Annotated in this window: 40 protein-coding genes (1 of these 40 running past the window's edge); 28 read left to right on the top strand and 12 right to left on the bottom strand. The window is 41.7% G+C overall.

What is annotated here, in order from left to right; all coding sequences use genetic code 11:
• A protein-coding gene (locus BCU91_RS12425; RefSeq protein WP_102437072.1) for an oligogalacturonate-specific porin KdgM family protein crosses the window boundary here: on the top strand, positions 1-214 show its end. 458 nt of this gene lie to the left of the window's left edge; 214 of the gene's 672 nt are visible here — the last part of the coding sequence; the start codon falls outside the window, past its left edge; its stop codon occupies positions 212-214.
• Positions 215-396: 182 nt separating this feature from the next.
• Here BCU91_RS12425 and BCU91_RS12420 read toward each other — a convergent pair whose 3' ends face one another.
• The 5 genes from BCU91_RS12420 to BCU91_RS12400 all read right to left on the bottom strand — a co-directional run bounded on the left by BCU91_RS12420 (position 397) and on the right by BCU91_RS12400 (position 9,527).
• Complete coding sequence (locus BCU91_RS12420; protein ID WP_241904082.1) at positions 397-2,811, bottom strand: EAL domain-containing protein; 2,415 nt, start codon at positions 2,809-2,811, stop codon at positions 397-399.
• A 231-nt stretch (positions 2,812-3,042) separates the two neighbouring features.
• Complete coding sequence (locus tag BCU91_RS12415) at positions 3,043-3,990, bottom strand: diguanylate cyclase (protein WP_102531588.1); 948 nt, start codon at positions 3,988-3,990, stop codon at positions 3,043-3,045.
• 678 nt (positions 3,991-4,668) lie between these two features.
• On the bottom strand, positions 4,669-5,808 hold the full coding sequence (locus BCU91_RS12410; protein ID WP_102519968.1) for a DUF917 domain-containing protein: 1,140 nt from the start codon (positions 5,806-5,808) through the stop codon (positions 4,669-4,671).
• Positions 5,809-5,920: 112 nt separating this feature from the next.
• Positions 5,921-7,309 carry a cytosine permease gene (locus BCU91_RS12405; RefSeq protein WP_102476437.1) on the bottom strand — a complete coding sequence of 463 codons (1,389 nt, stop codon included), beginning with the start codon at positions 7,307-7,309 and terminating at the stop codon, positions 5,921-5,923.
• A gap of 64 nt (positions 7,310-7,373) precedes the next feature.
• The gene (locus BCU91_RS12400; RefSeq protein WP_102531587.1) at positions 7,374-9,527 is read right to left on the bottom strand and encodes a TonB-dependent receptor; all 2,154 of its coding nucleotides are present in this window, start codon (positions 9,525-9,527) and stop codon (positions 7,374-7,376) included.
• A gap of 229 nt (positions 9,528-9,756) precedes the next feature.
• Between BCU91_RS12400 and BCU91_RS12395 the strand changes: the two genes are divergently transcribed.
• Positions 9,757-10,284: an Lrp/AsnC family transcriptional regulator gene (locus tag BCU91_RS12395; RefSeq protein ID WP_102437084.1), complete on the top strand. Its 528-nt coding sequence runs from the start codon at positions 9,757-9,759 to the stop codon at positions 10,282-10,284.
• Between the two features lie 122 nt (positions 10,285-10,406).
• Here the strand turns inward: BCU91_RS12395 and BCU91_RS12390 are convergent, their stop codons facing one another.
• Together BCU91_RS12390 and BCU91_RS12385 are read right to left on the bottom strand one after the other, a co-directional pair.
• A complete protein-coding gene (locus BCU91_RS12390) occupies positions 10,407-11,768 on the bottom strand; it encodes a leucyl aminopeptidase family protein (protein WP_102531586.1) in 1,362 nt (453 codons plus the stop codon).
• Positions 11,769-12,040: 272 nt separating this feature from the next.
• The gene (locus BCU91_RS12385) at positions 12,041-12,436 is read right to left on the bottom strand and encodes a hypothetical protein (protein ID WP_102437087.1); all 396 of its coding nucleotides are present in this window, start codon (positions 12,434-12,436) and stop codon (positions 12,041-12,043) included.
• A 669-nt stretch (positions 12,437-13,105) separates the two neighbouring features.
• Here BCU91_RS12385 and BCU91_RS12380 point away from each other — a divergent pair.
• The 4 genes from BCU91_RS12380 to BCU91_RS12370 all read left to right on the top strand — a co-directional run bounded on the left by BCU91_RS12380 (position 13,106) and on the right by BCU91_RS12370 (position 19,179).
• Entirely contained in the window at positions 13,106-14,272 is a 1,167-nt protein-coding gene (locus BCU91_RS12380; RefSeq protein ID WP_102519970.1) for a N(5)-(carboxyethyl)ornithine synthase, read from the top strand.
• A gap of 262 nt (positions 14,273-14,534) precedes the next feature.
• Positions 14,535-16,718: an OsmC domain/YcaO domain-containing protein gene (locus BCU91_RS12375; protein WP_102531585.1), complete on the top strand. Its 2,184-nt coding sequence runs from the start codon at positions 14,535-14,537 to the stop codon at positions 16,716-16,718.
• A gap of 185 nt (positions 16,719-16,903) precedes the next feature.
• Complete coding sequence (locus tag BCU91_RS20285; RefSeq protein ID WP_157936287.1) at positions 16,904-17,050, top strand: hypothetical protein; 147 nt, start codon at positions 16,904-16,906, stop codon at positions 17,048-17,050.
• A gap of 188 nt (positions 17,051-17,238) precedes the next feature.
• Positions 17,239-19,179 carry a S9 family peptidase gene (locus tag BCU91_RS12370; RefSeq protein WP_102531584.1) on the top strand — a complete coding sequence of 647 codons (1,941 nt, stop codon included), beginning with the start codon at positions 17,239-17,241 and terminating at the stop codon, positions 19,177-19,179.
• Positions 19,180-19,279: 100 nt separating this feature from the next.
• On the opposite strand, the gene BCU91_RS12365 is transcribed toward BCU91_RS12370, so the two are convergent.
• From BCU91_RS12365 to BCU91_RS12350, 4 genes are all read right to left on the bottom strand, one after another.
• Complete coding sequence (locus BCU91_RS12365) at positions 19,280-20,890, bottom strand: ABC-F family ATPase (RefSeq protein WP_102531583.1); 1,611 nt, start codon at positions 20,888-20,890, stop codon at positions 19,280-19,282.
• Positions 20,891-21,145: 255 nt separating this feature from the next.
• Positions 21,146-22,006: a penicillin-insensitive murein endopeptidase gene (gene mepA, locus BCU91_RS12360; RefSeq protein WP_102531582.1), complete on the bottom strand. Its 861-nt coding sequence runs from the start codon at positions 22,004-22,006 to the stop codon at positions 21,146-21,148.
• 279 nt (positions 22,007-22,285) lie between these two features.
• The gene (locus tag BCU91_RS12355; protein WP_102531581.1) at positions 22,286-23,440 is read right to left on the bottom strand and encodes an alpha-hydroxy acid oxidase; all 1,155 of its coding nucleotides are present in this window, start codon (positions 23,438-23,440) and stop codon (positions 22,286-22,288) included.
• Between the two features lie 10 nt (positions 23,441-23,450).
• On the bottom strand, positions 23,451-24,383 hold the full coding sequence (locus BCU91_RS12350) for a D-glycerate dehydrogenase (protein WP_102531580.1): 933 nt from the start codon (positions 24,381-24,383) through the stop codon (positions 23,451-23,453).
• Positions 24,384-24,774: 391 nt separating this feature from the next.
• On the opposite strand from BCU91_RS12350, the gene BCU91_RS12345 reads away from it, so the two are divergent.
• The 9 genes from BCU91_RS12345 to BCU91_RS12305 all read left to right on the top strand — a co-directional run bounded on the left by BCU91_RS12345 (position 24,775) and on the right by BCU91_RS12305 (position 37,738).
• On the top strand, positions 24,775-25,503 hold the full coding sequence (locus tag BCU91_RS12345) for a Crp/Fnr family transcriptional regulator (protein ID WP_102519976.1): 729 nt from the start codon (positions 24,775-24,777) through the stop codon (positions 25,501-25,503).
• Between the two features lie 202 nt (positions 25,504-25,705).
• Positions 25,706-27,550: a dihydroxy-acid dehydratase gene (ilvD, locus tag BCU91_RS12340; RefSeq protein WP_102531579.1), complete on the top strand. Its 1,845-nt coding sequence runs from the start codon at positions 25,706-25,708 to the stop codon at positions 27,548-27,550.
• A gap of 14 nt (positions 27,551-27,564) precedes the next feature.
• Entirely contained in the window at positions 27,565-28,923 is a 1,359-nt protein-coding gene (locus BCU91_RS12335) for a GntP family permease (RefSeq protein ID WP_241904081.1), read from the top strand.
• 319 nt (positions 28,924-29,242) lie between these two features.
• The gene (locus BCU91_RS12330) at positions 29,243-31,834 is read left to right on the top strand and encodes a TonB-dependent receptor (RefSeq protein WP_102531577.1); all 2,592 of its coding nucleotides are present in this window, start codon (positions 29,243-29,245) and stop codon (positions 31,832-31,834) included.
• Between the two features lie 788 nt (positions 31,835-32,622).
• Complete coding sequence (locus BCU91_RS12325; protein ID WP_102476424.1) at positions 32,623-33,036, top strand: GNAT family N-acetyltransferase; 414 nt, start codon at positions 32,623-32,625, stop codon at positions 33,034-33,036.
• On the top strand, positions 33,036-33,653 hold the full coding sequence (locus BCU91_RS12320; protein WP_241904080.1) for an HD domain-containing protein: 618 nt from the start codon (positions 33,036-33,038) through the stop codon (positions 33,651-33,653). The genes BCU91_RS12325 and BCU91_RS12320 overlap by 1 nt, the downstream gene beginning before the upstream one ends.
• 191 nt (positions 33,654-33,844) lie before the next feature.
• Positions 33,845-35,035 (top strand): porin, encoded by a 1,191-nt coding sequence (locus tag BCU91_RS12315; protein ID WP_102531576.1) that lies wholly within the window; start codon positions 33,845-33,847, stop codon positions 35,033-35,035.
• 280 nt (positions 35,036-35,315) lie between these two features.
• Positions 35,316-36,941 (top strand): hypothetical protein, encoded by a 1,626-nt coding sequence (locus BCU91_RS12310; protein WP_198590463.1) that lies wholly within the window; start codon positions 35,316-35,318, stop codon positions 36,939-36,941.
• A gap of 203 nt (positions 36,942-37,144) precedes the next feature.
• Positions 37,145-37,738 carry a pentapeptide repeat-containing protein gene (locus BCU91_RS12305; RefSeq protein ID WP_102531575.1) on the top strand — a complete coding sequence of 198 codons (594 nt, stop codon included), beginning with the start codon at positions 37,145-37,147 and terminating at the stop codon, positions 37,736-37,738.
• 99 nt (positions 37,739-37,837) lie between these two features.
• Here the strand turns inward: BCU91_RS12305 and bioA are convergent, their stop codons facing one another.
• Entirely contained in the window at positions 37,838-39,196 is a 1,359-nt protein-coding gene (bioA, locus tag BCU91_RS12300) for an adenosylmethionine--8-amino-7-oxononanoate transaminase (protein ID WP_102531574.1), read from the bottom strand.
• Positions 39,197-39,307: 111 nt separating this feature from the next.
• Here bioA and bioB point away from each other — a divergent pair, with 111 nt between their 5' ends.
• From bioB to nirD, 13 genes are all read left to right on the top strand, one after another.
• On the top strand, positions 39,308-40,360 hold the full coding sequence (bioB, locus tag BCU91_RS12295) for a biotin synthase BioB (protein ID WP_102438017.1): 1,053 nt from the start codon (positions 39,308-39,310) through the stop codon (positions 40,358-40,360).
• Between the two features lie 34 nt (positions 40,361-40,394).
• Positions 40,395-41,579, top strand: coding sequence for an 8-amino-7-oxononanoate synthase (locus BCU91_RS12290; RefSeq protein ID WP_102531573.1), 1,185 nt, complete (start codon positions 40,395-40,397; stop codon positions 41,577-41,579).
• Entirely contained in the window at positions 41,579-42,370 is a 792-nt protein-coding gene (locus BCU91_RS12285) for a methyltransferase domain-containing protein (protein ID WP_102438013.1), read from the top strand. The genes BCU91_RS12290 and BCU91_RS12285 overlap by 1 nt, the downstream gene beginning before the upstream one ends.
• A 45-nt stretch (positions 42,371-42,415) precedes the next feature.
• Positions 42,416-43,132 carry a dethiobiotin synthase gene (gene bioD, locus BCU91_RS12280; protein WP_198589311.1) on the top strand — a complete coding sequence of 239 codons (717 nt, stop codon included), beginning with the start codon at positions 42,416-42,418 and terminating at the stop codon, positions 43,130-43,132.
• A gap of 699 nt (positions 43,133-43,831) precedes the next feature.
• Positions 43,832-46,093: a TonB-dependent hemoglobin/transferrin/lactoferrin family receptor gene (locus BCU91_RS12275; protein WP_102531572.1), complete on the top strand. Its 2,262-nt coding sequence runs from the start codon at positions 43,832-43,834 to the stop codon at positions 46,091-46,093.
• A gap of 656 nt (positions 46,094-46,749) precedes the next feature.
• Entirely contained in the window at positions 46,750-47,613 is an 864-nt protein-coding gene (htpX, locus tag BCU91_RS12270; RefSeq protein WP_102438007.1) for a protease HtpX, read from the top strand.
• Positions 47,614-47,899: 286 nt separating this feature from the next.
• Positions 47,900-48,235, top strand: a complete 336-nt coding sequence (locus BCU91_RS12265; RefSeq protein WP_102438005.1) for a cytochrome c3 family protein — start codon at positions 47,900-47,902, stop codon at positions 48,233-48,235.
• Positions 48,236-48,612: 377 nt separating this feature from the next.
• Positions 48,613-51,417: a nitrate reductase gene (locus BCU91_RS12260; RefSeq protein WP_102531571.1), complete on the top strand. Its 2,805-nt coding sequence runs from the start codon at positions 48,613-48,615 to the stop codon at positions 51,415-51,417.
• On the top strand, positions 51,417-52,274 hold the full coding sequence (gene cobA / locus BCU91_RS12255; RefSeq protein ID WP_102438001.1) for a uroporphyrinogen-III C-methyltransferase: 858 nt from the start codon (positions 51,417-51,419) through the stop codon (positions 52,272-52,274). The genes BCU91_RS12260 and cobA overlap by 1 nt, the downstream gene beginning before the upstream one ends.
• The gene (locus tag BCU91_RS12250; protein WP_102476413.1) at positions 52,267-53,442 is read left to right on the top strand and encodes a glycosyl transferase; all 1,176 of its coding nucleotides are present in this window, start codon (positions 52,267-52,269) and stop codon (positions 53,440-53,442) included. The genes cobA and BCU91_RS12250 overlap by 8 nt, the downstream gene beginning before the upstream one ends.
• A gap of 4 nt (positions 53,443-53,446) precedes the next feature.
• Positions 53,447-54,091, top strand: a complete 645-nt coding sequence (locus BCU91_RS12245) for an ANTAR domain-containing protein (RefSeq protein WP_102476412.1) — start codon at positions 53,447-53,449, stop codon at positions 54,089-54,091.
• A 398-nt stretch (positions 54,092-54,489) separates the two neighbouring features.
• Positions 54,490-57,105, top strand: coding sequence for a nitrite reductase large subunit NirB (gene nirB / locus BCU91_RS12240; protein WP_102531570.1), 2,616 nt, complete (start codon positions 54,490-54,492; stop codon positions 57,103-57,105).
• Positions 57,102-57,428: a nitrite reductase small subunit NirD gene (gene nirD / locus BCU91_RS12235; RefSeq protein ID WP_102531569.1), complete on the top strand. Its 327-nt coding sequence runs from the start codon at positions 57,102-57,104 to the stop codon at positions 57,426-57,428. The genes nirB and nirD overlap by 4 nt, the downstream gene beginning before the upstream one ends.
• The last annotated feature ends 243 nt before the right edge of the window (positions 57,429-57,671 follow it).

Raw genomic sequence — 57,671 nt, 5'->3', positions numbered from 1 at the left:
TCACGATTGGAAATTTGGTTTTGAAGCTGATTTATATAAGGCCGTTGATTACAATATTTATGACAATGGTGATACCAATTATGAGTTGAATCTAACCGTAGCTCGTAAGATAGGCCAGTGGACACCTTATGTTGAATTTGGTGATATTAATGTCAGTAATGATAGCCCTGATCGTGAGCTACGTACTCGAATAGGGTTAACTTATAGTTATTAAGATATAATAATTTCATCCAGCGTTAGTGGTCATTTAGTTTTATCAATATATTCACTAAGCTTAGGAATGAAGGTTTATCTGCAAAGGTAAGCTTTCTGCAAACTGATATCGCTTTAGATAGTTATTGAAAAGTTAATTCCTATCACGACAGATAATTATTCTGATTAACCTTTAAAACTGAATCAGTTAAAAAGGGCGGTTAATGCTACTGGTGTTGATGACGTATCAGGTTGTGAAAATCGAGCTTCAAATTTATCGATAGTTTCAGGTTTGCCACACAAATATCCTTGATAGTGACTGCAGCCTTCTTTTGATAAAATCTGTCGCTGTGATTCATCTTCTACCCCCTCAGCTATCACGGTTAAACCCAAATTATGTGCCATTGCTATGATGGTGCGGACAATTTCTTGATCGCACTTATCTTCAACCAAACCATCGACAAAAGATTTATCTATTTTAAGTTGGAAAAGAGGTAATTTTTTCAAATATTGTAAAGATGAGTAGCCGGTTCCAAAGTCATCCAGTGAAAACTGAATGCCTAATGCAGCAATTTGGTTCATTTTTACTATGGTTTTATCGATATCATTTAATAGAATTGATTCGGTTAATTCTAGCTTCAGTAATTCAGGGCGAACCTTATGGTATGTTAATGCGGATTTTATTGTTGCGACAAAATTGTCTTGGAGAAATTGTCTCGCACTGACATTGATCGCTAAGGTGAGTGATTCAGTTGAGCTATTTTGCTGCCATAATTGCAGTTGTGCACAGGCGGCGTCTAATACCCAATGACCAATTGAAATAATCGAACCATTTTGCTCTGCAACGGGAATAAACTCTACCGGAGGAACAAGACTCCTGTTGGGGTGATTCCAGCGCAATAGCGCTTCAGCACCTAATGGATTGTTATGCTTGTCTACTTGAACTTGGTAATAAAGTTCAAATTGTTTATTTTCAATAGCATGATTTAATTCTGCTTCTAGCGCGACGCGATTAGAGATATTGGCTTGCATTTGGGGGTCAAAAAATCGCATTGAATTGCGGCCATCGTCTTTAGCTTTATACAAGGCGATATCGGCTTGTTTCAGTAATTCATCAACGGAGGTATTTTTGTTTTTAACTAAAGTAATACCAATACTGGTGCTAATGGAATAATCATGGTCATTTAGTTGATAGGGTAAATTAATTGAGGCGAGTATTTTTTTGGCAATATCTTTGCTTTGCGTGGCAGCTATAGTGGATTTACCACTTAATGCTTCAATTAAAATTACGAATTCATCGCCGCCAAAACGAGATACTGTATCGCTTTCTCTAATGCACTGTACCAGCCGTTTTGCCACTTTTTTTAGGAGTATGTCTCCCATATCATGGCCTAAGGTATCATTGAGGGTTTTGAAATTATCAAGGTCTAAAAACAGTAATGCCCCTTTTTGGTTATGACGGCTGTTTGTTAATAAAGAATGATTGAGGCGGTCCATAAGTAAACGACGGTTTGGCAGTCGAGTTAATGGGTCAAAATAAGCTAAATCGGCAATTTTTTTCTCAGCTTGTTTATTAAGGGTGATATCACAGATGGTGCCGACATAATTGGTAATGACAGAATTATTATCAGTGACCGCAGTGATAGTGAGCTTTTGTGGGTAGATATCGCCATTTTTTTTCTTATCCCACACTTCACCCTCCCAATAACCGTGCTCTTTGATTATTTTCCACATCTGTAGGTAAAACGGCTTTTTGTGTTTGCCGGAAGATAAAATACTCGGATTTTGACCAAGGACCTCATCGGCATCATATCCGGTAATCCTAGAAAAGGCGCGATTTACGCGTAATATTTTGTTATTGGTATCAGTGACCAGCATGCCTTCTTGGGTTTCAAAAGCGGTTGCAGCAATCCGCAAATCTTCATGCGTTTTTCTCAGGCTACTATCACGGTTAAATAAGTTTCTTAGGACCATTGTGGCTGTAATGCAGCCTGACAAAATCGTAAATAGTGAAAATGCAGTAAATAGGATCCACAATGTAGTTTGTGACTTTTCACTTCTTTGTTGAGCCTGTATTACTAAATTAGCCGCTTTGTTTGAAGAGTAGTCAACGATATAGTCCATTCTATTCATTAAAGCTTGATACAAGGGGGTAGCCTGATTTTTTATCAGTTTTTCAGCATTTGTAATGTCATGGTTTATAAGCAATTCAATAATATCTTGTTGAATGCGCTGAAGCTGTAAAGTAAATGAAATTGCCTCAGTGACTTTGGTCATATCACCTAAAAAATTTGTTTGGATGATGTTTAAATTATCAGCCAATGTAGTTTGTATTTTGTCGGTCTCAACAACAAAGGTGTCACGCCTAATATTACTTTGCTCAATGAGGCCATAGAGTAGCTGGTTTCTTAGGGTTGTAATTGATTGTCGTGAAATACGCGCAGCGGCGTTGACTTGAAAAGGGTGTTGGTAGATTTTATTGGTTTGAGAAGTAAAGTCATGTATCTCATTGTTTAATTGAAATGCGAATGACAGCAAACCGGCAAAAACAAAGGTATATCCTGACAATGTAATCAATAAAAGTTTGGCATAAGGCCTTAAAAATTGTCCTAATGACATAAAGCATCCCGAATCCATTCATAAGCTTATAATAAACTATAGTCGCAACTACCTCATTATGCGGGTAATTCACCAATAATATTTAAAAAACTCGAGCTAGCGCTCATTTGCATTTCAAAATCGCTTATATTTTCCTAAACCAGTGATGAAAAACTTAATCTAAATGAGCTTTATGCCATTAGTTATACTTTCTTATGTCCAACTATTCTGTTAAATCACAAATAATAACCACTAGGAAATATTGCTTATTTCTATGCTGGCGACTTGGTTTCTTCCATTCGATTTAGCAAGATACAGTTGCTTATCAGCAAGTTCCAATAACATACCTTGCTGCATTTCCTTATGAGGTACAACGGTAGCTACGCCTGCACTGATGGTGATGTAGTCTGATACATTTGAAAAGCCGTGTTCGATTTTTAGGGCGTTGATGTTATCGACAATTGATTTGGCTTTATGTTCAGCGCCACAAAAATCAGTTTGTGGCAAAATACACACAAATTCTTCACCGCCGTAACGTGCCACTAAATCACAAGGACGTTTCAGTGTCTGTTGTATTGTTTTGGCAACCTGGGCTAGGCAGTTATCTCCTTGCTGGTGGCCATAGTTATCGTTGTATTGCTTAAAGACATCAATATCTAACAGGATGATGGAAATAGGCTCTTTTTCACGAACACAATGGCGCCAATTTGCGGCAAAACGCTGGTCAAACTGGCGTCTGTTAGCGACACCCGTTAACGCATCGTACATGGCAAAAGAGCGCAATAAATCCGATTGCTGTTTGAGCCTCAATTGATTTTTAACTCGGGTTTTGGTGATGATGGGGTTAATAGGTTTATGAATAAAATCTACTGCGCCAAGTTGAAGTCCTTTTACCTCAGTGGCTTCTTCAAAATGAGCTGTAATAAATATAACGGCGATATTGGCCGTGAGTGGATTCGCTTTGAGTTGTTTGCATACTTCAAAACCATTTACTGTCGGCATTTCTATATCAAGTAATACCATATCTGGTTGTAAACCCATGCATACGTCGATGACTTGATCGCCATCGGTCGCCATGAAAATATCATAGTCTTCTTGCAATAATTTTTTAATTATTTTGACATTAACAATTTGGTCATCGACCACCAAAATTTTGCCTTTAACGTCATGTTGGGACACAATGAGGTCTGAAATTTCCATTTATAACCCTTCTATAATCCCATTTACGCGAACTAATTAGGGCTGCTAACACAGCGCTACTGTTAGTCGAGTAAATGCTGATTTTCTATTAGTTTAATAAGCTCAATCCTTGCTCTACTAAATTAATATTAGCAAACATCCTTTAAAAAGCATCAGCGTTAGTTATGTTTCGGCGAAATAGCGGTTTTAACTAATCCCATAAGAAGCGTGATGGTTTAGTTTTACCGAGTGGTTAGACTGTTGTTAGCTCTTTATTGATTAGTTCAACTGTGGTGACTTCACATTAGGTATCTCGAGATAGCGGTAATATCAGTAGCGATACTTTTTAGAACTTAAAGTGAGATAAAAATCCTATTTTTGAAATTATATGGGGTATTAAAAGCTTAATCCAATGGAGGAAATGCTTATCAATCAGTGAACGTTTTTGTACAGCTCAATAGACAGAAAAACATCTAAATCACCTTTAACTAGCAGGCAAAGTAGCAGAAAGTGGAAGATCAATTTGTCAGTGGCATTATTGCTTGGTAACAGTGGCAGTAATTGTGGTTATTGCTCTATTAAATGAACCTAATGATGGTTAAATGAATAGGTTCATTTCGCATATTTTCTATTTAGTTTTTATTTATGAGCATTTAAGCACTTAATTTAGCTAGAAATTAATTTAACCTGTTTAAGCATTTAGTCATGGTTTTCAAAATGAGTCGCTTGCAAAAAATGACGCTCTACCGCAGCTTGGTAGGGCGCATCTATGCCTACGTAAGCGGGACCAAAAGCCTGTAAGCCTTTTTCGGTGACAAACTCTTTTGGTGCTGGCAGTACTATAACGGCAACATTGACGCCATAACTGACATTGGGGTTAGTGATAGGGCTATTGCTATCCATGTCTAGGCAGCAAATTAAATCAGGAATAGTGACATCAACAACGCCATTTAAGCGACTGACTAAATTCTCATTTTTTACTTCAATATGGTAACGGTCATTGAGATGTTGGCCTGTGCCTTCAATAAATATGTCTCCAAGAGTGAAACCGTCTTGGGTTTTAAATTGATATTTGGCAATCGAGCCTCTAAAGGCCACATAGCCACCACCATGGCTGGCAATGGCATCGGCGATATCTTGGTTGTTTTCTTTGGCTAACCGGTAGGCTTTACCTATTTCAAGTGACTTAGATATGGTGCCTTTAATCACCGCATCTTTAACCTGCTCAATGGGCATCGCATGATCGATAGCAGCAATGTCGTTACGGCTTATCATCGATAAGGCTCTTACCACGTTTTCGGCGCGTAAATCATCAATAACATTTTCACAAATAAAGCATTCGCCAAACTCGTTGGCGGTGACAATGGGCGCAGCAGGGATGTTATTGAAATAGTAGGTTGAATGGGTTATTTCAGGTACCGCACGACCTGCCACATCGGCGTCAATAATATAGCCATTAGCCATGGCGGCCACGTAAAACGAAATAGCGGTATTTGAGCCGCCTAATTCACAGCAAATGGTGCCATAAAACTCATCGCCAGTGTATTTTTCTAACCGTCTAAATGCGGTCATAATCGAGGAGCTGCTGCTTTTAGGTAAGCGGGTATATTGCTGTTCTTCTTCAGGTGTCATTGGTGATAATGCCCCTAGCATATAGGGGGTGCAAATCTTTTTGCCCTGGGGCACATCATCAACACTAACAAGCTTAAATGTCTTACCTTCAGCCAGTGCTTTATCAATATAGTAAAAGCCTTCATCTAGCTCACCGCCACCGCCTGTGCCTAATATAGCGCAGCCGTGCAAGATATCTGATAGGTCAACTCTTGTTAGTGTTTTCATAAATAATAGCTCTTAAACTTAAACTTTTTATGGTGTTGATCTTATGCCAACGCTGCAAAATTTGTGTTCCATTTGTGCCGCGAAGCAAAAACATTCCTATGTATTTACTGGCTTAAGCAATGGATTTTTTTGCAAAAGCTTGCATCAATAAATAGTAGGTTGGCGCGGTGACTAAAATGGCGTCGCATACTTCAATACCTGTGATGGTGATTAGGCCATGATTGGTCAGCATTGAGGTTGCAATTCCCACAGCCCAGGCGATAACGGCAAGGTAATTAACCGCCGCAACTTGGCTTAATTCACTTAACAGGTAAGATTGTTTATTACGTACGATGAAAAAATCCACCACATAAATCGCCGCAACAGGGGTGAAGATAATCGATAGGCTAAATAAGAAGTCAGTAAAATTAGCCAGTAAATTAAATGAAGCGATAATCGTGCCTAATACGCCTGAAACCACGATGATTTTCCATTCTTTCCAGCTAATATTTATGGCGTTAAAACCCAGCGCGGCGCTGTATAAATTGACCACGTTGGTGACCCAGCTCGACATGATGAGCAAGATAAACGCTAAAGTGCCGATGCCTAATGTGAGCATGACAGCCAGAATATCACTTTGTTGCACCGCAATACCTGCCATGGCTGCAGCGATATAAACGAAGCTGTTGAGTACTAAAAATGGCAGAAATGAAGCGATAATGGTGTCATTGGTGGTTTTTGCAAACCGGCTAAAGTCAGGCATTAATACCACGCTGACAATAAAACTGCCGACAACGGCTGATACCGCTTCACCAAAGGTGAGTTCAATGCTGTTAAACTGAGTAACTGCATCTGGGGCGATGACATAACCGACACTTTTATAGAGCATATAAGCCACTAACATAAATAGAATCGGCACGAATAAACTGGACAGCTTTTCAATCAGCTTAAAGCCCCAAATAGTGGTGAGGGTAATTAACATTCCGGCTGATACTTCTAATAGCCACAATGGCACTGTCACAGTAAATAACTGTTGAAACAGGGCTTGAGAGACTTCGCTAAACAGATTGATGTTAACCCCATACCAACCCAGTAAAGATAATACAAACGCAAGGCTGAGCAGGTTTGCTCCTTTGCGGCCAAAGACAAATTTCATGGTCATGCATGAGGTTAGGCGGTTGTGCATGCCAACTAAGCCAGTGACAGTGCCAAGTACTGACAAAATAATGCCGCCAATAATAAAGGCGTAAATACTTTGGCTAAGGCCTAACGCGCCGCCAAGCTCAAGCCCGGTGATTAGACCCGGCACGGCAAATGCCAATCCACCGTTTATCATGCCAATGCGCACGCCGCCGACGGTTTTATCTTGCGGCACGGGGCGAGTGGCATAATCATCAAATAGATCATTGTTTGCACTATTTTTAGAGCTATATTCAGAGCTATATTCAGAGCTTGGCTTAGGGCTGTGTTCTTGGTTGTTTCTTGCGCAGTATTCAGCGCTAGGTGTCAGACGGTTAGGCATAAGTTCTACTTGTAAAAATAGGCCCCTAATCTAGAGGCCTGTATGGGAGTGACGATGTCTTGCCTTAGAAATTATAAATCGCTTCGATACCATATGTTCTCGGTTTATTAGGCATGCGGGCTAAATTGGTTACGCCATCACCATAAAAGAAGATATCTTCAATGGTGCGCTCGTCAGTTAAGTTATTGACATATAGCTGCACTGTCCAATCGTCAGACTTCAAACCGACCCCAGCATTAATTGAGGTGAAGGTTGACGAAGTAACATGTGGGATTTCAATATCAAAATATTGTGGCCCTTGCACCTGAATATCAGCTCGAGATACCAGTGACCAGTTTAAGCTAATAGGGAAATAATGATCTGCAGATAAACTATAAGTATATTCTGGCACCCATACTTGTGATTCACCTTCAAGCTCAGGTCTATCTGTAAACTCTTTTATTTCTGAGTCAATATAACCTGCATTAAAACGTACATTGAGGTTTTCTGTCGCAGCCCAGCCTAATTCGATTTCAGCGCCTTTAGTGAGCACGTCATCAATGGCGAGGTTTTCAAGGGTAAAGCTGTCGACATTAAATTGGGTAATTTGTGCATCAGATTGGGAGATGACAAATAACGCGCCGTTTAAGGTTACTTTATTTGAGAATAGGGTGGTTTTAAAACCCGCTTCGTAGCTGTCAGACACTTCCTGATTGTAAACACGGTTTATGCCTTCTGCGGGCTCGTTAAAGCCGCCACTTCTAAAACCTTTTGAATAACCGGTATAAAGCAGTAACTCCTCATTCATTTGATAAGCTAAAGTCACCTTAGGTTGCCATTGGCTAAAGGTGTCCTCTGCAAACGTATCAACAGGGAAGTTAGGGTCGTAAGACTCACGTTTGTCGCTATCAAAACGTAGCGCTGCCGTTAATTCTAACTTGTCAGTAATGTCGTAGTTAATTTGACCTGATAATGCCCAGGCTTTGCTGCTGTTTTTATCGGCGATGGTTAGATACATCATCTCATCGGTAAAATCGTCTCTGTCTAGCGGCACATCGCCTAAGAAGTCGTCAAAGAAGTTAATGGTGTTGTCACGTTTCTTGTCTTGATAGAAAGCTGACACTGCCCATCTTAAATCCTGATCACTTTGAGAAGTAAAGCGTGATTCAACCGTCAGTGATTTCACATCAAATAAGCCTTCAGTGCCAAAAGGGGCACGGAAAAAATCATCTTCATCAATAAAGGTCGGGTCGGCGGAGTAATCGCCATCGTAAAAGTGTTTGTTTTCAGAGCTACTGTAAGCAGTGATAAAGTCAAAGGTACCTAAGTCATAATGCTGGGTAAGTTTGGCGCTGACTTCATATACATCACGTTGGTCGTTATTACGGATGTTTTGCGAGGTGCCAATATCAAAGTCTTCCGCGCTGTCTTCAGTGACGCCTTGATAATAAGCAAAGCCGGCATCGCTGGTGGTGTAACGGCCGCGCAGGTTTAAACTGGTGTCGTCTGTGAGATCAAATTCAAGCTGGGCAAACACTGAGTCTTCTGAAAAGTAATCTGCTGGCTCATCTAAAAACACATTATCAATTAAGCCATCAGAGTTTTTGGTATAACCGCCAACACGGAAAAATGCGCTGCTGTCATCATTAAGCGCGCCCGATACCACGCCATTTAAATTATAGGTATTGCCGTTACCGTATGAGCCTTTAATGGTGCCTTCTAACTCTTCGGTTGGTTTTTTGGTGGTGACAATCACTGCGCCGCCAATGGCGCCTTTACCGTAAAGTGCACCCTGTGCACCGCGCATGACTTCAATACGCTCAATGTCGACTAAATCTTGGTTAATAAATTCTAAATCGGGTGCGGTGACCCCATCAACCACAAAAGCCAGCGGCGCATCGCCCACTTGCGGGGTAATTAAGCCGCGGATAGTGATACGGGCAAGGCCTGGTCTGAAGTTGTCCAACTGGCTTAAATTAGGCGTGAGATCGGCAACATCTCTGAAATTTTCAATACGCTGGTTTTGGATCATATCAGCACTAAACGCGGTTACCGAGTCTGGTACATTCTGTAAGGTTTCTACACGGCCACGAGCACTAATCTCGATGCGCTCTATTCCGCTAGTGGCTTCAACAGTTTGTGGCTCATTGTTCTCAGCGTGGGCTGAACTAACAAGCGATAAACCCACCGCAGTGGCTAATATTGATTTTGCGAAAAAACGACGATTAGTATGACTCATATTTTGGCCCTCATAGGCTTCCTTGCATAAATATGTAGTTATTATGCATTTGTGTGATCCGTTATAACCATTGTGGGACTTTGGCAGAAAATAATATTTTGTAATGCAGCAAAAATGCAGTAAAAATTTGTCGCTTTGAGAGGAAACACGGGACATTTTGCAAATTAATCATGGATAATCCACTATAGGTAGCGAAAACCATAGATAAAATAACACTAGGTTTCTGAAAATGAAAAAGAAAGTAAAGATTGATAGTTACAACAAAAAAATATTGGCGACCCTACATCTTGAGGGGGATTTGACCAATATTGAATTAGCTGAAAAAGTAAACCTTTCACCTAGTGCTTGTTTTCAGCGAGTTAAATCGTTAAAAGAAGCCGGCTATTTCAGAACCTTTCATGCGGATGTGAATTTAGAGCAGATTTGTGAGCACGTGATGGCCTATGTGGAGTTTACCTTAACCGATAACACAGCACCGTCGCGGCGACGCTTTGTTAGTGCTATTCAAGATATTCCAGAATTTATGGATTGCATGCAGCTTGCTGGTGATGTGGATTATATGTCGTTAAGTTGCTTTCCCAATATCAAAAAACTCAATGAGATCTGTACCGAGCTTTCAGACAGATCAGAGCTAAGTATCAAAAATATTAAGACCCGTATCGTACTTGAACGCAGTAAGTGGTTTTTAGGCTATCCGTTATCAAGTTTGAAGTGGTTAGATGATAATGGTCAAGATGTAGACCGTGGCGCTGAGTAAGCTTAATAGCTATGCAGTGATTTTTTGTTTGCTATATAAAACAGTGATAAAAGTATCATGGTTTTAATAAAGAAAAGGCCTGTATCGACAGGCCTTTTCGCTAATGAGGTTTTGGGCTTAGTTTACTTATCAAATCGATTTTGCAGGTAATCAAATACCGCACGAATACCAAAAGCTTCACCACCCACAGGACGACCCGGTAATTTACGGTTATTCCATGCCATCACATCGAAGTGACTCCAGCTAATATCTTTATCAACAAAGGCCTCAAGATAAAGTGCTGCGGTAATTGCGCCGCCAAATGGAGTTTTGCCGCAGTTGGCTAAGTCAGCAATATCACTACAGGTTAAGTCATAATAAGGTTTATGCAGTGGCATGCGCCAAACTGGGTCGTCTACAGATAAACCCGATGCGGTAATATCGGCGGCCACTTGGTCATCGTTACTAAAGAACCCCGGCAGCTCGGTGCCTAAAGCAACTCGCATAGCCCCTGTTAAGGTGGCAAAATCAATCATTAGCTCAGGTTTGTCGTTATTGGCTTCAGCAAGGGCATCACACAATACTAAGCGGCCTTCGGCGTCAGTATTATCAATTTCAACGGTCAGCCCTTTGCGGGTAGTAATCACATCACCGGGCCTAAAGGCATTGGCTGAAACGGCATTTTCAACCGCAGGAACCAATACCCGCAGACGAATAGGTAAGTTGCTCGCCATAATCAATTGCGCTAAACCAATAACATGCGCTGCGCCGCCCATGTCTTTTTTCATAAAGCGCATGCCGGCGCCGGGTTTTAAATCAAGGCCACCAGAGTCAAAACACACACCTTTACCTACTAGGGTCACTTTAGGAGCCGATTCATCACCCCAAGTTAAGTCGATTAAGCGCGGAACATTTGCGCTGGCGCGGCCAACCATATGAATGGTCGGGTAGTTTTGCTCAAGTAGTTCATCACCGACAATTTGGTTGAGCTTAGCGCCAAATTCTGTCGCCATGGCGCTCATGGTCTCAGCTAAGTGTTGCGGCATCATATCGGCGGCGGGTGTGTTAACCAAGTCACGGACTAATGACACTGAGCGGATGAACTTATTAGCTTCATCAGCTTGCGCACTAGTCGGCACAATAAGCTGTGGAATTTGCTTGTCGCTTTTTTTGTAGCGATCGAACTGATACGCCCCTAAACCCCAACTAAATGCGGCGGTTTTTATCTGCTTGTCATCCGCGTTTAATTGGTATTGACCTGCGGGCAGTTGATTAACCAGATCGCCACACAGCCAATAAGAGTCATCTTGGTTACTCACAAAAATAACTTCAGCTAACTCACCTTCGGTATTAGGAATTAAGCTCATGCCTTTACCTGAAAACTGGGTGGTGGTGAGCCAGTTAGTAACATTTTTAGACTGCTTATCGCGCCACTGTGCAAATGTTTCGCTATTGAAAATAGACAGGGGAATGCCTGAAACACCTGAAATAATGATATTGCTCATAGTAGGACTCGTTGATTGCGATGAGTTTAAGGATATCCCTAAGAGTATCAGGCTGATTTGATTCTAGAAAGCATAGAGATGGTTTTAGTGTGCTTGTTTGCTGCAATAGATGACTATAGTGGAATGGCGCGACTGAAATAGGCGGTTATGAGCTGAGGTTACGACTACTTTTTGGCAAAGTTATTAGGATTGCTAAAAAATAACCGTGGTAGTTGCTTATTAGTTTAGCTACTGGCTATTGTCACTTATCAGTTAGGCTGTGGCTATTTGGGTTAACTGGTTTTGTTAATGGCGTTTTTTCGAGCATTGGCTTTGCGTTCGGACATATTATTGAATGAGCTTGGCAGCACGTCAACGCCTACCATTTTGCCGAGTTTTAATACCAAAGGAATAGTAATAGGGGCAAAAGGTAACACCGCGAAAACCCCTAAGCCCAAACCTTTGAGTAAGTCGGCAAATTGTTTATTGGCTTCGGCTAATTCATCCTTGTTGGCTTGCTTGCAGGTATAGCGTTTATAAGTCACCAGCATGGCTTTGGTTTCTTGCTTTTCTTGGGCTAAGGCCTGTTTTACCACCAACATATCCAGTTTTACACGTAGCCAAATGCGCCGTCTTCCAATACGGATAACGCGAATAGGGGCCTTGTGTAATAGCTGGTAGATACTCATGGGCGCGATTGTCGCATAGTGGCTGTAGTTAACCTATTTATTAAAGTGAATAGTTACATTTAGCTGATCTCGATGAGATCAGTGTAGTTGTTTTTAAGCATAATCTAATAATATAGACTGACTTTTTTAAAGATTATGCAAAAGTAGGCCAATTTAGCTGGCTTGACTTATCTTGTTTAAATGCGAGCTTATATTTAGCAGCCGCGGTTTTAACAGGACTAAAGCTGCGCATTTTAACTTTAGCGGGCTAATTTATGCTAAAGTAAGGCGCTTATCTTTTTTATCTTCTTCGGTAAATAGACAACCTCATCTTGTGCTATATGAGTTTTCAAAAGCGTTAGCAATGATTAATTCATTAAGTGCTCACACTGCTAGTTATATGAACTTCCCATAATTCTGTAGCTAAAACCTTCGTAGTGGATAAATGAGTATGCAATAAATTTCCCCTTCAAATATTGACACTTTATCGTCTGCGACGCTTTTTTAAGCTCGGTCACCGTAAAGTTCTTCCATTTATAAAACTCTATGTTAATTAGGCCGCGTTGTTTACGACTGTCGCATTAACCAGAGCAGATCCCACCTCTAATCATTAGAGCAACTGGCCATTGGCAAAATAAACATTCGTGTATGCAGTCACATAGATCCATTGATATAACAAGGAACGATGACATGAACACGTTAAAAGTAGGAGTCATAGGGACTTCAAGAAAAGTAGACGAAAAACGCTTTCCCATTCACCCAGGACATTTACTGCGCATTCCGCAAGCGCTTCGAAAGCAACTCATATTTGAGCAAGGTTATGGCGAACCCTTTGGGATCTCAGATGCTGAAATTGCTGCATTAACTGGCGGTATTGCCACGCGTCATGAGTTACTGGCAAATATTGGTACGGTAATTATTGCCAAGCCGGTGTTAGAAGATTTACAAGAGCTGCGTGAAGGCGGCACTTTATGGGGTTATGTACATTGTGTGCAGCAGCAAGATATTACTCAAGCAGCGCTAGATCGCAAACAAACCCTAATTGCTTTTGAAGATATGTTTATTTGGTCGGCAACGGGGCAAATGGGTCGTCATACTTTTTATAAAAATAATGAAATGGCTGGTTATTGTGCGGTGCTACACTCATTACAACTTAAAGGCATTGATGGCCACTATGGCGATCAACGTAAGACGATTATTTTTGGCTTTGGCGCCGTGAGTCGCGGCGCGATTTACGCCCTTAAAGCCCATGGTTTTAAAGACATTACCATTTGTATTCAGCGACCTGAAGAGCAAGTGCGTGAAGAAGTATTAGATTGTAACTATGTCCGTATTCGCGCAGGCGAGACGGGCGAAGCCCGAATGATGGTGGTTGAGCATGATGGCAGTAGCAGGCCATTAACAGAGCTCATCAGTGAAGCCGATATTATCGTTAACGGCACTTTTCAAAACACTGCCAAGCCAACTAATTTCGTGATCGAATCTGAAGCAGAGTGCCTAAAACCCCATAGTTTGATCATTGATGTCAGTTGCGATGAAAAAATGGGCTTCTTTTTTGCTAAGCCGACCACATTTAAACAGCCAATGTTTAACTATAAAACGGTGGATTATTATGCGGTGGATCATACCCCGACTTACCTTTGGGAAAGTGCTACTCGGTCGATTTCAGCAGCGCTGATTGTGTATTTACCTGCAGTGCTAGCAGGGCAGAGCGCTTGGCAGCAAAATGAAACCATTCGCCAAGCGATAAACATTGAAGAGGGCGTTGTTTTAAATGAGGCGATTTTATCGTTTCAGCACCGTGAGGCAGAGTACCCTTACAAGATTAAAGATATTGAATTAAGCCTCGCCGTTTAACTATGGTCATTTAACTATAGTCATTTAACTATGGCAGATGTCATAAATAAATCTATATGTCGACTTAATCAGCAATAACTTAGCTGGTCATGTGCAAGCATGGCCAATGCTAAGCCTTTGATTATTGTTTAATGCAGGGGAAATTTTTCAGCTAATTAAGCAATAGTGACAATTAACCCAAGACTATTGCGCTAAAAACACCGATAATTCACCTCATTAGATATACCCGCCAATTTACAGCGCACGACTCTGGAACTATTCAATGGAAATCAAAGTTAATTTTCTCGACAACTTAAGACTTGAAGCCAAGTTTGACGACTTTACTGTTACTGCCGATCAGCCTATTCGCTACAAAGGTGATGGGTCAGCGCCAAGTCCGTTTGATTACTTCTTAGCGTCGTCAGCGCTGTGTGCGGCTTACTTTATCAAGGTGTATTGTAAAGCCCGTGATATTCCTACGGAAAATATCAAGCTATCACAAAACAACATTGTTGATCCTGAAGATCGTTATAACCAGATTTTTCAGATCCAAGTTGAATTACCAGATGATATTTCTGAAAAAGATCGTACCGGTATTTTACGTTCTATCGACCGCTGCACGGTTAAAAAAGTGGTGCAAACCGGCCCTGAATTTAAAATCGAAACCGTTGATGATTTAGCCGCTGACGCCAATGCCATGCTAATGGGTCAACCTGAAGGCGATACCAGCACCTACATCATAGGTAAAGACTTACCCCTTGAAGAAACCATCACCAACATGACTGCCATGCTAGCAGAGCTGGGGATGAAGATTGAAATTTCTTCATGGCGTAACATTGTGCCGAATGTGTGGTCACTGCATATTCGTGATGCAGCATCACCAGCCTGTTTTACTAATGGTAAAGGCGCGACGAAAGAGAGTGCGCTGTGCTCTGCATTAGGTGAATTCATTGAACGTTTAAACTGTAACTTCTTTTATAACGACCAGTTCTTTGGCGAAGAGATAGCTAATAGCGAGTTTGTGCATTATCCCAATGAAACATGGTTTGAGTTAGAAGAAGATGACTCGCTGCCAAGCGGCATTTTAGATGACTACTGTTTAGAGATTTATAATCCAGATGGTGAGTTAGCCGGTTCAAATCTGATAGATACCAACTCAGGTAACTTTGAGCGTGGTATTTGTACCATTCCTTATACTCGTCACTCAGATGGCGAAGTGGTTAATATCCCGTCTAACTTAATCGAGAACTTATTTTTAAGTAACGGCATGAGCGCGGGTAATAACCTAGCTGAAGCCAAGGTGCAGTGTTTATCTGAAATCTTTGAACGCGCGGTTAAACGCCAAATCATCGAGCAAGAAATTGTCCTGCCAGATGTGCCAATGGCTGTACTTGAAAAGTACCCAAGCATAGTAGCGGGTATTAAAGGTTTAGAAGAACAAGGCTTCCCTGTTGTGGTTAAAGATGCCTCACTCGGTGGTCAATTCCCTGTAATGTGTGTCACCTTGATGAACCCTAAAACTGGCGGCGTATTTGCTTCATTTGGCGCCCATCCGAGTCTTGAAGTGGCGCTTGAGCGCAGCCTGACAGAATTATTGCAAGGTCGAAGCTTTGAAGGCTTGAACGATGTGCCAAAGCCGACGTTCAATAGCATGACAGTGACAGAGCCTGAAAACTTTGTTGAGCACTTTATTGACTCTACAGGTGTTATCTCGTGGCGTTTCTTTAGCAGCAATCATGATTATGATTTCTGCGAATGGGATTTCTCTGGTACTACGGAAGAAGAAACTGAAAGCTTATTTGGCATCTTAGCGGATATTGGCAAAGAAGCTTATATTGCTGAGTTTGACCAATTAGGCGCAGCGGTTTGCCGTATCTTGGTGCCTGATTACTCAGAAGTGTATCCAGTTGAAGATCTTATTTGGGACAACACCAATAAAGCGCTGGATTACCGTGAAGAGATTTTAAACCTGCATGTGTTAACCCAAGAGCAGTTAACTGATTTAGTTGAGCGCTTAGAAGAAAGCCAACTGGATAATCAAACCGATATACCAACCTTAATTGGTATCGTGTTTGACGAAAACACCCCTTGGGGACAGTTAACCATCATCGAGCTTAAAATCTTAATCTATCTTGCGATAGGCAGACTTGAAGATGCGATGGATTATGTTGGTGAGTTTTTACAATACAACGACAATACAGTTGAGCGCGGCTTGTTCTATCAAGCGGTTAATGCGGTATTAGAAGTCACCTTGGGTGACGATTTAGCGCTTGAGCACTTTATCAATAACTTCAACCGTATGTTTGGTGAAGACAATATGAAAAACGTTGTTGGCAGTGTCACTGGTGAGGTGAAGTTCTTTGGTTTGACTCAAACCAGCATGAAGCTTGAAGGTATCGAGCCGCACCTTAGATTGATTGAAAGCTATAAAAAACTGCATCAAGCACGGGCGAATGCCGCTAAATAACGAATACAGTTAAAACCAATTTAACAAAGCCCATTTCATGATGGGCTTTGTTGTTTTTGTCATTTGTATAAAGGTAATAGCATTTATCAATAACACTATATGAGCTCATTCTGTTAACTTATGGCTGAAATATGATTGAGATAAATCGTATCAGTCAGTTAAAAGTGAAGGCTAAAGGAACTTAGATGGCAACATTATTTAGGCTATTAATGATTATCACCGCAGCGTTAGCAATTACCATCTTAGTCATTTTTGTGATGTCTACTTTAGTGGGTTTGGGCGTTCCAGAGCATGCAAATAATACCTTTGGCTATCTCATTTCAACTTGCTAGTTAATGTATTCGCATAATCGTTATTTTATTTAAATGTTATAACGTTCCGCTTCAACTTCTGTTTTATTGATTCTCATACGGCTAGCCAATATTAGCATCTCCTGCTAGGTTGAATACTGTACTCAATAATTCATCGCTACTTTTTGAATTATCTCGTTTAAGTTCTCGGACATAATAAGGATATTTTCATGCTTAAAACCCTCATCACAACTGCTATCACAACAGCCATAATGGCGGTTGCACTAGGTGCTTGCTCGAATTCCAGTAACTCCAATGATGTTAAACCACAAGCTGATCCAATTGATTTAGTTGCCAGTAATTCAGTGGCATTTGAAACTTACAATGCTGAAGAGTTTTATAAAACCACCAGTGTATTTGGCTCTTCAATTAACCATTTAGGCAATGCTGTTTTAGTCAGTAATGATGAAAGCGGTATTTTCAATGCTTATCGTGTGCCTGTTGATGGCAGCCCGTCAAAACAACTGACGTTTTCAACTAAAGAATCAGTATTTGTTGAGTCGTGGTTTCCAAAAGACGAACGTTTTTTATATAGCGCGGATAAAGGTGGTGATGAACTTAATCATCTTTATGTCCAAGAGTTAGATGGCACTGACGTGGATTTAACCCCAGGCGAAGGCTTAAAAGCGTCAGTAATGTCATGGCATGAAGATGAGCAATCTTTCTTTGTGGTAACCAATGAACGAGATGCTAAGTATTTTGATGTTTATCAATATAATACTGAAGATTACAGTCGCCAATTAGTGTTTAAAAATGACTCTGGTTTTAGTGTAGAAAGTGTGAGTCCAAATGGCCGTTTTATCGCGCTGAGTAAAAGCCATTCAAACAGTAACTCAGATCTTTATTTAATCGACCTTAGATTGAAAATGGCAAAACCACGCTTGCTCACTGAACATAGTGGTGATGTGTCTTATTCGGTTGATACTTTTTCTAAAGACAATAAACGCTTGTTGTATGCCACCGATGAATTTGGTGAGTTCAATCAATCATGGGCATATGATTTAGCAACAGGTGAGAGCACCTTAAGCTATAAGGCAGATTGGGATGTCAGTTTTAGTTACTTTTCAAAAGATGGTCGTTTTCAAATTACCGGTGTCAATGCCGATGCGCAAACACAGTTGATTATTACTGATTTAACCACTAATTCTGAACTGCAATTACCGACCTTACCCAGTGGTGATTTACGCGGGGTAAATTTCTCTGATGATTCAAGTTCAATGGTGTTTTACATTAACTCAGATACTTCACCATCAAACTTATATACCCACAAATTAGGTACAGACTCGATACTTCGATTAACCAATTCTGGTAATCCAAACATAAAAGAACAGAATCTTGTTACCGGTGAAGTGGTGCGTTTTAAAAGCTTTGATGGTTTAGAGATTCCTGCGATTTTATATAAGCCTAAACAAGCTAATATGAAAAAAGTGCCCGCATTGATTTATATCCATGGTGGTCCTGGCGGGCAATCTCGCAAAGGGTACTCTGCAACAGTTCAACATCTGGTGAATAACGGCTATGCCATCATTAAGATTAACAATCGTGGTTCAAGTGGATATGGTAAAACGTTTTTTCACTTAGATGATAAACGTCATGGTGAAGATGATTTACAAGATGTGGTGTATAACAAAAAATACCTTCAAACCTTAGATTGGGTTGATGCCGATAAGATTGGTGTTATGGGTGGCAGTTATGGCGGTTACTTAACAATGGCTGCGATGGCATTTACTGATGAGTTTAAGGTCGGAATTAATATCTTTGGCGTTACTAACTGGGTGAGAACCCTTGAAAGCATACCGCCTTACTGGGAAGCATTTCGTAAAAGTCTTTATGACGAGTTAGGGGACCCAACGACAGATAAAGAGCGCTTACACAATATTTCACCAGTGTTTTTTGGTGAACAAGTGAAAAGCCCGGTGTTGGTGGTGCAAGGGGCAAATGATCCCCGAGTACTAAAAATTGAGAGTGATGAAATGGTCGAGTCAATCCGCTCGGGCGGCACTTATGTTGATTACCTTGTGTTTGATGATGAAGGCCATGGCTTTAGTAAAAAAGCTAACCGCATTAGTGCTTCTAATAAATACCTCGAATTTTTAAATACCTATTTATAAGTTCCAAAGGTTGGCATAGCGTAAAAACAAAAAAGCCATTTGAATATTCAAATGGCTTTTTTATGACTGCGATATTACGAATAATCTTCGTTAATAAGGCTTATTTTTTTATCAGCGCTGCTGCTTCAGCTTGGCTTGCCATGTACTCATCAAACGTACCGTGGAAGCTTAATAACTTTTGGTCTTTCACATCAATGATGTGAGTTGCAAGCGATGATACAAATTCTCTATCGTGGCTAACGAAAATCAAGGTGCCTTCAAATTCTTTAAGGGCATTGTTCAGCGCTTCAATGGCTTCCATGTCCATGTGGTTGGTTGGCTCGTCCATGATGAGTACATTTACATCCATCATCATTAACTTACCAAATAATAGACGGTTCTTTTCACCACCTGAACAGTTACGGGCTTTCTTGTTGGCATCATCTTCAGTAAATAGAAGACGGCCTAACATACCACGGACCATTAAATCGTTATGTCTTGGGGTGCGCCATTGCGACATCCAATCAAATAAACTTAGATCATTATCAAAGTCTTTGCTGCTGTCTTGCGGGCAGTAACCGATAGCGGCATTTTCAGACCACTTAACCACACCTTCGTTATTGGTCAGATCGTTAACTAAACAGCGTAGCAGGGTAGTTTTACCGACACCGTTTTCACCAATAACAGCAAGCTTTGCGCCTGCTTCAAGGATAATGTTACCGCCTTGGAATAAGGTATTATCTTCAAAACCATGGCCAACGTCTTCCATGATAAGCGCTTGACGATGCATTTTTTTGCTTTCGTCAAAACGTAATGAAGGCGTCATGCGACTAGATGATTTAACTTCATCTAGCGAAATTTTATCAAGCTTTTTAGCACGAGAACTGGCTTGCTTCGCTTTAGATGCGTTAGCACCAAAACGGTTAACAAAGTCTTGAAGTTCAGCCATTTCAGCCACTTTCTTAGCGTTACCTGCTAATAACTGCTCTTGGATTAAGCCTGCAGCTTCAAGGAAGTATTCGTAATTACCAGGGTAAATACGCAGTTCACCGTAATCGATATCAGCCATATGAGTACAGACAGTGTTCAAGAAATGTCTATCATGGGAGATGATGATCATGGTGCATTTACGTTTGTTTAACTCATCTGCTAACCAACTAATGGTATGTATGTCCAAGTTGTTGGTCGGTTCATCAAGCAGCAAGATATCAGGGTTTGAGAATAAAGCCTGTGCCAGTAATACACGTAGCTTTTTACCGGGAGCGACTTGGCTCATTAAACCAAAGTGATATTCTTCATCGATACCGGCTTCAAGTAAGATTTCACCAGCGCGGCTTTCTGCACTGTAACCGTCCATTTCAGCAAACTCACTTTCAAGTTCACCGACTCTCATTCCGTCTTCTTCAGTCATTTCAGGCAAAGAATAAATGCGTTCACGCTCTTGCTTAACTTCCCACAGTTTTGGGTCACCCTGAATGACAGCATCGACTACGCTGTACTGTTCAAAAGCAAACTGATCTTGACTTAAGGTACCGACTTTTTGGCCCGGAGTAATAGACACGTTGCCAGAAGTCGGTGCAAGTTCACCACTTAGAATTTTCATGAAGGTTGATTTACCACAACCGTTGGCACCAATTAAACCATAACGGTTTCCGTGGCCAAATTTAGCTGAGATGTTTTCAAACAATGGCTCTGGGCCAAACTGCATGGTGATATTTGCGGTAGAAATCAAAGGAATATCCTGAATGGTTAAGTATGCAAAACAAAGCTCGATGTACAATAAAAAGGTACTTTGAGTTCAGCCAAGCTAAGCAGATAAACGCTGACCTTAAAAAGGCAGAGCATTTACGTAGGTAAAACAGCCGCGGATTATACAGACATAACTGCTCATATGTCGAGCAGCCAATGCAGTTAAAGTATATTTTTGGCCTGTTTAGTGCAATTTAACGGGCAAATGCTCAATAGTGAATGTTTTAAGAGGGGGAAATTACTGTTTTGCCTGTAAGTTTTTAACTAGTGGTTCACAGGAAAGCGGTTTTTGTTTTAAAGGCTTTGGCTTTGGCGCCGCTGCCGTTTTAGCTTGTTGCTGGCTTGCCGCTGCACGCTTAAGTTGCTGGGTCCACCAAGTTAGTTCTTCACAGCCATGACCTGATTTAATGGGCTGCTGCGCTTTACATAAGCTATCAGTTTCAGGGCAATGCAAGCGCACATGCATGTGAGAGGTATGGCCCCACCAAGGACGAATTTTTTGTAGCCAAGTATCCTTGTCGCTTCGTTCATTACACAGCTGCTGCTTGATGATTGGATTAACAAAAATCCGAGCGACCTGATTATTCTCTGCAGCGACTTTGAGCATGGTTTTATGTTGTTTTGACCATGCTTGATTAACGGTTAATTTATCAATATCAACCACAGACAAATGACGTGGATTTTGTAATTCTTGGGGCTTGAGTGGCGCCTCGGTTAGTTTTAGCCAAATATCCACATCTAAGCCTATTTGATGGCTGCTGTGGCCAAAATCAAATTGGCCGCCGCGGGGCATCGACATATCACCGATGAAAATATTATTGATCCCTTGCTGAGTTAGCTGCTTTGAATAGTGACTGACAAAATTCACGAGATTAGGGTGGCCATAAAAACGCTGCCGCTGACTACGAATAACTTGGTAGCCGTCACCCGTTAACGGCAGTGGCTGTGCGCCTGATAAACAACCATTAGCATAGCCGCCAATAGCTGCAACTTGCCCTTGATAGATGCTGGTGGCGAGCTCCCAAGGATTGGTTCTGGCCTGCAGTGGATAAATGCTTAACAAACTTAATAGCAGTAATATGGTGCTTAATCGTGTCATTGATAAAATTACTCATACAAGACTGTGAATTAAAGGTATAGGACATGAGCGAGTTAATTAGCGAATGCTTGATAATCAAATCACTTATGAGCTCAACAAAAGTATAGAAGGCGATAGGAATTAGGCGAGTGAATAGCGCGGATTAGTTTGAATGCTTAAATTCTTTTAAGTCGTAGCATTATGACACTAGAGCATCAGGCCTGCGAAGGGGGGGGAGCTCGCAGGCCTGATGTTGTTCTAACTTAATATTATCTCACTTAAAGGGAATGAGGATGACCGTTAACGCTTACGGATCATGCTGGTGTTAATATCCTTAAGGCTTTGACAGCCTGCCAAGGCCATAGTACGGACCAATTCTGTTATGAGTATACAGATGGCTTTTTCTGCGCCCGCTTGCCCGCCCGCAGCTAGGCCATAGGCGTATGCTCTGCCAAGTGATACCGCATTAGCGCCTAAGGCTATCGCTTTAAAAATATCGCTGCCGCGTCTGATGCCGCCATCGACGATGAGCTCGATGTCTGGACCGACTGCCGCTCGAATGTCAGCCACCATTTCAATTGGCGCAGGGGTACAGTCCAGCTGTCTGCCGCCATGATTTGAAATCATAATGGCCGATGCGCCAATGTGTTTAGCTTTAACTGCATCATCTACCGACATAATGCCTTTGATGGCAAAAGGGCCGTCCCATTGTTTAATCATCTTGGCGGCGTGATCCCAAGTGAGATTTCGCTCCAATAGATTACCCATATACTTAAGGAAGCTTTCGGTATCGCCTGTTGAGGGGGCTGCATTTAGATTAACTAAATCTTTGCCACCTGACATAAAGTAGTTTTTTACCCACAAAGGATGTTTAGCAAATTCCAATAGGCTTTTTAGGCTGAGGTTCATGGGTATGGTTAAGCCATTTTTTATGTCTCGCTCACGATTGCCGCCCACCACGGTATCAACGGTTAAACACATGGCTTGATATTTTGCCGCTTTTGCCCGCTGCATAATTTCTTCATTTAATTGCGGATCCGTCACGACATATACCTGAAACATTTTATTGCCATAACTACTGCTGGCGACCTCTTCAATGGTTTTGGAAGAGAAAGTGGATAAGGTAAACAAAATATCCTGTTTTTCAGCGGCTTTAGCGCCAGCGATATCTGCATCAGCATGAAACATGCGCTGCTGACCCACAGGTGAAATAAAAAATGGTGCCGACATGTCACAGCCCAGTATATGGCTGTGGGTATTGATGTCGGTGACATTAGTGAGACACTTAGGAATAATCTGATATTGATCAAAGGCATTAACATTGTGACTCAAAGACACTTCATCGTCAGCACCGCCTGCCATGTAGTCATACACAGGTAGGGGGAGGTTTTTATGTGCTTGCTGATGTAACTGCTCAATGTTAAAGCATTTTTCTAAAGACTTAGTTAATAACATAGTGGCTGCTCTATACAGGAGTTGATAACGGTTTGCCTTCAAGCATCGCAATAATATTTTGTAAGGCTTTGCCTGCCATTGCTTGACGGCATTCAGCCGTTGCGCTGCCAATATGCGGAGTTAAGGTGACATTTTCAAAATCAAGATAGCCAGAATGGAAATCAGGCTCACCATCAAATACATCTAATCCAGCTGCAGCAATTTTACCGTTTTTTAGTGCATCGATGAGGGCGTTGTCATCAATTAATCCGCCGCGGCCGGTATTGATCAAAATGGCGCCATCGTTGCAATTGGCTAAGCTATCAGCATTGATTATCTGTTGTGATTCAGGGGTGAGTGGGCAATGTAAACTAATGATATCTACAGACGATAACAAGCTCGCCAGACTGTCACAATAATGGGCCTGATAGTTTGCTTCGGCTTCGAGAGATCGTGAGCGATTATAATAATAAATATCCATATTAAAGGCTTTGGCGCGGCGCGCAACGGCTTGGCCTATGCTACCCATTCCCACAATGCCTAACTTTTTACCGTGGACTTGATTTCCCATCATGGCCATTGGGGCTTGTTTAGACCATTTACCGCTGCGTAAAAAGCGCTCATTTGCGCCAAGTCGGCGGCAAGTGGCTAGCAATAACCCAAAGGCTAAGTCGGCAGTATCTTCAGTGACCACCGGGGTGTTAGTTACCGAAATGGAGCGCGCTTTAGCGGCGTTAAGGTCAATATTATCAACGCCAATACCAATATTGGCGATTAATGTAATGGATGTCGGCAAGGTATTAATAAAATCAGAACTAACGGCATCTAATGCCGTTGTTAAGTACACCTTTGCACCTGTAAAAACAGCGTAATCACCTTCAAATACCCGCACTTCGATTGCGGAGCCATTAGCGCTAATTTGCGGTAGAGGTAATGGGCGAGAAAGTACAATAATATCAGTCATTATCTTGTCCTTTTTATTATTTTTATGGGCAATCAATTGGTTTTAGGTCTCGCTATTTCTGTCATGATTTTTGAAGCTAGTGATTGTTTAGAGTGCCAGTAGCGATGGTTTGTTTCCGCAACAAATGTTGCATTTGAGATGCTTCATGGTCGATATTGATATAAAATTTATAAGCTTAATTGGCTTGCTTTTGTGAACGATAATAACGTGTCTACTATAAATATCACTATTAATCGGTAGAAGAATAGTGTTGTTAAGTGGATAAAAACCTAGGCAGCATTTGTTGCTAGCGTGTGGTTTTTTTAGCCTTTGCCTTTGTAGGGACTATCACTTAATCTAGCCATGATTGACCAATAATAATAAGTTCGAATGAACAAGGACTCTCTGCACTATGTTAACAATTCAACATCTACATAATTGGCGCGCTGAATTACCCAGCGAAATACAGCAGCAAATATCCCACAGGCTTAGCTTTAAAAAATTTCGTAAAGATGAATTTATTTACAACTCTGGTGAAACCTCAAATTGTGGCTTTCAAGTGGTGTCAGGTAAAGTCAAGATTTGTAATTACAATAAAGAAGGTCGAGAGTTAATTGTGGCCATTTTGCATGCAGGTGATTGCTTTGGGGATATCGGATTAATCACCCGCTATAATCGACCTAACTATGCTGTGGCATGCACTGATGTTGAAGTTAATGTATTGTCACATAAAGACTATTTACATTTAAGCCAGCACTTTCCTGAAATGTCGATAGCACTAAACCGCTTTCTATGTACCCGCATTCAATACACTTTTGCCAGTTTAAATGAAGCATTATTACTGCCACTTTATGAAAGATTAGGTGCAGCAATTGTCAGGCTTGCCCTAAGTCGCGGCGCCAAAGAACTTGAAGCCGTCTCTTTACCTGATATATCACAAGAAATGCTCGGGCAAATGGTGGGGGCAACACGGCAAAGCGTCGGGCGTGAATTGAAAAAAATGCAGCAAGAAAACCTGATTCAAATTGAGTACGGTAAAATTTTTATTAATGATATTGATAACATGATCAAATTGTTTGATTTGAATTTGTCACATCAAGCCATAGTGCCGCTTTATTCGACAATGGCGGATACTGCCTAGATATTTGATTTTATTATATTTTATCATCTATTGTGTTAACAGTGCCTCGCAAGGTCTTATGGCTGATATTTGCTACACCTGTCATTGCAATTGAGTTTCGAACCAAACTCAGTGCTTCGCCTTAATTGTCACAAATGTGACAGAAATTAACAAATCATCTATGACAAAGTAGTTAACACTAATAATAAAAACGAGAGTTAACATGCCTAAATTAAGATCATCAAAAGTTGTCGACGGTAAAGGTGCAGCTGCAGCACGTGCACTTTGGTTAGCAGGGGGATTACAGCAAACAGATTTTGGCAAGCCCATGATTGCCGTGGTTAATTCATTTACCGAGTTTGTCCCAGGCCATGTACATTTACAAGACGTCGGCCGCCTAGTGTGTGAGGCTATTTTTGAAGCGGGCGGCATTGCCCGTGAGTTCAATACCATTGCTATCGATGACGGCATTGCCATGGGTCATGACGGTATGCTTTATAGCTTACCGAGCCGTGAAATTATTGCTGACAGCATCGAATATATGATTAATGCTCATTGCGTTGATGCGATGATCTGTATTTCAAACTGCGACAAAATCACCCCTGGCATGTTAATGGCGGGATTAAGGTTAAATATTCCAGTGATATTTGTCTCAGGCGGGCCTATGGAAGCAGGCCGCGTAGTTGAAAAAGATAAAGTTCAGCGTTTTGACCCCATTGATACCTATATTGCCGCTTTCAGTAGTCAGGAACTTGATGGTAAAAGTGCTGAGTTTTTAGAAAATCATGCCTGTCCTACCTGCGGCTCTTGTTCTGGCATGTTTACCGCCAACTCAATGAATTGCTTGGCTGAAGTGTTAGGGCTCGCACTACCGGGCAATGGCTCATTATTGGCGACTCATTCCGATCGTAAAGACTTGTTCACCCGTGCAGCTAAGCAAATCGTAACCAACACCAAAAAGTTCTATTTTGAAGATGACGACTCGGTGTTACCGCGCTCGATTGCCACTCGCGAAGCGTTTTTCAATGCGATGAAAGTGGATATTACCATGGGAGGTTCTACCAACACCATTCTACACTTGCTGGCTATGGCCCAAGAAGGCGAGGTGGATTTCAATCTCAGTGATATTGATGGCTTATCCAGAAAAGTGCCGCACCTTTGCAAGGTGTCACCAGCCACCAAAGATTACTATATGGAAGATGTTCACCGTGCTGGCGGCATGATGGCAATCATTGGCGAACTAGAACGCGCCGGATTAATTGACACCAGTGTTAAATCGGTTGGCGGCGGGACATTAGCGGAAATGCTAGCCTATTGGGATGTATTACGTACAGATAACCCAGAAGTGCATGAGTACTTTAAAGCCGCGCCTGGTGGCAAACGCACCATTAAGGCCTATGGCCAGTCACAGCGCTGGAAAGAGTTAGATTTAGATCGTGAAAAAGGCTGTATCCGTAATATTGATAACCCTTATAGCACCGAAGGTGGCTTGGCCGTTTTGTACGGTAATATTTCTGAAAATGGTTGCATAGTGAAAACCGCTGCAGTGTATGAACATATGCTGGATTTTACCGGAACGGCAAGAGTATTCAATCAGCAAGAAACGGCATTAACCGCCATTGATAATGGTGAAATTCAACCTAACACCATCATCATTATTCGCTACGAAGGCCCCAAGGGCGGACCTGGCATGCAAGAGATGCTTAAACCAACCATGAGCTTAAAAGCTCAAGGGTTAGATGCTAGCTGTGCACTGGTGACAGATGGTCGATACTCTGGTGCATCTGCGGGTCTGTCAGTGGGCCATGTTTCACCTGAGGCGGCTAATCAAGGTGCTATCGGGTTAATTGAAGATGGCGATCAAATACGCATCGATATTCCTAATCGTTCGATTAATTTACTGATCTCTGATACGGCATTGCAGCAACGCCATGATGCCATGAATGCGTTGCCAAAGGATCAAGCTTGGCAGCCCAATGAACCAAGAACCCGTGTGATCACCCGCGCGTTAAAATCCTATGCAGCGTTTGCTACCAGTGCCGATCGCGGTGGATATCGTGAGCTATAAATGGAGTTATTGATATGGCTTTAGGAATTATTGCGGCATTAGCTGTATTTATATGGATGGCAATGCGCGGCTATAGCATTGTGCTGGCCTCGCTAGTGTGTTCCACCATAGTGATTATCACTAGCGGCATGGCATTTGATAAAGCCATGCTGGAATATTTTCCAACCGGGGCACTGGGGGCATTTACATTTGCGGGACGGTTCTTTTTACTCTTTGCCGCAGGTGCGATGTTTGGTCGTTTATTGGCGGCAACAGGAGCGGCCAATAGTATTGCGAATAAGTTAGTCGACACCTTAGGCGCTGAACGTGTGCTAATTATTACGGTATTATTTTCAGCTTTGCTCACCTATGGTGGCGTGGTGTTGTTTGTGGTTATTTTCACTATGTATCCGCTTGGGGTGCAGCTATTGCAACAAGCGAATGTGCCTAAGCGGTTATTTACTGGTGCCATTGCCTTAGGTATTGGTACGTTCACCATGACCGCTATGCCAGGCTCACCGTCAATACATAATGTGATATCTTCGGTATCGCTAAAAACCGACTTATTTGCCGCAGCGGGATATGGCCTATTCAGTAGCGCCATTATGTTGTCTTTGGGGCTGTGGTATCTTGAAAAGCAGCGTCACATAGCCAAGGCCAATGGTGAGGGTTTTATCCCTTCTGAAAAAGATAAACTGATTTTAGCCAACAATAAGCAAATGGCGATGCCATCTTGGTTTCGTTCAGTCATTCCCATTGCCGCTGTGGTAATTTGTATTGTCTCTCCAAGGATCATCAGTGCTTTAGGCGTTAACGGCATTGAGGTTGTTGACTATGCCAACAGTCAGCCGATAATTTGGCCTTGTATGGCACTCTTGATTGGTATTATTACCACCATAGTGTTGTTTCCACGTATTCTACCCCGCAGTATTACCGAGCTTGGTCAAGGCGCTGAAGAGTCTATATCGCCGTTAATCGCGACTTCAGTTGTCATCGGTTTTGGTGGCGTAGTGAGCCATACCGAAACGTTTGCGCAGTTTTCCCAGTGGATCACCACCTTAGATGTCCCTGTGCTGCTGTCAATTTTTATTGCCGCAAGTTCAGTGTCTGCAATTGTGGGTTCGTCATCAGGTGGCTTGCAAATCTTTTTAGGGACTGTGGCGCCTGTTTATTTAGATAAAGGCGTCGATCCAGAGATCTTACATCGGGTTGCTGCTATGGCCAGCGGCGGGTTTGATAGTCTGCCTCATTGCGGCGCGGTAGTAGCGATATTGGCAATAACAGGGCAAACCCATAAAACGGCTTATAAAGATGTCGGAGTCGTGACTGTGGTGTTCCCCGTCATTGCCTGTTTAACCACAATTGGGAGTTATTGGCTGCTTAACACGATATAAGCAGTGGCCTCATAAGGTATGTTTATATGTTATGAGGCTAGGTTTTATGGCTTAATCTGTCTTTTGGACATATTGAGCCGAACAATGCCATTATCTTGAATTCATGACAGCCAAAGCTTGCAAAATCTTTTTAGCCAACCCATTTTAATAAACAAATCCTCGCTATAAATTAGTTGATATTTTATCCCACAGATATCCCAACCGAACAAATGTGGCAGTTTATTGTACAGCGCTAGCGTTACCCTCAAATTAACCCGTATTTCTTTACAAATAATTAACATGGGTTGAAAAATAATAATAGTCAATTTGGGGATTAACTATGTCAAATGTTCAAGCAAACGGAAATTTTAAAAAGTCGTTAATTGCGACAGTGCTGCTATCAATAATTCATGCGCCAGTAATGGCAAATGAGCCACAACAAGAACAAACTCAGTCAGAAAAAAAACAATTTGAAGTGATTGAAGTGACCGCGCAAAAACGCAGCCAGTCTATTAATGAAGTGCCTATGTCGATTTCGGCCTTTAATGCCGAGACATTAGATGAAATAGGTATCGATGACACCACTGATTTAGCCAATATTGTACCTGGGTTTAATTTCAGTGATAGCGCATTTGGGGCACCGGTTTATACCTTACGTGGGGTGGGTTTCAATGAGTCAAGCGCTCAAGCGACATCAACGGTTGGAGTGTATGTTGATGAAATTGCAGTGCCATTTCCTATTATGACCAAAGGCACTAACCTTGACGTCGAACGGGTGGAGATTTTAAAAGGGCCACAAGGCACGCTTTATGGCCGTAACTCAACGGCTGGCGCGGTCAATTATATTGCGGCGAAACCCTCTAAGGATTTTGAAGCCGCCATCAAAGCGGGTATTGCTTCTTATGAAACCATTTCTGCTGAAGGTTACGTGACAGGCGGAATTAGCGACATGGTAAGTGGTCGTCTGGCACTAAAAACGATTCAGTCAGACGAGGGCTGGCAGGAAAGCATTAGCCGTGATGAAACCTTAGGTCGACAAGATAAACTGGCTGTGCGTGGTAGCTTAAACTTTGACTTCAGTGAGGCAACTCAAGCATTGCTGACTATCGGTTATGCTAGCGATAATTCAGAAACAATTGCGCCGCAAAATATTGATTATATTCCCGGTAAAGCAGGGGGCGCGCCGTTTACTGTTTCGATATATCAAACCCAGTTAGATATGGCACAAAATCCACAGAATTTTACCGGCTTAATGGATGATAATGCCAAAGCAGATTGGACTGCTGGGCGCACACCGAGCCTTGAACACACCAGCACGAATGTGTCATTGAAAGTTGAGCATGACATTAATGATCAAACCTTATTTACCTCGCTGACTGGCTACTCAAAATTTGAAGATGATGGTTCAGAATACGAGCGAGCTGGTTTTGCAGGGGAAACCATTGCTAATATTAAAAATAACCCACTGAGTGCCGCTACTGAACAAGCCTTTGGAGCAGGATTTGACGGCTACTTATTAGGTCGTTATCAAAATGCCGCCGATTCCGAATACGTTACCATGGACTATGTTTATCAAAATGGTGAAATTGATTCCATATCCCAAGAGTTTCGAGTTAGCCAACAACTTGATAGCCTGGTGTGGATTGCAGGGCTTTATTACAGTAAAAGCGAAGTCGATTACCAAACCCAGCAGGATTGGGGCATAAGTAGTAACGTAAATATTCTGCCAATCCCTGGCTTTGGCTTTAATATTGCTGAAAATGATATTAATCAACAAACCACAACCGCCTCAGTGTTTGCCAGTGCTGACTGGTTTATTACAGATCAATTCACGCTTACCACCGGCTTACGTTATTCAAAAGATGAAGCGGATTTTACTGGCTGCTCAAGAGATGTTGATGGCGGTTTAGCTGATACTTTTTTTAATTTCTTTTTCGGAACAACGCCCACTAGTGACGTCATCAAAGGTGATGGTTACAACGCAGGCAGTTGCGTTACGGTATTAGATTTTGGAACGCCAGAGGCGAGTGTTGGGGAGGTTAGTGACACATTAAGCGAAGACTCACTTTCATGGCGCCTAGCTGCTAATTATGAGTTTAATGATGATTTGTCAGTCTATGCATCTTATAGCCGTGGTTTTAAAGCGGGTAGCTTTCCTTCTTTAGCGGCAGTGACTGATCAACAGTTAGTTCCCGTTGTTCAAGAGCAACTTGACGCTTATGAAATAGGTTTTAAATCAAGCCTAGCCGAGCGTACTCTGCAGTTAAATGGCGCGGCTTTTTATTATGATTACCAAGATAAGCAACTGCTTACCAAAAAAATCGCCCCAGTATTTAACACCGTATTTACCCTGGGTAATATGCCTAAATCTTCGATCACAGGGGTTGAACTTGATGGGCGCTGGTTAGCGACAGATAACTTGACCTTAGGCGCTGCCTACGGCTGGTTAGATTCACAGATTAAACAAGGTGTCGGCTATAACCAACCAGGGCAATATTTAGACTTTAAAGGTTCGCCACTGCCTTTTACGCCAGAGCATCAGTTTAATTTATTTGCCCGTTTTGACTTTGAAATTTCAGCCGGGCTGCAAGGCTTTGTTGGCGCAGATGTAGCATATTCAAGTGAGTCACATGCCGATTTTGAAGGCTCAGTTGATCAAACTCTTGCCGTGTCAGATTTTGTTGGTGAGCCTTATGCCGTTGAAATTCCAGCAACCGATTATGAGTTTGATGAGCGTTTTATTAACCCGTCTTATACCCTAGTGAATTTACGTTTTGGGGTTGAAGCTGATAGTTGGAAAGCCTTTGCATGGGGTAAAAATATCACTGACGAGTACTACACCAATACCACAGTCAAAAATAATGAAATGTATGCCAAATACCCAGCAATGGGCGCCCAATACGGGGTGACATTTGAATACACATGGTTTTAGTTAAGTATGAGTTAATTGTTAATCAGGCTTAATGCCGAACTAAAGTCATCTCAACAATTACTGCGTTTTGGGATTTTGTTGGGGTGATTTTTAACTTTTAGCAGCGCTAATTTTTACATCACAGTTTTAGGGCGGGGTATAACAAGTAAGTATCGCGAGGGAAATGTTGGTAGCTATTCAGGCCACCGAAGGAACTCGATGGCCACATCTTGCTTAATGCTCTAGAAAACCTTTGTTAGCTTTCTTGGCAGTCTTTGCTGCTTTCTTTTCTTTTGCAGTTAAAAGTGGTTGCTTTTTAGTGTTTTTCTTACTGTCTTGTCCTTTGCTCATGATACTTTCCATTTGTTGTCATGTAACACACCTGAGGCTAGTTTTAATCAACCGGAGGACCCTGTTACTAGTACATTAGACTCAATTGTCGAATATATAAGTAACCATCTTAGTATGGCCCTATAGCAGGGCAATTGATAGTAATAGTTGATATACACTCAGTATATTAACCCCTTTATGTGTTGCTAGGGGGTAGATAAAGCTGTTTGCGTTAAAGTTGGGCCGTAGATATTTTAGTAAACGATGGATTTAACAATTTGATAACCAGGCTTAATGTGTAAAAATATTGAAGACTGCTATAAACAAGGACATGGAGTGAGTCAGTTGCAAAAATGAGTTAAGTAATTACAGGTGTATGGCTTTAAGGCGAGTTTCAGTGGCAATAAAATTCACATTAAATTCGAAGGCTAAGCTAATTTAGTTTGAATAACCCAAGATATTGGCTTGGAGGCCAGCAAATGATGTTAGAAGTAAACCATCAAGAAGATAGCGTTATTTTTGACACCCTAGTCGCAGGGGTTAGAGAGCACAAATATGAACATATGGGGCCAGAAGAAACCAAGCCCTTATCTGTGGTTTGTCGTGATGAACAAGGCACTATTATAGGTGGGATAGCAGGGCGAACTATATACAGAAACTTTCTTATTGAAGTGCTCTGGGTCGACAAAGCAAGCCGAGGCTCAGGTCTTGGCCGTCAATTAATGGCATCGGCAGAACTGGAAGCCAAGAAAAGGGGTTGTGTTGTTGCCCAACTGGATACCTTAGATTACCAAGCGCCAGAGTTTTATAAAAAGCTGGGTTTTAAAGTTGTCGGCAGTGTGGCAGCTTTTCCTGGTAGCCCTGAAAGGATTTTCCTCACCAAAGAATACTAATGCTCACTGAATATTATGGGATTCATTTACAAGGATGTTTGAATGAGATCAAAGGCATTGTTGAATTTATTGTAGAAATAGAAAAGTTAAAGTCGGTAACACCTAATACTAAACCTGTAGGTTTAGAACGCTATGAGAATTCAGCTGAACACAGCTGGCATGTGTGCATTAGTGCGCTGATGTTAAAAGAGTTTGCTAATGAACCCGTTGATATCAATCGGGTGATTAAAATGCTACTACTGCATGATTTTGGTGAAATCGATGCAGGCGATACCATAGTTTATGCCAGCAGCAATACGCATTCGATTGCGGAGCAGCAAGGAGTAGAGCGGTTATTCAAAACCTTGCCAGAATATTTAGCTGACGAATATTTACAGCTTTGGCTTGAGTTCGAAGCAGGTAAAACTGCCGATGCTATATTCGCTAAAGCCATTGATAGAGTGCCGCCGTTACTGCATAACATTCATGGCGGTGGTCATAGTTGGAAAAAGCATAATATTTCAAAGCAGCAAGTCATGTCATTGAATGGTGATCGAATCGCTAAAGGTAGTCATAGTCTATGGACTGAGCTTGAAAAACAGTTAATCAGCGCCGCTGAGCAAGGTTTACTTAAATAGCGCTGGCTCGCTTTAGGTAACAACCGATAATTCTTTCTCATTACTCTCATTACTCTTATTCTCATCGCTCTTCTCACGACTTTTATTGAATAAAAAATAAAAACAATTTCTTGTGTATCTTTATAGTTGCGAAAAATTAGCTACATTTATAAAGAGGCGAAAAATTAGTCACAGAGAAGGATTTCGCCAAAATGACTACAAATGGGAGTGTCATTGAGATGATGAAAAAATTATTAGGGGCTTGCTTACTGGTAACCGTGTTACCGCTAGAGGCAGTTGAAGTTTATAAGTCTGATCTATTAAATTTAGACGTCGGTGGCAATATTCAATTAGGTGTTATCAATAGTGACACTAACGATGGTGACAATACCACCACTGTGTTTGATAACGGCTCTCGATTACATTTTGATTTTAGCAGTTCGGTAAATTCAGACCTAAAATTTAGAGGTTTTTTTGAGTGGTATATTAATGCGGTAGCCCGCAATAGCATTGATAGTTACAACGTTGGTCATAATGCAATCTCGCTAAGTGATGGCAGGAATGAGTTTATGTCACTCAGGCAAGGTTTCTTTGCTGCTCAGCACACTAAATGGGGAGAGCTGTCTATTGGTAAAAGAATGGGAGCTTATACGGCCGTCACCTCGGTAACCGATAGGTTTAATGTTTATTCGGCGCTGGCATCATCAACTTATGTATACGGTGATGGTGGCTTAAGTGGCACGGGTAGAGTCGATAACGGTATTTTTTGGAATAAGCCGTTCGATTTCGATAATCATAGTTTAACGGTTAACCTTCAAGGGCAGTTTATAGACGACACCACAGTGCTTAAAGACGATGAAGATATGCCAGTATTAGATGATGACGGTAATGAAGTCACTCTAACTGCTAAAGGCGGTGAAGCGGCCAGTGTTATTTATGCTTATGATGTAGACAAATTCACCTTTGGCTTAGCGTATGTTAATGACGAGGCTGAAGGGAAAGGTATTAGGATCAGTAACCCTAGGGCCATAGCAGCTTCTTTTAGTTCAACCATGGGTGACTGGTATTTATCTGCGGTAGCCGCACATTCAGAAGGCATGTATCAAGACAACAGTAATCAAATTTTTGAAGGTAAAGGCTACGAAATAGCACTGAGCCGAGACATAGGAAATTGGACTCCAATGATCGGTTGGAATCATATCGAACCGGATAATTACGATATTGCAGAGCAGAACCAAGCTAGCCAATATGAGCTCGATTTAATCATCATCACCCTTAATTACAACGTACCGTCACTGGGCTTTTTTGCCTTTATTGAAGGCATGGTTGATAACGGTAAAAACGCCGATGGTAGCAATAGTAACGACGATTATATATCGGTGGGAATGTACTATCCTTTTTAGCGTTAGCGAAGTTTAAAACTTAACTTGAAGGGAAACTTAAATCGTTAGAGAAGGTAATTCATACCAAGTAAGTGTTAAAGGTGGTGGGCTATAGTTGTCTTTTTGTTAAAAGGGGATACAATTTATGTAAGGGAACGATAAAAATGACTTTATGCATCAATTAGGTAGCGCTTATATGGATACTAATAAAAGATCGTTAAACGGAATAACGTTTAATTATGTTCTAGCAAAGGTGGGATTTTTCAGACTTAACAAGGTAATAAAAGTTTCAAGTTTAGTTGTGAGTTCATTGTTACTAAGTAATGTGGCTTTTAGTGAAGAAATTGCTAGTGAAGATATCAATAATTTAGAGTTTATTAGCGTCCCTAAGGGGGTGAGTGTATTTGAAAAGTATGGTCTTTCTGATGACCTCCCAAAATTTGGAATGAGTTCGTTATCCCAAGGTGAAAACTTGGTTGAACATGCATCTCGAGTCACTGAGTTTGAAGGGAAACAAACAACGTCGGACATATTTTTAGTCCAAAGTACTGACACTAAAGGCAATATTGATTTAAGAATTAAATATGACCCAATTAAGTTAGATAAAGACGAAGATGTCATTGCACGTATCGAAAATCTGACAAAAACCGAGTACCTTTTGCGCCAATACGCTAAAAGCTATGATGAGTCATCAGTTAAGGTGGCAGAAAAGGCTAATGGAGAAGTGGTGATTCGTTTTAACTACTCCAAATACCAACTTCCGCAAAACATTGCTTATTTTCGTTTTATGCAGGTATCCATCACGGCTAAAGACGGCAAGCCAATTAAAATGGAGATTACCAATTCAAAAGACTTCGATTACGAAGGCGTGAAAGTTAAAGACTATTCGCAAACGATTTATTTTACTGAATTGGAAAACGGTAAGCCTTATATCAAAAAGAAAATTGAAATTGCCAAGGGCACTAAAAAAGACAAACCGATCACCTTAACTACAACGGTTACCACAATTGCTTTATATGATAATCAAGATGCCGTGGTGGTGATTGATGCTGACTTACTCGCAACGGTTTCAGATCCGCGCATGCGAGAAGAAAAAGTAGAGCTACAAGCGATGTTCCCAATACTTGCTGACTTGGTGCGTCAACAAGGGATTGATGTGCCATTACCTTACGGTATTTCAGTCGCCTATCGAGATCAAAGTATGGATGTAGGTTTCACTTCATTTGATATTATGGGGTTGGAGTTAGACGAGTTTTTTGACCCAGAAACCACCTTCGGAACCGTAGACGCTAAAAGTGTGTCCCTAAGGGCCGATTTAAATATTTTTCCATTTTGGAATGTGTATGCATTAGTCGGTAAAATTAAAGTCGATGCGGTTATCGATGCCCAGTATACCGGTAATATTCGTGATGTGTTTGTCGATAAATTAGGCTCAGAGTTTAAAGCTGATATTGCTTGTGCCTTTGCTGCTGAAGTCGGAGTACCACTTTGTGAGCCAACCCGTTTTGATGTTCCTTTGGAACTTAATTATGATTTAGTGGGCGCAGGTACCACACTTTCGGTGGGTTATAGGGAGTTTTTTGCTTCAGTTACAGGTACCTATTCGTTCACTAAATTAAGTGGCCAGGATTGGGGCGACGGTATTCTCACCGTGCAACCTATGTTGGGTTACCAGTTACTGGATTACCGTACTCAGTTTTTTGTTGGTGCAGAATATCAAGCATTAAAAGCTAACATGGAAGGTAATTTAGGTTTTGTTGAAGAGTTGAACCGTGAGTTTACTTTCGATGTAGGTGTTAAGTTGAACCAATGGGCTTATCTAGTCGGCTTTAATAAGCAAATTGGTAAACATTACAATTTAAGTGTGCTGTATAACAAAGGTGAAACCCGTGATGCATATACAGTAAGCTTTAATTATCGCTTCTAAATTAGATAAGTAAGTATTCGGTATCAAGGTAACCGATAGTGAGTAAGTTTTTTTACTTAACCACTATCGGTTTTTTTGCTTATTTTTAGTGAGGCCGTAGCAATCAGTGGGGTCTTAATAATATTTTTGCGCTATTTTCTCTGTTATCAGGGCAAGTGTTATAAAATACGCCTCAAGTTTGAATAATCGAGCATGGGGTTTTAATGAGTCAGATCGTCACACATGAGCAGTACTTTGATAAAAGCTTCAATAAACAACCCATAGACTCAACTGAGGGCTGTGAATTTGAAGAGTGTGAATTTAATGATTGCGACTTTACTGAAGCAGTATTAAAAAATACTAAGTTTTTAAGTTGTACGTTTAATCGCTGTAATTTGAGCTTAATTAAGGTGCCCCGTAGCCGTTTTTTTGAGGTAGATTTTAATGACTGCAAAATGGTGGGTATTGATTGGACTAAAGCGGATTGGCCGTCATTTCATCGTGATGCACAATTAAGCTTTAGCCGTTGTATTCTTAATGACAATTCATTTTTTGGCTTAGTACTAAATGAGTTAAAGCTGATTGAATGCAAGCTGCATGATGTTGATTTTCGTAATGGTGACTTTGCCAATTCCACCATGACTTTTTGTGATGTTACGAATAGTATTTTTATGAAAACCAATCTACAAGCTGTCGACTTTAGTGATTCAACTGACTTTACTATCGATGTGCTACAAAACCGCATTGCCCAAGCTAAGTTCTCACGTTTTGAAGCGCTAAACTTACTTGAGAGTTTAGCTATCGAGCTGGTGGATTAATACAGAATATAAAAAGCGCTATGAGTACACTCTCACTGTCATAGCGCTATCAGTTTTACACTGCTTTTACGTCAATCAACCAACTTATTTACACCCCAGCTAACCATTACTAAAGCTATCTGCAGCGGCTTGCTCTTGAGTAATATTTGCGGCAATAGTTTTCATGGCTTGGGTTAGTGTCGTCAGTTGCTCTTTGGTAATAGTATAAGGCGGAGTAATGTATATCACGTTGGCAAAAGGTCTTATCCACACACCTAACTCAATAAAGTCTTGCTGCAATTTAGCCGTGTTAACCACGCTATCCATTTCAATTACGCCTACTGCGCCTAATACTCTGACATCCACCACATGCTGATAATCAATAGCTTCAGCAAGTTCAGTCTTCATTTGCAACTCAACATCGCTGACCTGTTGTTGCCATGCGCCAGTTTGTAAAATACTCATACTGGCACTGGCTGCAGCGCATGCTAGCGGATTGCCCATAAAGGTTGGTCCGTGCATAAACACACCAGCAGGGGAGTCACTGACGCCTTTGGCGACTTCATCACTACATAGTGTGGCGGCTAAGCTGATGTAACCGCCGGTTAAGGCTTTACCTAAACACAAAATATCGGCTTCGATATTGGCATATTCATAAGCAAATAACTTGCCGATACGGCCAAATCCCGTAGCGATTTCATCAAGAATGAGCAGGACATGATACTGGTCACATAAGGTTCTAATGGCAGATAAATACTCGGCTGAATAAAAATGCATTCCGCCAGCAGCTTGCATCACAGGTTCAATAATTATGGCGGCAATATCTTGATGATGCTCTGCTAAAATCGCCTCAAGCGCATCAGTATCACCTTGCTTTAAAGCTTCACCGAAAACAGATAGTGGCGCTGGGGCAAAAAGGTGTTCAGTAACCGCTGCGCTAAACATGGTATGCATGCCATTATCAGGATCGCAGACGCTCATCGCGGCAAAGGTATCACCATGATAACCACGCTTAACGGTTAATAAACGCTGCTTTTGTGGTAGCTGTTTACCTTGCCAGTATTGCATGGCCATTTTAATGGCCACTTCAACGGCAATAGAGCCAGAGTCGGCTAAAAAAACCTTGGTTAAATTGGGGCTGGTCATCGCCACTAATTGCTTGCAGAGGTTAACTGCAGGGGCGTGGGTAATACCGCCAAACATTACATGGCTTAGGGTCGTGAGCTGCTGCTGCATCGCCTCAATAATTTCTGGGTGGTTATAGCCATGAATACAGGCCCACCAAGAGCTGGTGCCATCAATGACCTTTTGACCGCTGCTTAAGGTCAGTTCACACCCATCGGCACTATGGACTCCAGTTACGCTGGCAGCTTGACTCATCGAAGTATAGGGATGCCAAATATGCTGTTTATCAAACTCAAAGTCTATAGCTTGAGAATCGATTGTCTGGGATGCTTGCTGATAAAATGAGTTGTTCATATTTTAACCGTTAGTCAAGGTGTAATGCGCGATAGCATTGACAGTTTACGTGCTGAAGGTATCCTAACCCAATATAAAGTGAATATAAAACGAATAACAAAGGATTAATCAATGTCATCATTAGCTATCCGTCATGACTGGACCAAAGCTGAAATAGAAGCGTTATTTGCTTTACCAATGAACGATTTACTGTTTAAAGCCCACAGTATTCATCGTGAGACGTTTGATCCTAATGAAGTACAAATTAGTCGTTTATTATCAATTAAAACCGGTGCTTGTCCTGAAGATTGTAAGTATTGCCCTCAAAGTGCCCGTTACGATACCGGTCTTGAAAAAGAGCGTTTATTGGAAATCGAAAAAGTCATCACCGAAGCCAAAAGCGCGAAAGCAGCGGGAGCATCACGTTTTTGTATGGGCGCTGCATGGCGTAACCCTCGCGAGCGCGATATGCCATATTTAACCCAAATGGTTAAAGATGTAAGAGCATTAGGCATGGAAACCTGTATGACACTGGGTATGCTGTCAAAAGAACAGTCTGACGAACTTGCCAAAGCAGGTCTTGATTACTATAACCACAACCTTGATACCTCACCTGAATATTATGGCGATGTGATCACCACCCGTACTTATCAAAACCGTATTGATACTTTAACCAACGTGCGTCAGTCAGGCATGAAAGTGTGTTCTGGCGGTATTGTCGGTATGGGCGAAAAAGCGACAGACAGAGCAGGTTTATTACAACAGCTAGCTAATTTAGAGCAGCATCCTGATTCAGTACCGATTAATATGTTGGTTAAAGTTGCAGGTACGCCATTTGAAAAGATAGATGACTTAGATCCCTTTGAATTTGTGCGCACCATTGCCGTTGCACGTATTATTATGCCTAAATCTCGAGTGCGTTTATCAGCTGGGCGTGAAAGCATGACTGATGAATTACAATCTATGTGTTTCTTTGCTGGTGCTAACTCTATTTTCTACGGTTGTAAGTTACTGACGACACCCAACCCTGAAGAAAACGATGATATGAGCCTATTTAGACGTTTAGGGCTACATCCTGAGCAAGGACCATCAGCTGACATTGAATCTGACACTGCGTTATTGGCTAAAGCCAATGCAAAAAAAGATAAAGCAACGCAACAATTCTTTGATGCCGCGGCGTTATAAAGAGATGCACATTTGTCAGTAGAAGGCAGTATTCATGGCAAATCACCCAATATCATCACGAATAAGTCATCGTTTGCAGCAGCTGCAAACTGATGGCTTGCTGAGGCAAAGAAAGTTAGCTGAGTTAGACAAGGCATCGGCTAACAACTTAGCTCCAACAATTCCCAATATTATTGATTTCAGTCACAACGATTACCTTGGGCTGGCCAATGATCCTGAGATGATTGCCGCTATTCATGCTGGCGCGATAAAATATGGTGTTGGCAGTAAAGCATCGCCATTAGTATCTGGATACAGTGAAGCCCACCTAAAGCTTGAACAAGGTTTATGTGAGCTGACCGGTCATGAAGCAGGGCTATTATTTTGCTCTGGATTTAGTGCCAATCAAGCGTTAATCAAAACCTTATTTGAAGCAGGCGATGTGATTATTGCTGATAAGCTTATTCATGCATCAGTGATAGACGGTGTAAAAGACAGCGGCGCTGCACTTAAGCGCTATAAACACAATGATATAACCCATGCAGAGCAGTTACTTAATCGATTTCCTAATAGCGCCTTATTTACCGAAAGCGTTTTTAGTATGGATGGCGATCGTGCGCCATTAGATGCGTTATCGAACTTGTGTAAGCAGCATAATAGTTGGTTAGTGGTTGATGATGCCCATGGTTTTGGAATCAATTATGAAGAGCTTGCTAGCAATCGCTTTAACGTCAGCAGAGCGGCAGTTACACCACAATGCGATATTCAAGTCATTACCTTTGGTAAAGCCCTCGGCTGCCAAGGCGCCTGCGTTTTAGCGTCACAGCAAATTATTGATTATATGGTGGCGCAATCACGGCATTACATTTATTCAACCGCACTGTCACCTGCCAGTGCTCATTTAGCGTTAACAGCGGTTAATTTAACTCAGTCGCAACCTGATAAAGCATCAACATTGTTTGCCAATATTGCCTTCTTTAGGTCGCTTTGTAATGCTAAAAACATTGCGCTAACAGAGTCAACAACCGCCATTCAGCCTGTAATTATCGGTGACAGTGAACGAACTTTAGCAATAGCAAAGGCATTAAAGCAACAAGGTTTACAGGTCGGGGCAATCAGGCCGCCAACAGTGCCTAAAGGGCAGGCAAGGCTGAGAGTGACCATTAATGCCAGCCATAATGCCGAGCAAATAACCCAATTAGTTGATGCACTAGCAGTGCAGTTACCAAGAGAATATTAATGAATCTAGATAACCCCGTAGCGGTTAAATTCTCCCAAGCTGCAGCTACCTATAAACAACACGATGTATTACAGCGCATCACGGCTAGCAGGTTAATAAAACTTGCTAATACTGAGTATAATGCCGATAAAAAAGCAGGTTTAACCGGGCATTTATTGGATTTAGGCTGTGGCCCAGGTACTGACTTTGAATCAAATCACTGCCAGCTAACTAAGGTCACGGCAGTTGATTTATCGCCTCAAATGCTAAATGTGGTGCAGCAGTCTTTTCCGCAATATCACACTGTTTGCGCCGATGCGGCAAACTTACCTATAACTGCAAATAGCATGGACAGTATTTATTCAAACTTAGTTCTGCAGTGGTGTGATGAATTAACCCAAGTATTTAATGAACTTAATAGAGTCATAAAACCTCAAGGCCAAGCCTTTATTAGCGTGGTGAGTGATGGCAGTCTTTCACAGCTTGAAACCCTAGGGCTAGGCCATAATAGTTTTCGTCATTTAGATGACATTATCGCCGCGATAGATACCGAAAAATGGCAAATACTCTCTGCTGAGACCACTACCGAGCAAGTACATTTTGCCGATTTAAAGGCATTACTGTATTCAATTAAAGGGGTCGGGGCGTCAGTGAATGAATACCAAGATAAAAGCTTAACGGATAAAAAAACTAATCGTTTGCGCGGTCGTAAAGATTGGCTCGCGTTAATGGATAAAGCGGAAAGCTTACGTGAAGCAAACGGCTTACCATTGAGCTATAACATCAGCTATTTACAACTTGGTAAGCGTTAAATTTTTAGACAATTGGATATAAACAGTGAAGGGGTTATTTCGATGATTTATTTTGTTACTGGCACTGATACTGACAGCGGAAAAACCCTGATTTCATCGGCGCTACTTAATCTTGCAACAAGAAAAACGGCTCTAGCTAAAATAACTGTCGCTAAAACCACAGAAGCTAAAACCCTCGGCGTCAAACCTATTGCCTCAGGTTGTATTGAAACAGACGCAGGGCTTAGAAATAGCGATGCGCTAAGCCTAATTGAACAATCAACTATCACGCTCGATTACAATCAAATTAACCCTATCGCATTTAAACCCGCCATTGCACCGCATATTGCCGCAAAGCAACAAGGGGTGAGTTTAACTGCCAGTGGCGTTGTTGATTTATTGCCACTTGAAGCACTAAACAGTGCCGAGTTTGCATTAATTGAAGGTGCTGGTGGCTGGAGATTACCTTTAAGTAAAGGCCAATATTTATCGCAATCAGTACAGCAGCTGGCTCAGCAAAATGATGTTGGGGTTATTTTAGTGGTGGGCATGAAGCTTGGTTGTCTTAACCATGCATTATTAACCCAAGAGGCCATTGAAGCTGACGGGCTTAATATTGCAGCTTGGGTCGCTAACCAAGTTGACCCTGAAATGAGTGAAATAGAAGAGAACTTATCAAGTTTAAAAGAGTTAATGACAGCGCCATTCTTAGGTTATGTGCCGTACTTAAGTGAGCCAACAGCTATAAATGCCGCTGTGCATATTGATAACTCGACCTTATAGAGACTTAAGTTTTGATTTTTAGCCTTTGTCTTTTTGCTTACAAGTAGTTGTTTTAGCATTTGATATTTTCAAGGAGAGAAATCATCGAATTTGCACCAGAGTTTACCAAGGCAGAAAAAATACGCAGAGTAATATTGTATACCTTGGTGGGCCTTTTCATTTATATCACCCATCAAAAGTGGCTATTTCCTTTTATTTCTTGGTATACGACTACCGCTCACTGTCACACGCCTTTTGGTTTTTCTGGCATCAGGTCAACTCATACCCACCAATGTATAGCGTTCAGTTCGCATGGGAGTATTTATATTATACGATTTTAGATTAGTCGTTTCATCAAGGTAAACTTACCCTTTAAACATGTATTTTGGCTTTTACTGTTCACTCCCCCGCATATTTTTAACATCGCTATGATCTTCTCTTTAAAACCTTATGGAAACCCTACGGCATTGGCCAACCGCTTTGGGTGTTGGGATCTTGAGTTGTTAATGATGCTCAACTGTTAATTATTGTTGGCTTTATTTTGCAGCTAATTAAATATCCGTGACCGCTAACAATGTAAAAATAAGAAAACCCTTAAGTTTGAATATCAACAATGAATATTGAGATCATGATCGCTATGTGAAAATTTGTTCATGCTAGAATCCTGCGCCATTAAAGATGAGATTAATTCCTATTAAGGTTTTTTTAAGGATAGTGTTGATGAAGCAACTTTCGATCAAGTTAATTAGTGCCGCGATTGCCGCGGCATTGTCCCCTCAAGTTATTGCGGATACTGGTGAAATTGTATCGCAAGAAGAAATCAAACAATCTATTTCAAATTTTCATGATGTAATTGTGATTTCTGGTTCTCGTATGGAGCAAACACTTGATCAAGTTGCCGGTTCGGTTGTGGTTATTGATGAAGAATCGATAGCGCGTAATATGAGCACCGACTTTGCTTCATTATTTAGAACAGAAGCTGCCGTTGATGTTAAAGGCGGCGCAGGTAAGCCAAGCTCGGTGACCATTCGTGGTATTGGCGGCAACCGCGTGATGATGGTTAAAGATGGCGTTCGGGTTAATAACCAGTATGCATCGCCATTAGGCCCTGGCGCTGAAGGCACTGGCCGCGGATTAACTGAAGTTGAAGGCTTAAAGCAAGTTGAAGTGTTAAAAACTGCGGCATCGACTATGTATGGCTCCGATGCGTTAGGTGGCGTGATGGTCATGACCACTAAAGATGCGGATGATTACTTACGTGGCAGTGATTATTATTTCTCTGCAAATGGCGGCTACACAGGTATGAACGATGAGTTCAGCGGTGGCTTTACTAGCGCATTTGCAGCAGGTGATTTTGATAACCTAGTCAGTTATCAACGTCGTAGTGGTGAAGAGCAGCAAAACTACTACAACACATTACCAGATAGTGACTTAGTCACTGACAGCTTATTACTAAAAAGTAAGTATCACTTTAATGATGATACTAACCTGCAGTTAACCGTTGATTACATGAATCAACAGCTTGACCGCTGGGAAAAATATGCTGATAAAGGTGACATGGGTGAGTCAATTGATTATGACCGCCAAACTCAAGCGTTAAATACCTCATTACGTTTACGCTCAACGAAAGACCGTATCATTCATGACAATGTTGATTTCGTACTCTATTACGGTAAAACCGACCAAAGTGAAAAACGTGACTACTTTAATGGTATCAGTGGCGCAGACCGAGCAATAACGCAGCACCGTGATTACCAGTTTGATGAATACCGTTTTGGTTTTGCCAGTACTTTTAGTAAGGCATTGTCACTACCCGGTCATGACCACAATATCATTTATGGTGTAGATGTAGAGCAGTCGGAAATGAGTCGCCCTCGTGATTACCAAGATATCGATAAAAATGGTAATTCTACGCCATCGGAAACCGATACCTTCTCATTTGCCGATACTAAAAGTTTACGTGCCGGACTATTTATACAAGATGACATGACCTTTTTAGACGGCAAACTAAACGGTATTGTGGGGCTGCGTTACGATTATTTCAAGAACACCCCTGATCAACAACAAGCTGAAGATGCCGGCCGTGATCCTGAAGATTTTGCCGCGATGAGTGATGGCTTTTGGTCGCCTAAACTTGGCCTTGTATATCACATGACTGAAAACGTGAATGTGTATGCGCAATATGCTTACGGTTACAAAATGCCAACCCCAGATCAGAAATGGGGTGAGTTAGAAGTCAAAGATGGCGCTATGCCATTTCCGGTTATTATTCAGGCTAACTACGACCTAGAGTCTGAATCAAGTAACACCATTGAAGTGGGTGTTCGCGGTGATCATGGCGACACTCAATACGAATTCACCACTTTCTATACTCAGGCTGATAATTACATCGATTGGGAATTTGTAGGGATGAATTTCCCATGTGATATACCATTATTCTGCCCTATGCCAGAGTCACTAAATTATCGTTATATCAACTATGATGAAGTCACGCTTTATGGCGCTGAAATGTCTATGAGTCATTGGTTTACTGATGAATTTGAACTGTGGGGTAATATTGCTTACACCCACGGCGAAGATCAAAATGGTGATTACCTTAATTCTGTTAGTCCGTTAAAAGGTAATTTAGGGGCAAATTATTATACTTACCTGGGTAATACCGAAGCTGACTTTGGCTTAACCATGCGTTTTGCTGATCAGATGGACCGTACGACCAATTTAGATATTTTTCCAGGTATGGATACATTTAATCAGGTCTATAACACAGCAGGTTACGCAGTGTTTGATTTGACGGCTAATTTCCATGTGAATGATAACTGGACGGTACGCGCTGGCGTATTTAACCTGTTTGACAAAGAATATATCGAATATTCTGATGTAGCGGGTCAGTCAAAATTCTTAATGGACATCATGGATGTTACCGAAGAGACTTATTCTCAACCAGGTCGCTACTTTAACGTTAAACTGAGCTACACTTTTTAATGAATTAGAGTCAGTTTACTGAATGAGTTCACTGGATTGAGTGATAAAGAAAGCGTTAAATTCTTATGGGATTTAACGCTTTTTTATTGGCTGATACTCTTATGTAGACATGAGTGCTCCACTCACTTAAATGGGTATTTATAAGTTGACGGCATGCTGATTAATGTCAATGACCGGGAAGCCCCATTATGAATGAATAGCCATTAGCTAAACTTAACAGTTAACTCACTCGCAGCGTTCAAGGTAAGGTTATGAATAAAAGGGATACTGGGCTGAATGAGGGTTATAAATTGCTAACTAATTAAATTAGTTATTGTTCTGCTCCTTAGTGACGATATTAACAAAGATTAATCGCCATCTATCCGCTAAACACTAGGCTTTCTAGCAAATGCTGGTTAGATTTAAGTTTCGATTAATACTAGCTGCCTAGACTCTGCCCGCTACTAAGTTAAGCATTTAGCTGAGGTTAGGCTTAGTATGGTATTTTTAACTAATCTGTCATTTTATGTCAGTTTTTTCTATTAGACGCTTGAAATATCTTTTTTAGGACATATTATGTCGTTAAGTGTTTAATAATATTTTTGCGTTCAAGTCAGCTTGAGCATTGAGCTCAGGCGTTGAGTTTATGTCGGCATGAATGCCAGTTAGGAGTTGTAATGTTACGTATCGGTTTACTAATCGCCACCAACTTAGCCATTTTGCTAGTTGCTTCGATTGTGATGTCTCTGCTTGGTGTAAGCACATCAAGCATGAGTGGTTTATTAATTTTTGCTGCTATGTTTGGTTTTGGCGGCGCATTTATCAGTTTAGCTATCTCTAAGTGGATGGCGAAGAAAACCATGGGTTGTGAAGTTATTACAAACCCTCGTGATAATACTGAACGTTGGTTAGTTGACACCGTTGCTCGTCAAGCGCAGCAAGCTGGGATTAAAATGCCAGAAGTGGCAATTTACCAATCTGAAGAGATGAACGCATTTGCAACGGGCCCAAGTAAAGATAACGCGCTAGTTGCTGTGAGTTCAGGCTTACTTTACGGTATGACCCAAGATGAAATCGAAGGCGTACTGGCTCACGAAGTTAGCCACGTGGCTAACGGTGACATGGTCACCTTGACCCTTATTCAAGGTGTCGTGAATACCTTCGTTATTTTTGCCGCTCGTGTTGTTGCAGGTATTGTGAATAACTTCGTTGCGAGTAATGATGAAGAGGGTGAAGGTCTTGGTATGTTTGCATACATGGCTGTGGTTTTCGTACTTGACATGTTATTTGGTATTTTAGCGTCTATGGTTGTGGCTTACTTCTCTCGTATTCGTGAGTTTAAAGCCGATGAAGGTGCGGCCAAGCTTGCTGGCAAAGATAAGATGATTGCGGCATTAGAGCGTTTAAAAACTGGCCCAGAAACGGGTGCAATGCCAGCGCAAATGTCAGCATTAGGTATTAACGGTAAACGTTCAATGACTGACTTTTTAATGAGCCATCCACCACTAGAAAAACGTATTAGCGCCCTTAGAAATAGTTAATAATGTGATCTTGGTTATAAAAGGAGCTTAATAGCTCCTTTTTTATTGCTTCCCTTTTTATTTTAACTCGTTAATATAACCTTCTTTTCAAGGTGATACATTATGTAACGCTTTTTAGGTGTCAGAGATGATGATTGAATTTTGCCGCTGACTATTTAGTGTTGCTAAATTAACCAGTGTTAGCTAAGTTTATAACTGAGCCTAAAAAAGTCGTTCTGAAAATTGATATCGATTAAAGGTCTCTCTATTAGAGCCTTTTTGACTATCGTAACTGGAGGGTATAATAGTGAGCAATAAAATACTTGTAGCAATGTTTGCAGCAGCTTTAGCTGTAGTAACTTTGTCATCAAATGCATTCGCTGCAGATGAAGTTTTAGCTGATTTCCACGCTGAAATGGGTGGCTGTGAAAGTTGTCATGCTGATGGCGAGCCATCTGCTGACGGTGAGCATGAGTTCGCGCAGTGTCAAGACTGTCACGGAACACTTGCGGAAATGGATGAAAACCATGCGCCACATGATGGCATGTTAATGTGTCAAGACTGTCACGCACCACATGACATGAATGTTGGTGAAAAACCGACTTGTGATAGCTGCCATGATGATGGCCGCGTTGCTAAATAACTGATGATTATTTAGCTTTAAGCAAAGTTTAAAAGCGCTGAAATTCAGCGCTTTTTTATTGCCCCAGTTTTGCTGTTTATAAATAACTTTTATATTTCCGCCGACATTAGCTCAAAGAATAATTCCACATGAATATTCAATTCATGGCTTAGCATTTATCACACTACCTATACGGTATACCTCTAAAGTGGTATTAATTTTCTTTTGTTTTCAACGACATGTGCGTTATTGGTGCGGCTTGGTGCACTTTTGTTGAACAAAAGTAGCGATTTTAAATTTGCCTTATTTGTAAACGGTTTGTAAATCATTAAGTTAGCAATTGGCACGAGATTTGCGACGTTATTGTCATTGAATTTGAGTCAGTGAAGGGAAGTTGCATGTCTAATATCCAATCTAGTTGTGCTTATTGCGGCGTCGGCTGCGGAATAAGTGTAACCCCTAGCAGTCTTAACGACATTGGATTTGAGCTTGAAGGTGATCGTACTCACCCAGCTAATAAAGGTCAGTTATGTGCCAAAGGTGAGCGTTTATTAGAAAGCTTAGTCCAGCCAAATAGTTTACGTTATCCCAAATATAAGTCTGGTAAGTCAGTTGCTTGGCCTGAAGCTATCACGACAATTGCTGACACCTTTAAACAAACTATTGCGCAATATGGACCAGACTCAGTTGCATTTTATTTATCAGGGCAACTTTTAACTGAAGATTACTATGTGGCTAATAAATTGGCCAAAGGCTTTATTGGCACGGCGAATGTTGATACCAATTCACGCCTTTGTATGTCTTCTGCTGTAAGTGCGCACATGCGCGCATATGGAGAGGATGTTGTAGCGGGTTGTTATGACGATTTTGAACAGGCACAAGTAATAGTACTCGTGGGTTCAAACGCAGCGTGGACCCATCCGGTTTTATTTCAGCGGATGATTAAAGCCCGCCAGCGTTATGGCACTAAAATTGTCGTAATTGACCCAGCTAAAACTGCTACGGCAAGCCAAGCAGACTTACATCTTCAAATCGCGCCGGGGACAGATACGTTATTATTTAATGGCTTACTGAATTTCATTGCCAAAAATGAAGCGTTAAATCAGCCATATATTGATGCGCACACTGAAAACTTCACTCAAACCTTAGCACACGTTGCCAGTCAAGCCACTGATGTTGAAACACTTGCCCAAGCGTTATTAGTGCCTATTGCTCAGTTGCAGGATTTCTATCAGTTATTTATCTCTCACGCAAAAGTCATGACAGCTAGCTGCCAAGGGGTAAACCAATCTATTGCAGGCACTGACACTAGCAATGCGATAATCAATTGTCACTTAGCTCTTGGTCAGGTTGGTAAGGAAGGTTGTGGTTTCTTTTCACTTACAGGCCAACCGAATGCCATGGGTGGGCGTGAAGTGGGCGGTTTAGCGACACAACTTGCTTGTCATATGGGGTTTTCTGAGCCGGAGCGTCAAGTGTTAGGAGATTTTTGGCAGTCTGAGGTGATCGCGACTGATAAGGGTCTCACAGCCGTTGAATTATTTGATGCTATGGCAGATGGAACAATTAAAGCGGTGTGGATTATGGGCACTAATCCAGTGGTGTCATTGCCTAATACTGCAAAAATAACTGCGGCATTAGAAACCTGTCCTTTTGTGGTGGTGTCTGAGATAACACAAGACTCTGCGACTGCGCAATTAGCCGATGTGTTATTACCTGCACAGGGTTGGTCTGAAAAATGTGGCACTGTCACTAACAGTGAGCGAGTGATTAGCCGCCAACGTGGCTTTATACAAGCTAAAGGCACTGCAAAAGCTGATTGGTGGGCCTTGGCAGAAGTCGCAAAAGCGATGGGTTTTGAACAAAGTTTTAGCTTTAAAAACAGTGCTGCCGTTTTTAAAGAATTTGCCCAGTTATCTAAGCTTGTAAAGCAATCTTTTCCAGGCAAGCAGTTTGATTTAAGCGGTTTGGCTGATTTAACGGATGAGCAATATGATGAGTTACTACCGACGCAGTGGCCTGCTGCTAACCATGGTGCCATAGGGGGCAATAAGCAAAGATTGTTTGCCGATGGCATATTCGCCACCGCATCATCAAAAGCGCAATTTATTGAAACCACTGCAGATTGCCAAATAGCCCCTTTGCCAGCTGGGCAAGTACGCTTAAACAGTGGTCGCAGCCGAGATCAATGGCACACCATGACCCGCACAGGTCATATTGCGGCGCTTAGAGCCAGTATCCCAGAGCCTGTTATTGCTGTTCATCCTTCGACTTTAGCGCAATTAAAATTAATTGAAGACGACTTGGTAACTTTTGCTGCCCCCAATTTATCAATAACCAATTTTGCCGTGGCAAGAGTGGTTGCAGATGACTCCCAAGCGCCAGACTTGGGGTTTATGTCAATGCATTGGTCTGAGCAGTTCTCGTTAGGTAAGGGCGTTAATACCCCACTTGATAGTCAGTTTGACCCTTACTCAAAACAGCCAGCGTTTAAATGCCAACCCGTGTCGTTAACTAAAGTTGCTGTGACATTGCAAGGGATCGTTTTTGGTCTGCATGATCCACACATGCAAGGCCTGAACTGGAATGTTCAGCAAACATTAACCACTGGCAGTTGTTATCACATCGGTTTTGAAAATACAGATGCAGCATTTGCTTATCAGTCAACGGTACACGCTTTAAAATGGACAATTTCCCTTGCTAGTCAGCAAATTATCCATGTGCATTGCAATATCAGTAACGGCTTGTTGGTATCACTGAAACTGTTAAGTCGCACAAAGGTCGCTGTTTCCCTTGAAGCGATGAATTTGCTTATTGGTCAAACAGTAGATGTTGCATTAATGCGTCAATTACATCAGCTGATTAAAGCTGGTAACAGCCCACTAATTTGTGCCTGTACCGGTGTCACACAAGCCAATATTGAATATGCCATGCTGCAAAAACTTGATAATGCAGTATTCAGTAAACGTGCTTTAGCATCTGATTTTACTAGCGCCACAGCGATTAACACTGATATCACACAAGCAGATTTTGATAAGGCGTTAGATGAAACCCAAACAGAGCTAGGCTGCGGCAGACAATGTGGTAGCTGCCACAGTGAAGTGGGTCAATGTGCCAATGATATTTGGCATATTGCTTTAGCTGAGATAACGACTGAGTTGTCAGAGCAAGAACGTAAATCAGCCCAAGAGGAGGTGGCGTAATGAGTCATACATTGAATAAGCTAATTAACTTTAATAGCGCAGCCGCTAATAATGATTTGATTTCGGGTGATGTCGAAATTGTCGGTGCAGGTTGCGGGCAATTAGATTTAATGACCATTAAAGCCGCCAGAATAGTGTCTCAAGCTGAGGCGCTGGTTTATGACAGCTTGGTCAGCAGCGATATTCTTTCATTAGTCTCTGCAGATTGTCAGCGCCACTTTGTGGGTAAACGTTGTGGTCAGCCAAGTTATAAGCAAGATGATATAAACGCTTTACTAGCAAAGCTTGCCACACAAGGACTCAAAGTTGTACGTTTAAAAGGTGGCGATCCGCATATTTTTGGGCGCGGGGCTGAAGAGTCTCTGTATCTTGCTAAATTAGGGATCGCTAGCCGATTTACCCCTGGTATTACAGCAGCTTTAGGCTGCGCCTCAACCACAGGTATTCCGCTAACGTACCGCGGCATGGCTCGTTCAGTCACGTTAGTCACTGGTACCCGCATTACAAATGATGGGCTAGATCAGGCTCCAACTCATTGGAAAGGCTTATTAGAAGCACAATCTACCTTAGTTTTTTACATGGGCAAGGAGCAAGCAGCAGCAATTTCAGCAGGACTTATGTCTGTTAAAGCTGAGGCAAACTTACCCGTGGCACTTGTCACCAATGGCGGCAGACCTAATCAGTTAATCACTTATGCCAATGTTAGCAATATGGCCAAGCAAGCGACATTAATTAAAGACAGTGGCCCAACCTTAATCATCATTGGTGAAGTGGTTGCAGTGGGTCAAGAATTAGCTGGCTTATTGTCTGATATAAAAGCCAAGCCAACAGATTTTGTGGAGGTGGCTTATGGTTGAGCAACAAACGCAAGATATGCTTAATGCCGCTGATTTTGATAGCCGTAAGCTCATCAAAGCAATGGGCAAAGGGGTTAAAGGTAGCCGCAGTTTGAATTTTGCTGAAGCTGCTTACTTGATTAAAGGTTTTGCAAGTGGTGACATTTCTACTGCGCAAATGGCGGCAGCGATGATGCTTATGCGAGTGCGAGGTGAGTCAGTTGAAGAACTTGCTGGTGTAGCGTCTGGGCTAAAGCAGTTGGTTTCTTCTCAGTGGAAAACTATTAAAGCAGATATTGATTGGCCGGTATATGCCGGTAAGCGCGAGCAGTTACCTTGGTTATTATTAGCGGCAAAAATGCTGGCTAAACAAGGTAAAACCATTGTATTACATGGAGATAGTCAATCATTACCTCATCGTCGTCATGTTGAATCATATATTGCGGCTTTAGATATTCCTAAATGTGACAACGCCGAAACTGCCGCAGAAATGTTAGCGAAAACAGGGCTGATTTACCTTAACAGCGCAGATGTTATTCCAGTATTAAATGATTGCCGCGCTTTACATCAAGAGTTGGGTTTACGAAGTTTTATTCAAATGTCTGTTCGCTGCGTTAACCCGTGTAATGCAGCATTTAGCCTACGCAGTTATTTTCATCCTGGATTAGATAAATTGCATCATCAAGTGGCAGCGCTTTTGGCAAAGGATAGCTGCCAAAGAGAAGCGGCAGATATTGCTATTTTTAAAGGCCTGCAGGGGGAGACAGAAATCAACCCTCGTGTCAGTACTCGGGTAGGTTTACTGCGTTTTAATGGCCAACATGAAGCTAACTTTGCAGAGATTAATCTGCCTACCCAACTTGAGGCATTTGTGGGGGCAAAGCTTGGTCAAGCTGATTTGTCTGCTGCTGTACTGGCGCAACTTTGGCGGGCTGAAGACATTGCTGAGGCCGATTTATCAACGGCACAATTACAGCAAGCGATAGCCAGTGTCACCGCCACGATAGCGCTGGTAAATGTGCTATGTAATAAAGGATTAGCTATTAATGATGCCTTAGAACATGCCAAAAAAGTCTGGTTTGAGCGAAATAAATATGTCATTCAAGACTCAAATGTCATGGGGTCGTCCCTTTGGCAACATATTGAAAATAACGTTATTCCGTCAACTCGTCATGCAGTAAGGAGTTAAGCATATGGTTAATTATATCTATTGTGACCCATCATTTAATAACAATGCATTGCTGACAGATTATAAAATCCAACTAAATCAGTTTCAGGCATGTGTAGAAGTAACAAGCCTCAGCCAACTAGAACAAAATGTGCTTAAAGGAAACGGATCATGTTTAGTATTTCTAACCAATGAGTTACAACCCTTGCAGCAAGCATTTATTGAGCGTTTGTTATCGAATACGGCTTTACCCATTATTGTGAATGCTCAGCATTGGGATGAAAATCATCTAGCCAGTTTGTTACTTTGTGGCAGGGTGACTTTCGTACCCGAGCAGCTGTCAGCAAAACGCTTAAGCTCTTTAGTTAACCTAGCAAAAATTCGCTTTGATAATGCTTCAAATATGCTCGAAAAAGTGAAGCAATTAGATGAGAAATGTGTCGCGATGAAGCTGGTGTCAAAAGCCAAGTCGTTACTGCAATTGCAGGGTATTAGCGAAAAAGTAGCGCATGAATTGATCCAAAAACAGGCTATGAGCAAGGGGGTAACCGTAGCTGAAATGGCAAAAAGTATCATTGCAGCGGCAAAACAAATTGAAGCAAATCAAAGAGGGACGAACCGAATGCAACAATTTGGTGCGAGTGCGCCTGTGGTGACCAGTATAGCCTAGTATCTTTTCAGGCTAATATATTATTTTGTATATTTACAATGACTTACGATTTTATGTTTGTTGGCATAGTCAATGCTTAGTATTTGCTAGATCGTGTGAGCAATTAAGTTGTGTGAAGCATTAGCTGGCATTAATAAATCGCTGTGTAAATAAATAACCGTGGAAATAAAGAGTTTAGGTCAAGCGTTATCATCATGACAAACTGTAGCTTGAATCTCTAACTTCTAAATGCAATGGCGCGTGCACGTAATCGTCGTTAATCGAGACGCTATAACAGTGTAGTTTAAACAGTTTATAGTTAAAATTTGAAGGCTTTTGGCAATGGCGCCAGCTCTGTTAACCCAGAGGCTGGCGCTTTTTTGTTTTTAGGGCTTCAACAAAAATTCAAGGAGCCTTCTATGGCAAATGCAAAATCCAAGCTGGTAGTAATAGGTAATGGCATGGTGGGTCATCACTTTATCGAGCAATTATGTAGTCAAGGGTTGCAGCAGCAATTTGATATTGAAGTGTTTGGTGAAGAGCCCCGACCTGCATACGATAGGGTGCAACTGTCAAAATATTTTGAAACCGGTAGTGCCGATGAATTGATGCTAACTAGCGCTGAGGATTATCAAGATTGGGGGGTAAAGTTGCACCTTGATAGCCGAATTACCGTGCTAGATACCGCCAATAAAACCGTGACCACAGAAGCGGGCATAACGACAGCCTATGACAGTTTAGTCCTTGCAACAGGATCTTATCCATTTGTCCCACCTATTGCTGGTAACGATAGAGAAAGCTGTGTGGTGTACCGCACCATAGAAGATTTACAAGACATTGAAGCTGCGGCGAAAAAATCTAAAGTTGGCGTGGTAGTCGGTGGCGGCTTATTAGGCCTTGAAGCGGCAAATGCATTAATGGCCCTTGGCGTAACAACTCATGTTGTTGAATTTGCACCACAGTTAATGCCAGTACAATTAAATGATAAAGCGGGTGACTTACTAAAAAGTAAAATTAATGACTTAGGTGTATCAGTACATACCTCTAAAGCCACCACCGCCATTATCGATGGTGAGAGCGCACAGCACCGCATGACATTCAACGATGATAGTTTTCTTGAAACTGACATGATTGTGTTTTCTGCCGGTATTCGACCTCAAGATGCATTAGCGAGAAGCAGCGGTATGCAAATGGGTGATCGCGGCGGCATTGCAATTGATGATAACTGCTTAACCTCAGCTCCCGATGTTTATGCCATCGGTGAATGTGCATTATGGCAAAACCGCATTTTTGGCCTAGTTGCCCCAGGTTATCAAATGGCGCGAGTCGCTGTGTCGCATTTAGCGGCAGGAGTTGCTAAGGCGCCTGCGCCATCATTGGCATTTACTGGTGCGGATATGAGCACCAAACTCAAGCTATTAGGTGTTGATGTTGCCGCTATTGGTGAAAGCCGCGGTTTCGACAATGCGCAATTTGTGGAGTTATCTGACAATCAATCAGGCATATATAAAAAGCTGTGGTTAGATGAGTCGGGTCAATATCTTAAAGGCGCAGTATTAGTGGGCGATAACAGTGATTATGCCCGTTTACTGGATTTGTATTTATCGCAAGATGCAATTGAAGGCAATGCGGTTGAATTATTAATGACGGGTGATGAAACGGCGCTTGAATTAAAAGACAGCTCAATAGTTTGTTCTTGTCATCAAGTGACTAAGGCTGATATCGCCACTTCAGTGACCAAAGGCAATCATACCATTGCTGAAATCAAGACCTGCACCCGAGCCGCATCTGGCTGTGGTGGTTGCGCGCCATTGGTGAAGAAAATCATGGATGAAGCGCTCGTAGCAGAAGGGGTTGAGTGCAATACTGGCATTTGTGAGCATTTTGAACAGGATAGACAGTCTTTGTATCACTTGTGCCAAGTTGAAAACATTACTGACTTTGAGACGTTAATTACTCGCCATGGTAAACACGCTGGTACCAATGCTGGGTCGACGTTTGGTTGTGACATTTGTAAGCCCGCAGCAGGGTCAATTTTTGCTTCATTGCAGAATAAATATGTTTTAAACCAAGAGAGCAGTCATGTTCAGTTGCAAGATACTAACGATGCCTATCTTGGCAATATACAAAAAGATGGTACTTACTCTGTGGTGCCGCGAATTGCAGGTGGTGAAATTACCCCTGATGGTTTAATTGCCATTGGCGCCGTAGCCAAAGAATATGACTTATACACCAAAATCACTGGTGGTCAGCGAATCGACTTATTTGGCGCAAAATTATCAGAGTTACCGAGTATTTGGGGCCAATTAATTGCTGCCGGGTTTGAAACCGGTCATGCCTACGGTAAATCGCTGCGTACGGTTAAATCTTGTGTGGGTAGTACTTGGTGTCGTTATGGTGTTCAAGACTCTGTGTCTACAGCCATTGATTTAGAGAACCGCTATAAAGGCTTACGTGCGCCCCATAAAATTAAGTTTGCAGTCTCGGGTTGTACTCGAGAATGCGCAGAAGCCCAAAGCAAAGATATTGGTGTTATCGCAACCGATAAAGGTTGGAACTTATATGTTGCTGGGAATGGCGGTATGCGCCCACGTCATGGTGATTTATTTGCTACCGATTTAGATACCGATACCTTAGTCAAATATATCGACAGAGTTCTGATGTTTTATATAAAAACCGCTGATAAATTACAACGCACTTCAGTGTGGATGGAGTCGCTTGAAGGTGGTTTAGCATATCTACAGTCGGTGGTGATACAAGATAGTTTAGGCCTTGCTGCAGAGCTTGATAGTCAAATGGCCAAAGTGGTCGCGGCTTATCAATGTGAGTGGAAAACCAGTCTTGAAAAACCTGAATATCTTGCCCGTTTTAATGAGTTCGTTAACCCTGATGCTCAGCCTGAAGGTGAAACACACCTGTATCATCGCGCCCGTCAGCAGCGTTTTCCTGCTATGTCGTCTACCGGTGCAGGAAACATTGCGATTAAAGAAATTGAATCAGAATTAGAATCAGAAATTGCGGAGGAGTTGGTATGAGTTGGGTGAATGTATGTAATGAGTCAAGCTTACCTCAAGGCACGGGGATTGCGGCGTGGGTTGCAGGTAAAGCCGTCGCCATTTTTGATTTAGGTAAACACGGTTTGTTTGCCATTGATAATATCGATCCGGCGACAGGGGTAAGTTTGCTTGCTCGCGGCTTGATTTGTGACGTTGAAGGTCAGTTATGTGTGGCTTCTCCATTATATAAGCAACATTACAACTTAGTGACTGGCGTGTGTATTGAAAATGAAGCGATGGTGGCTCCACCCTATGAAATTAAAAAGGAAGCTGGCCAAGTATTAATACTGGCTAAATCATAGGGGCATATTATAAGCGTTTGAAGCATTTAATTACTTTTTATGCAAACACGAGTAACACTCATCAGCGTTAACTCACTTTAGGGTCGGTAGTGCTGTTGAGTTTACGCTATTCATAAATGATAAGACTAATATTTTTAATTATTTCTATGTTTTTCAATCCGCAAAGAAATTATAAATGTCGGGGATTACAAATAATGCTGGTAATTATTAATTAAGCATTTTTTACACTGTTCACTAATAACT

The organism is Shewanella sp. 10N.286.52.B9 (assembly GCF_002873635.1).
GTDB lineage: Bacteria > Pseudomonadota > Gammaproteobacteria > Enterobacterales > Shewanellaceae > Shewanella.
This window is presented reverse-complemented; position numbering and strand designations above follow the sequence as displayed.

What these genes read in the sequence shown, in the direction of transcription:
- BCU91_RS12420 (WP_241904082.1), bottom strand. Translation starts at nt 2,811, where the DNA reads ATGTCATTAGGACAATTTTTAAGGCCTTATGCCAAACTTTTATTGATT.
- BCU91_RS12415 (WP_102531588.1), bottom strand. Translation starts at nt 3,990, where the DNA reads ATGGAAATTTCAGACCTCATTGTGTCCCAACATGACGTTAAAGGCAAA.
- BCU91_RS12410 (WP_102519968.1), bottom strand. Translation starts at nt 5,808, where the DNA reads ATGAAAACACTAACAAGAGTTGACCTATCAGATATCTTGCACGGCTGC.
- BCU91_RS12405 (WP_102476437.1), bottom strand. Translation starts at nt 7,309, where the DNA reads ATGCCTAACCGTCTGACACCTAGCGCTGAATACTGCGCAAGAAACAAC.
- BCU91_RS12400 (WP_102531587.1), bottom strand. Translation starts at nt 9,527, where the DNA reads ATGAGTCATACTAATCGTCGTTTTTTCGCAAAATCAATATTAGCCACT.
- BCU91_RS12395 (WP_102437084.1), top strand. Translation starts at nt 9,757, where the DNA reads ATGAAAAAGAAAGTAAAGATTGATAGTTACAACAAAAAAATATTGGCG.
- BCU91_RS12390 (WP_102531586.1), bottom strand. Translation starts at nt 11,768, where the DNA reads ATGAGCAATATCATTATTTCAGGTGTTTCAGGCATTCCCCTGTCTATT.
- BCU91_RS12385 (WP_102437087.1), bottom strand. Translation starts at nt 12,436, where the DNA reads ATGAGTATCTACCAGCTATTACACAAGGCCCCTATTCGCGTTATCCGT.
- BCU91_RS12380 (WP_102519970.1), top strand. Translation starts at nt 13,106, where the DNA reads ATGAACACGTTAAAAGTAGGAGTCATAGGGACTTCAAGAAAAGTAGAC.
- BCU91_RS12375 (WP_102531585.1), top strand. Translation starts at nt 14,535, where the DNA reads ATGGAAATCAAAGTTAATTTTCTCGACAACTTAAGACTTGAAGCCAAG.
- BCU91_RS20285 (WP_157936287.1), top strand. Translation starts at nt 16,904, where the DNA reads ATGGCAACATTATTTAGGCTATTAATGATTATCACCGCAGCGTTAGCA.
- BCU91_RS12370 (WP_102531584.1), top strand. Translation starts at nt 17,239, where the DNA reads ATGCTTAAAACCCTCATCACAACTGCTATCACAACAGCCATAATGGCG.
- mepA (WP_102531582.1), bottom strand. Translation starts at nt 22,006, where the DNA reads ATGACACGATTAAGCACCATATTACTGCTATTAAGTTTGTTAAGCATT.
- BCU91_RS12355 (WP_102531581.1), bottom strand. Translation starts at nt 23,440, where the DNA reads ATGTTATTAACTAAGTCTTTAGAAAAATGCTTTAACATTGAGCAGTTA.
- BCU91_RS12350 (WP_102531580.1), bottom strand. Translation starts at nt 24,383, where the DNA reads ATGACTGATATTATTGTACTTTCTCGCCCATTACCTCTACCGCAAATT.
- BCU91_RS12345 (WP_102519976.1), top strand. Translation starts at nt 24,775, where the DNA reads ATGTTAACAATTCAACATCTACATAATTGGCGCGCTGAATTACCCAGC.
- ilvD (WP_102531579.1), top strand. Translation starts at nt 25,706, where the DNA reads ATGCCTAAATTAAGATCATCAAAAGTTGTCGACGGTAAAGGTGCAGCT.
- BCU91_RS12335 (WP_241904081.1), top strand. Translation starts at nt 27,565, where the DNA reads ATGGCTTTAGGAATTATTGCGGCATTAGCTGTATTTATATGGATGGCA.
- BCU91_RS12330 (WP_102531577.1), top strand. Translation starts at nt 29,243, where the DNA reads ATGTCAAATGTTCAAGCAAACGGAAATTTTAAAAAGTCGTTAATTGCG.
- BCU91_RS12325 (WP_102476424.1), top strand. Translation starts at nt 32,623, where the DNA reads ATGATGTTAGAAGTAAACCATCAAGAAGATAGCGTTATTTTTGACACC.
- BCU91_RS12320 (WP_241904080.1), top strand. Translation starts at nt 33,036, where the DNA reads ATGCTCACTGAATATTATGGGATTCATTTACAAGGATGTTTGAATGAG.
- BCU91_RS12315 (WP_102531576.1), top strand. Translation starts at nt 33,845, where the DNA reads ATGACTACAAATGGGAGTGTCATTGAGATGATGAAAAAATTATTAGGG.
- BCU91_RS12305 (WP_102531575.1), top strand. Translation starts at nt 37,145, where the DNA reads ATGAGTCAGATCGTCACACATGAGCAGTACTTTGATAAAAGCTTCAAT.
- bioA (WP_102531574.1), bottom strand. Translation starts at nt 39,196, where the DNA reads ATGAACAACTCATTTTATCAGCAAGCATCCCAGACAATCGATTCTCAA.
- bioB (WP_102438017.1), top strand. Translation starts at nt 39,308, where the DNA reads ATGTCATCATTAGCTATCCGTCATGACTGGACCAAAGCTGAAATAGAA.
- BCU91_RS12290 (WP_102531573.1), top strand. Translation starts at nt 40,395, where the DNA reads ATGGCAAATCACCCAATATCATCACGAATAAGTCATCGTTTGCAGCAG.
- BCU91_RS12285 (WP_102438013.1), top strand. Translation starts at nt 41,579, where the DNA reads ATGAATCTAGATAACCCCGTAGCGGTTAAATTCTCCCAAGCTGCAGCT.
- BCU91_RS12275 (WP_102531572.1), top strand. Translation starts at nt 43,832, where the DNA reads ATGAAGCAACTTTCGATCAAGTTAATTAGTGCCGCGATTGCCGCGGCA.
- htpX (WP_102438007.1), top strand. Translation starts at nt 46,750, where the DNA reads ATGTTACGTATCGGTTTACTAATCGCCACCAACTTAGCCATTTTGCTA.
- BCU91_RS12260 (WP_102531571.1), top strand. Translation starts at nt 48,613, where the DNA reads ATGTCTAATATCCAATCTAGTTGTGCTTATTGCGGCGTCGGCTGCGGA.
- cobA (WP_102438001.1), top strand. Translation starts at nt 51,417, where the DNA reads ATGAGTCATACATTGAATAAGCTAATTAACTTTAATAGCGCAGCCGCT.
- BCU91_RS12250 (WP_102476413.1), top strand. Translation starts at nt 52,267, where the DNA reads ATGGTTGAGCAACAAACGCAAGATATGCTTAATGCCGCTGATTTTGAT.
- BCU91_RS12245 (WP_102476412.1), top strand. Translation starts at nt 53,447, where the DNA reads ATGGTTAATTATATCTATTGTGACCCATCATTTAATAACAATGCATTG.
- nirB (WP_102531570.1), top strand. Translation starts at nt 54,490, where the DNA reads ATGGCAAATGCAAAATCCAAGCTGGTAGTAATAGGTAATGGCATGGTG.
- nirD (WP_102531569.1), top strand. Translation starts at nt 57,102, where the DNA reads ATGAGTTGGGTGAATGTATGTAATGAGTCAAGCTTACCTCAAGGCACG.